Annotated in this window: 48 protein-coding genes, 1 other RNA gene and 1 pseudogene (1 of these 50 running past the window's edge); 23 read left to right on the forward strand and 27 right to left on the reverse strand. The window is 59.3% G+C overall.

Translation table 11 applies throughout. The features are described from left to right. Both HFK74_RS33010 and HFK74_RS30410 read left to right on the forward strand, forming a co-directional pair. Positions 1 to 370 (forward strand): annotated as a pseudogene (locus HFK74_RS33010) (hypothetical protein); the annotation flags it as partial. 248 nt (positions 371 to 618) lie between these two features. Beyond that, the gene (locus tag HFK74_RS30410; RefSeq protein ID WP_180206771.1) at positions 619 to 1,077 is read left to right on the forward strand and encodes a transposase; all 459 of its coding nucleotides are present in this window, start codon (positions 619 to 621) and stop codon (positions 1,075 to 1,077) included. Positions 1,078 to 1,267: 190 nt separating this feature from the next. Here HFK74_RS30410 and HFK74_RS30415 read toward each other — a convergent pair whose 3' ends face one another. Both HFK74_RS30415 and HFK74_RS30420 read right to left on the reverse strand, forming a co-directional pair. Further along, positions 1,268 to 2,617: an aminotransferase class I/II-fold pyridoxal phosphate-dependent enzyme gene (locus tag HFK74_RS30415; protein WP_180206772.1), complete on the reverse strand. Its 1,350-nt coding sequence runs from the start codon at positions 2,615 to 2,617 to the stop codon at positions 1,268 to 1,270. Between the two features lie 2 nt (positions 2,618 to 2,619). After that, entirely contained in the window at positions 2,620 to 10,176 is a 7,557-nt protein-coding gene (locus HFK74_RS30420; RefSeq protein WP_180206773.1) for a type I polyketide synthase, read from the reverse strand. A 385-nt stretch (positions 10,177 to 10,561) separates the two neighbouring features. Here HFK74_RS30420 and HFK74_RS30425 point away from each other — a divergent pair, with 385 nt between their 5' ends. After that, on the forward strand, positions 10,562 to 12,127 hold the full coding sequence (locus tag HFK74_RS30425) for a PAS domain-containing methyl-accepting chemotaxis protein (RefSeq protein WP_180206774.1): 1,566 nt from the start codon (positions 10,562 to 10,564) through the stop codon (positions 12,125 to 12,127). 356 nt (positions 12,128 to 12,483) lie between these two features. On the opposite strand, the gene HFK74_RS30430 is transcribed toward HFK74_RS30425, so the two are convergent. Next, positions 12,484 to 13,017, reverse strand: coding sequence for a transposase (locus HFK74_RS30430; protein ID WP_180206775.1), 534 nt, complete (start codon positions 13,015 to 13,017; stop codon positions 12,484 to 12,486). A 285-nt stretch (positions 13,018 to 13,302) separates the two neighbouring features. Then, positions 13,303 to 13,983: an alpha/beta fold hydrolase gene (locus HFK74_RS30435; RefSeq protein ID WP_180206776.1), complete on the reverse strand. Its 681-nt coding sequence runs from the start codon at positions 13,981 to 13,983 to the stop codon at positions 13,303 to 13,305. A gap of 86 nt (positions 13,984 to 14,069) precedes the next feature. On the opposite strand from HFK74_RS30435, the gene ccoN (HFK74_RS30440) reads away from it, so the two are divergent. From ccoN (HFK74_RS30440) to HFK74_RS30520, 17 genes are all read left to right on the forward strand, one after another. Then, positions 14,070 to 15,494: a cytochrome-c oxidase, cbb3-type subunit I gene (ccoN, locus tag HFK74_RS30440; protein ID WP_180206777.1), complete on the forward strand. Its 1,425-nt coding sequence runs from the start codon at positions 14,070 to 14,072 to the stop codon at positions 15,492 to 15,494. A gap of 10 nt (positions 15,495 to 15,504) precedes the next feature. Continuing rightward, on the forward strand, positions 15,505 to 16,113 hold the full coding sequence (ccoO, locus tag HFK74_RS30445; protein ID WP_180206778.1) for a cytochrome-c oxidase, cbb3-type subunit II: 609 nt from the start codon (positions 15,505 to 15,507) through the stop codon (positions 16,111 to 16,113). 3 nt (positions 16,114 to 16,116) lie between these two features. Next, entirely contained in the window at positions 16,117 to 16,314 is a 198-nt protein-coding gene (locus tag HFK74_RS30450) for a cbb3-type cytochrome c oxidase subunit 3 (RefSeq protein ID WP_008057897.1), read from the forward strand. After that, complete coding sequence (gene ccoP / locus HFK74_RS30455; RefSeq protein WP_180206779.1) at positions 16,311 to 17,264, forward strand: cytochrome-c oxidase, cbb3-type subunit III; 954 nt, start codon at positions 16,311 to 16,313, stop codon at positions 17,262 to 17,264. The genes HFK74_RS30450 and ccoP (HFK74_RS30455) overlap by 4 nt, the downstream gene beginning before the upstream one ends. Before the next feature lie 481 nt (positions 17,265 to 17,745). Further along, positions 17,746 to 19,188, forward strand: a complete 1,443-nt coding sequence (ccoN, locus tag HFK74_RS30460) for a cytochrome-c oxidase, cbb3-type subunit I (RefSeq protein WP_180206780.1) — start codon at positions 17,746 to 17,748, stop codon at positions 19,186 to 19,188. Next, a complete protein-coding gene (gene ccoO / locus HFK74_RS30465; RefSeq protein ID WP_008057891.1) occupies positions 19,188 to 19,796 on the forward strand; it encodes a cytochrome-c oxidase, cbb3-type subunit II in 609 nt (202 codons plus the stop codon). Before ccoN (HFK74_RS30460) ends, ccoO (HFK74_RS30465) begins: the two co-directional genes overlap by 1 nt. A gap of 5 nt (positions 19,797 to 19,801) precedes the next feature. Next, positions 19,802 to 19,987: a CcoQ/FixQ family Cbb3-type cytochrome c oxidase assembly chaperone gene (locus tag HFK74_RS30470; RefSeq protein ID WP_032831505.1), complete on the forward strand. Its 186-nt coding sequence runs from the start codon at positions 19,802 to 19,804 to the stop codon at positions 19,985 to 19,987. Then, entirely contained in the window at positions 19,984 to 20,967 is a 984-nt protein-coding gene (gene ccoP / locus HFK74_RS30475; protein WP_008057888.1) for a cytochrome-c oxidase, cbb3-type subunit III, read from the forward strand. The genes HFK74_RS30470 and ccoP (HFK74_RS30475) overlap by 4 nt, the downstream gene beginning before the upstream one ends. 498 nt (positions 20,968 to 21,465) lie before the next feature. Beyond that, positions 21,466 to 21,696 (forward strand): hypothetical protein, encoded by a 231-nt coding sequence (locus HFK74_RS30480; protein WP_180206781.1) that lies wholly within the window; start codon positions 21,466 to 21,468, stop codon positions 21,694 to 21,696. A 271-nt stretch (positions 21,697 to 21,967) separates the two neighbouring features. Beyond that, the gene (ccoG, locus tag HFK74_RS30485; RefSeq protein ID WP_180206782.1) at positions 21,968 to 23,383 is read left to right on the forward strand and encodes a cytochrome c oxidase accessory protein CcoG; all 1,416 of its coding nucleotides are present in this window, start codon (positions 21,968 to 21,970) and stop codon (positions 23,381 to 23,383) included. A gap of 11 nt (positions 23,384 to 23,394) precedes the next feature. Next, positions 23,395 to 23,934 carry a FixH family protein gene (locus HFK74_RS30490; RefSeq protein WP_180206783.1) on the forward strand — a complete coding sequence of 180 codons (540 nt, stop codon included), beginning with the start codon at positions 23,395 to 23,397 and terminating at the stop codon, positions 23,932 to 23,934. Positions 23,935 to 24,070: 136 nt separating this feature from the next. Continuing rightward, positions 24,071 to 26,521, forward strand: coding sequence for a heavy metal translocating P-type ATPase (locus HFK74_RS30495; RefSeq protein ID WP_180206784.1), 2,451 nt, complete (start codon positions 24,071 to 24,073; stop codon positions 26,519 to 26,521). A 22-nt stretch (positions 26,522 to 26,543) separates the two neighbouring features. Continuing rightward, entirely contained in the window at positions 26,544 to 26,762 is a 219-nt protein-coding gene (gene ccoS / locus HFK74_RS30500) for a cbb3-type cytochrome oxidase assembly protein CcoS (RefSeq protein WP_008057874.1), read from the forward strand. Continuing rightward, a complete protein-coding gene (locus HFK74_RS30505) occupies positions 26,755 to 27,438 on the forward strand; it encodes a sulfite exporter TauE/SafE family protein (RefSeq protein ID WP_180206785.1) in 684 nt (227 codons plus the stop codon). The genes ccoS and HFK74_RS30505 overlap by 8 nt, the downstream gene beginning before the upstream one ends. A gap of 158 nt (positions 27,439 to 27,596) precedes the next feature. Beyond that, positions 27,597 to 28,979 carry an oxygen-independent coproporphyrinogen III oxidase gene (hemN, locus tag HFK74_RS30510; RefSeq protein WP_180206842.1) on the forward strand — a complete coding sequence of 461 codons (1,383 nt, stop codon included), beginning with the start codon at positions 27,597 to 27,599 and terminating at the stop codon, positions 28,977 to 28,979. Positions 28,980 to 29,071: 92 nt separating this feature from the next. Further along, positions 29,072 to 29,806 carry a fumarate/nitrate reduction transcriptional regulator Fnr gene (fnr, locus tag HFK74_RS30515; RefSeq protein WP_008057871.1) on the forward strand — a complete coding sequence of 245 codons (735 nt, stop codon included), beginning with the start codon at positions 29,072 to 29,074 and terminating at the stop codon, positions 29,804 to 29,806. Positions 29,807 to 29,883: 77 nt separating this feature from the next. Then, positions 29,884 to 30,432 carry an adenine phosphoribosyltransferase gene (locus HFK74_RS30520; RefSeq protein WP_008057870.1) on the forward strand — a complete coding sequence of 183 codons (549 nt, stop codon included), beginning with the start codon at positions 29,884 to 29,886 and terminating at the stop codon, positions 30,430 to 30,432. Positions 30,433 to 30,547: 115 nt separating this feature from the next. On the opposite strand, the gene HFK74_RS30525 is transcribed toward HFK74_RS30520, so the two are convergent. The 5 genes from HFK74_RS30525 to dnaX form a co-directional block, all read right to left on the reverse strand. Beyond that, positions 30,548 to 31,696: an acyl-CoA dehydrogenase family protein gene (locus HFK74_RS30525; protein WP_180206786.1), complete on the reverse strand. Its 1,149-nt coding sequence runs from the start codon at positions 31,694 to 31,696 to the stop codon at positions 30,548 to 30,550. Between the two features lie 191 nt (positions 31,697 to 31,887). Then, the gene (gene recR / locus HFK74_RS30530) at positions 31,888 to 32,490 is read right to left on the reverse strand and encodes a recombination mediator RecR (RefSeq protein ID WP_008057867.1); all 603 of its coding nucleotides are present in this window, start codon (positions 32,488 to 32,490) and stop codon (positions 31,888 to 31,890) included. 75 nt (positions 32,491 to 32,565) lie between these two features. Beyond that, on the reverse strand, positions 32,566 to 33,603 hold the full coding sequence (locus HFK74_RS30535) for an NADP-dependent oxidoreductase (protein ID WP_180206787.1): 1,038 nt from the start codon (positions 33,601 to 33,603) through the stop codon (positions 32,566 to 32,568). Positions 33,604 to 33,829: 226 nt separating this feature from the next. Continuing rightward, positions 33,830 to 34,168, reverse strand: a complete 339-nt coding sequence (locus tag HFK74_RS30540) for a YbaB/EbfC family nucleoid-associated protein (protein WP_007933349.1) — start codon at positions 34,166 to 34,168, stop codon at positions 33,830 to 33,832. Between the two features lie 65 nt (positions 34,169 to 34,233). Continuing rightward, positions 34,234 to 36,291 carry a DNA polymerase III subunit gamma/tau gene (dnaX, locus tag HFK74_RS30545; RefSeq protein WP_180206788.1) on the reverse strand — a complete coding sequence of 686 codons (2,058 nt, stop codon included), beginning with the start codon at positions 36,289 to 36,291 and terminating at the stop codon, positions 34,234 to 34,236. Positions 36,292 to 36,426: 135 nt separating this feature from the next. Here dnaX and HFK74_RS30550 point away from each other — a divergent pair, with 135 nt between their 5' ends. Continuing rightward, on the forward strand, positions 36,427 to 37,179 hold the full coding sequence (locus HFK74_RS30550; RefSeq protein WP_180206789.1) for an ABC transporter substrate-binding protein: 753 nt from the start codon (positions 36,427 to 36,429) through the stop codon (positions 37,177 to 37,179). Here the strand turns inward: HFK74_RS30550 and HFK74_RS30555 are convergent. Further along, a complete protein-coding gene (locus HFK74_RS30555) occupies positions 37,176 to 38,882 on the reverse strand; it encodes a bifunctional diguanylate cyclase/phosphodiesterase (RefSeq protein WP_180206790.1) in 1,707 nt (568 codons plus the stop codon). The two genes, HFK74_RS30550 and HFK74_RS30555, sit on opposite strands and share 4 nt — an antisense overlap. 281 nt (positions 38,883 to 39,163) lie before the next feature. Here HFK74_RS30555 and HFK74_RS30560 point away from each other — a divergent pair, with 281 nt between their 5' ends. Next, the gene (locus HFK74_RS30560; protein WP_180206791.1) at positions 39,164 to 39,478 is read left to right on the forward strand and encodes a helix-turn-helix domain-containing protein; all 315 of its coding nucleotides are present in this window, start codon (positions 39,164 to 39,166) and stop codon (positions 39,476 to 39,478) included. Between the two features lie 242 nt (positions 39,479 to 39,720). Here HFK74_RS30560 and HFK74_RS30565 read toward each other — a convergent pair whose 3' ends face one another. The 4 genes from HFK74_RS30565 to HFK74_RS30580 all read right to left on the reverse strand — a co-directional run bounded on the left by HFK74_RS30565 (position 39,721) and on the right by HFK74_RS30580 (position 42,743). Continuing rightward, a complete protein-coding gene (locus HFK74_RS30565) occupies positions 39,721 to 39,975 on the reverse strand; it encodes a hypothetical protein (RefSeq protein ID WP_180206792.1) in 255 nt (84 codons plus the stop codon). A gap of 586 nt (positions 39,976 to 40,561) precedes the next feature. After that, positions 40,562 to 40,658: signal recognition particle sRNA small type (gene ffs, locus HFK74_RS30570), an RNA gene on the reverse strand. A gap of 564 nt (positions 40,659 to 41,222) precedes the next feature. Then, the gene (locus tag HFK74_RS30575) at positions 41,223 to 42,074 is read right to left on the reverse strand and encodes a DUF1989 domain-containing protein (protein ID WP_180206793.1); all 852 of its coding nucleotides are present in this window, start codon (positions 42,072 to 42,074) and stop codon (positions 41,223 to 41,225) included. 15 nt (positions 42,075 to 42,089) lie between these two features. Continuing rightward, the gene (locus tag HFK74_RS30580) at positions 42,090 to 42,743 is read right to left on the reverse strand and encodes a GntR family transcriptional regulator (protein WP_180206794.1); all 654 of its coding nucleotides are present in this window, start codon (positions 42,741 to 42,743) and stop codon (positions 42,090 to 42,092) included. A gap of 173 nt (positions 42,744 to 42,916) precedes the next feature. Here HFK74_RS30580 and HFK74_RS30585 point away from each other — a divergent pair, with 173 nt between their 5' ends. Next, a complete protein-coding gene (locus tag HFK74_RS30585; RefSeq protein WP_180206795.1) occupies positions 42,917 to 43,489 on the forward strand; it encodes a TetR/AcrR family transcriptional regulator in 573 nt (190 codons plus the stop codon). Here HFK74_RS30585 and fabF read toward each other — a convergent pair. From fabF to HFK74_RS30650, 13 genes are all read right to left on the reverse strand, one after another. Then, positions 43,470 to 44,744, reverse strand: coding sequence for a beta-ketoacyl-ACP synthase II (fabF, locus tag HFK74_RS30590; RefSeq protein WP_180206796.1), 1,275 nt, complete (start codon positions 44,742 to 44,744; stop codon positions 43,470 to 43,472). The genes HFK74_RS30585 and fabF overlap by 20 nt on opposite strands. A gap of 31 nt (positions 44,745 to 44,775) precedes the next feature. Then, positions 44,776 to 45,570 carry an SDR family oxidoreductase gene (locus HFK74_RS30595; RefSeq protein WP_180206797.1) on the reverse strand — a complete coding sequence of 265 codons (795 nt, stop codon included), beginning with the start codon at positions 45,568 to 45,570 and terminating at the stop codon, positions 44,776 to 44,778. A gap of 207 nt (positions 45,571 to 45,777) precedes the next feature. Continuing rightward, positions 45,778 to 46,113 carry a helix-hairpin-helix domain-containing protein gene (locus HFK74_RS30600; protein WP_180206798.1) on the reverse strand — a complete coding sequence of 112 codons (336 nt, stop codon included), beginning with the start codon at positions 46,111 to 46,113 and terminating at the stop codon, positions 45,778 to 45,780. Between the two features lie 112 nt (positions 46,114 to 46,225). After that, complete coding sequence (locus HFK74_RS30605) at positions 46,226 to 48,220, reverse strand: nucleoside-diphosphate sugar epimerase/dehydratase (protein WP_180206799.1); 1,995 nt, start codon at positions 48,218 to 48,220, stop codon at positions 46,226 to 46,228. 105 nt (positions 48,221 to 48,325) lie between these two features. Continuing rightward, positions 48,326 to 49,366 carry a glycosyltransferase family 4 protein gene (locus tag HFK74_RS30610; RefSeq protein ID WP_257230476.1) on the reverse strand — a complete coding sequence of 347 codons (1,041 nt, stop codon included), beginning with the start codon at positions 49,364 to 49,366 and terminating at the stop codon, positions 48,326 to 48,328. Positions 49,367 to 49,392: 26 nt separating this feature from the next. After that, the gene (locus HFK74_RS30615) at positions 49,393 to 50,331 is read right to left on the reverse strand and encodes an NAD-dependent epimerase/dehydratase family protein (protein ID WP_180206800.1); all 939 of its coding nucleotides are present in this window, start codon (positions 50,329 to 50,331) and stop codon (positions 49,393 to 49,395) included. After that, entirely contained in the window at positions 50,328 to 51,530 is a 1,203-nt protein-coding gene (locus HFK74_RS30620) for a glycosyltransferase family 4 protein (RefSeq protein ID WP_180206801.1), read from the reverse strand. The genes HFK74_RS30615 and HFK74_RS30620 overlap by 4 nt, the downstream gene beginning before the upstream one ends. An 18-nt stretch (positions 51,531 to 51,548) precedes the next feature. Beyond that, positions 51,549 to 52,679 carry a non-hydrolyzing UDP-N-acetylglucosamine 2-epimerase gene (wecB, locus tag HFK74_RS30625; RefSeq protein WP_180206802.1) on the reverse strand — a complete coding sequence of 377 codons (1,131 nt, stop codon included), beginning with the start codon at positions 52,677 to 52,679 and terminating at the stop codon, positions 51,549 to 51,551. Positions 52,680 to 53,138: 459 nt separating this feature from the next. Then, positions 53,139 to 54,257, reverse strand: a complete 1,119-nt coding sequence (locus HFK74_RS30630; protein ID WP_180206803.1) for an NAD-dependent epimerase/dehydratase family protein — start codon at positions 54,255 to 54,257, stop codon at positions 53,139 to 53,141. A gap of 2 nt (positions 54,258 to 54,259) precedes the next feature. Next, positions 54,260 to 55,294, reverse strand: a complete 1,035-nt coding sequence (locus tag HFK74_RS30635) for a polysaccharide biosynthesis protein (protein WP_180206804.1) — start codon at positions 55,292 to 55,294, stop codon at positions 54,260 to 54,262. Next, positions 55,287 to 56,498: a glycosyltransferase gene (locus HFK74_RS30640; RefSeq protein WP_180206805.1), complete on the reverse strand. Its 1,212-nt coding sequence runs from the start codon at positions 56,496 to 56,498 to the stop codon at positions 55,287 to 55,289. Before HFK74_RS30640 ends, HFK74_RS30635 begins: the two co-directional genes overlap by 8 nt. Positions 56,499 to 56,584: 86 nt before the next feature. Further along, positions 56,585 to 57,598, reverse strand: a complete 1,014-nt coding sequence (locus tag HFK74_RS30645) for an EpsG family protein (RefSeq protein WP_180206806.1) — start codon at positions 57,596 to 57,598, stop codon at positions 56,585 to 56,587. A 2-nt stretch (positions 57,599 to 57,600) separates the two neighbouring features. Continuing rightward, positions 57,601 to 57,671: the final stretch of a glycosyltransferase family 2 protein gene (locus tag HFK74_RS30650; protein WP_257230477.1), read on the reverse strand. Its footprint extends 946 nt past the window's final position; only the last 71 of its 1,017 coding nucleotides appear in the window; the start codon falls outside the window, past its right edge; its stop codon occupies positions 57,601 to 57,603.

The following is a 57,671-nucleotide window of genomic DNA, read 5'->3' on the forward strand; positions in this document are numbered from 1 at the left end:
TCTTGGATCTTGTGTCGGGCTGGCGGGCCTCTTCGCTGGCAAGCCAGCTCCTACAAAAATCATGCGACCTGTAGGAGCCGGCTTGCCGGCGAAGGTGGTCTTGGATCTTGTGTCGGGCTTGCGGGCCTCTTCGCTGGCAAGCCAGCTCCTACAAAAAATCATGCGACCTGTAGGAGCCGGCTTGCCGGCGAAGGTGGTCTTGGATCTTGTGTCGGGCTTACGGGCCTCTTCGCTGGCAAGCCAGCTCCTACAAAAAATCATGCGACCTGTAGGAGCCGGCTTGCCGGCGAAGGCGGTCTTGGATCTTGTGTCGGGCTTGCGGGCCTCTTCGCTGGCAAGCCAGCTCCTACAAAAACCATGCGACCTGTAGGAGCCGGCTTGCCGGCGAAGGCGGTCTTGGATCTTGTGTCGGGCTGTCGGGCCTCTTCGCTGGCAAGCCAGCTCCTACAAAAACCATGCGCACGCGATAACCATGTACACGCGATTGATTTGCGGCGCCTCGACGCACAAAAAACATGTGGCCTCTGGGTTGGTCACACCCGGACTCAAACCTTTTCAACGTGAAATTTTCTGCGCACTAGCCTTACCCTTTTCGACCGACAAAAGGAGGGCAACGGATTGCCCATTCGTTCGCACGCCAACCATCTACGCTCCGGACGTTACTCGCAGTCAGGACAGATATACCTGCTCACCGCCGTTACCCGTCTGCGCGAACCGATCTTCAGTGACTGGCGCATTGGACGTTTGATGGTGGAGCAATTTCGTCAGGCGCAGAACGAGGAGCAGGCAAATTCCCTGGCCTGGGTGGTGATGCCCGACCACTTTCACTGGCTGGTCGAGCTGCAGAACAACTCGTTGCCAGGCTTGATGAGGGCGACCAAATCCCGATGCGCGAGAGCCGTGAATGCCCGTTTGGGTCGCACGGGGCAGATATGGCAGAAAGGCTTCCATGACCGGGCGATTCGTCGCGAAGAGGATTTACGCGCCGTGGCGCGTTACATCATTGCCAATCCATTGCGGGCAGGGCTGGCCAGGCGGGTACAAGATTATCCATTGTGGGACGCCATTTGGTTGTAGGAGCCGGCTTTGAATTTTGTGTCGGGCTCGCGGGCCCCTTCGCTGGCAAGCCAGCTCCTACAAAAAACATGGGACCTGTAGGAGCCGGCTTGCCGGCGAAGGCGGTTTTGAATCTTGTGTTGGGCTGGCGGGTCCCTTCGCTGGCAAGCCAGCTCTACAAGGGCATACGCGTTATACAGGGGTGTCGGCGTTACAGCTTTTGCAGCTCCTGAGCAACGATGGCCACGGTCTCGGCGATTTGCTCGGGGGTGTGCAGGCACGAGACGAAGAAGCGCACGCGGGCGGCTTTTTCCGGGACGGCCGGGTGCAGGATCGGTTGGGCGTTGATGCCGCGTTTGGCCAGGGCGCCAGACAACTGCGTGGCCTTGAGCGAACTGCCGGTGATCACCGGAATCACCGCCAGCCCGGTACTGGTGCCGGTGTCCAGCCCTGCCTCACGGGCCAGGGCGAGGAACTGTTGGCCGCGCGCCTGCAAGGTCGCCACGCGCTCGGCGTCGTGGGCCATGCAGCGCACTGCCGCGAGTGCCGCCGCCGCCACCGAGGCCGGCATGCCGACGCTGTAGAGAAACCCCGGCGCCATGAACTTCAGGTGTTCGACCAGGGCTGATTCGCCGGCAATGTAGCCACCGCAACTGGCCAGGGTCTTGCTCAGGGTGCCCATCCAGATGTCGACGTCAGAACCCGCCAGGCCGAAGTGCTCGCGAATGCCCTTGCCGTTGGCCCCCATCACGCCCAGCGAGTGGGCCTCGTCGACCATCAGGAACACCTTGTGCTTATTCCTCAGCTCGACGAAGCGCGGCAGGTCCGGGTAGTCGCCGTCCATGCTGTAGATGCCTTCGAGCACCACCAGCACCCGCTCGAAATGCTGGCGTTGATCGCCCAGCAGACGGTCGAAGGCTTCGACGTCGTTGTGGGCAAAGCTCAAGCGACGCGCGCCGGACAACTGGATGCCTTGCAGCACGCTGTTGTGGATAAGTTCGTCGTGGATCACCAGGTCGCGCGGGCCGAACAGGTAGCCGATGGTGGTGACGTTGGTGGCATGCCCACTGACAAAGGTCACGGCGTCATCCACCTCGTACAGCCGGGCCAGTTCGGCCTCCAGCTCGCGATGGATCGGCCGGTCGCCGGACACCAGGCGACTGGCCGACACCGAGGTGCCGTAGTGATCGATGGCCGCCTTGGCCGCCTCGGCGACCACCGGGTGACCGGAGTAACCCAGGTAGTTGTAGCTGGCGAAGTTGACGAAGCGCTGGCCCTGGATCGTCGTTTCGGCGCCCGCCAGGCTTTCATGCAGCTTGAAGAACGGGTTGGCCAGGCCAAAGCGTGCCGCACCGTCATGCATGATCCGCAGTTGCTGGTAACCGGGATGCTGATCGAAGCGATAGAACTGCTCCGGCACCGCCCGCGCGTTGCGGCTCACATCCGCCAACGACGCCGGCGGCGCCCCATCGCCGCTCTGCCGCTGGCGCCGCTCCAGGGCTTGCTGGATCAGCTTGTCTTTCATCGAAGCGCCAAGCCCTGGTGAACTTTTAGAGGTCATAGTCAATTGATCAAACGGGAAAGTTGGGAATCAGGGTCGCGCGCGCCCTGGCGGACCTGGGCCGGTTCAGCCTCGGACAGTTCGACGCCATGGCGTGCCAGGGTCTGCGCCTGCAGGTTGTCTTCGGTAACGGGCGCAGCCTCGGCATCCTGGTTGCCGCGCAGCAGTTCAAGAATGCGCACGGTCAATTTGGCGATGCTGGAGGTTTCGCTCAGCTCCATCACCGGCAGGCGAATGCCGAAGCGCTCCTCGACCGCCACCACCAGCTCCACACTCATCAACGAGTCCAGCCCCAGTTCCTGCAACGGTCGGCTGCTGTCGAGCTTGCTGGTCGGCATGCGCAGGATCTCGCTGATTTCCTGCTTGAGCATTTCGGCAAACAGTTCGGTGAGTTCCTGGTCGTCCATCTCCAGCAACAGGCGCTGGATATCATCGACGTTGCTCTCTTCCTCCTGCTCGCCACTGTGCAGCCGTGCCAGTTCACTGAACTTCGGCGAACCGGCGGCCGGCAGGAAGCGCGACAGGGCTTTCCAGTCGAGCTCCAGCACACCCAACCCGGAGCGCTGTTGCAGCAGCAGGCGCTCCAGGGTGTCAAGGGCCGCTTGCGACTGCAAGGCGGCGCCGCCCATGCGACTTTGCAGGGCTTCCTTGACGTCCTGGTTGCGCGCGAGGAAACCGGCATCGTCGATCGCCCCCCACAGCACCGCCGTGGCCGGCAGCCCTTGCAGCAGGCGATGACGGGCCAGGGCTTCGAGCCAATGGTTGGCCGCCACGTAGTTGGCCTGCCCCGGGTTGCCGAACAGGGTGGTCGCCGAGGAGAACAGCACGAAGAAGTCCAGCGCCAGGTGCGCGGTCAGTTCGTGCAGGTACTGCGCGCCCTTGGCCTTGGGTTCTAGCACCCGTTGCAATTGCGCCTGGGTCAGGTTGCGGATCAGCCCGTCTTCGAACACGGTGGCCGCATGCACCACGCCACGCAACGGCGCCTTGGAAGTTTCGATACTGGCCAGCACGCTGCGCAACTGGGCGATGTCGGTGATGTCGCAGGCCAGCGCCTGGACCTCGATGCCCTGCTCGCGCCAGGCCGCCAGCGCCGGTAGCGCTTCTTCGGTGGCCGCGCCGCGACGGCCCAGCAACGCCAGGTGACGAGCGCCCTTGTCCACCAGCCATTGCGCGGTACGCAGGCCGAAACCGCTGAGCCCGCCGGTCACCAGGTAGGTGCCGTCGGCCGCCAGTTGCAAGGCCTGCGCCTGGGCCAGCGGTGCGTGGAACACCTGCTGGATCGGCGTGCGGTAGGTGACGACGATCTTGCCGATCTGCCGCGCCTGCTGCATGTAGCGGAACGACTCGACCACGTCGTTGGCGTCGAACTCACGGTACGGCAGCGGGCTGAGGATGCCGTCGCGGAACAGCTGCATCATGTCGCCGAACAGGCGACGGGTCAGGTCCGGACGCTCGCTCATCAGCTGGTCGGCGTCGATGCCGAAGTAGCTGATGTTGTTGCGGAACGGCCGCAGGCCGATCTTGGTGTTCTGGTAGAAGTCGCGCTTGCCCAGTTCGAGGAAGCGGCCGAATGGCTTGAGCACCTGCAGGTTGCGGTTGATCGCCTCGCCCGCCAGGGAATTGAGCACCACGTCGACGCCACGGCCGGCGGTGATCGCCAGGATCTCGTCGGCAAACGCCAGCGAGCGTGAATCGAACACATGCTCGACGCCAAGCAAGCGCAGGAAGTCGCGTTTTTCGTCGCTGCCGGCGGTGGCGTAGATCTCGGCCCCGCACCATTTGGCGATCTGGATCGCGGCAATGCCGACACCGCCCGCGGCGCCGTGGATGAGAATTTTCTCGCCCGGTTCCAGGCGCGCCAGGTGATGCAGCGCGTAGTACACGGTGAAGAAGGTGCTCGGGATGGTCGCCGCCGCCTCGAAGGACATGCCCTCGGGGATCCGCGCCACTGCATTGGCATTGGTGACCAGGCGATTGGCGAAACTCGACGGACCAAAGCCGACGACCCGGTCGCCCGGCTGGAAGTCACCTTCCACCTGCGCGCCCTTGGCGCGCACGACACCGGCGAATTCAAAGCCCAGGGTCGGGCCGGAGAAGCCGTTCTCGATGGCTTCGTCGGACAACAGGCCGAGGGCATACATCACGTCGCGGAAGTTCAGGCCGGTGGCCTGGACTTCGATGTCCAGTTCATCGCCCGCCGGCAACAACGGCTCGTGGGCTTCCCAGCGCAGGTTGCGCAATTGGCCCGGCAGTTCGAAGCCAAGGCTGACCTGGGTCGCAGTCTGTTGTTCGGCGCCGGCCTCCAACTGATCAGGACGCACCCGCAGGCGAGCCACGTAACGATCGCCGTCGGCACTGATGGCCAGTTCGGTTTCGTCATCGGCATTGAGCAAGGCCGGCAGCAACGCGTCGACCCCGGCCCCTTCGGCCAGGTCCAGCAGGCGCACGCGGCAACCCACGGTTTCGTTGGCGAGGGTGCGACCAAAGCCCCACAACGCCGCATCGGCGACGGATGCCAGGTCACCTGCGACCTGTGCCGCGGCCGGCAACAAATGCACCGCCGCACCACGGGTCAGCAGCCAGCAATCGGGGCTGATGCCCACCTGCTCGCACGCCTGGGTCAGTGCCGCGGCCAACATGCAGCGCCGCGCCTGGTCGTCCAGGCCGTGGCTGCCGAACAGGCCGCTGAGCAACAGCAGGTGCTGCGGCGCCGCCGTGGCGCGCAGTTGCTCGGCCAGGTCCTGGGCCGACGCTGGCGCCAGCCAGTCAACGCTTTGCCCCTGCTCGCGCAGGGCGGCGGCCAGTTGCTGGGCGAAGGCGTGTTCCGCGCCCTGCTCATCGGCCACCAGTAACCAACGCTGTGCCAGCAGTGGCTGCGGTTCGAATGCCGCCGCCGCTTCGGCTTCGCCCACCAGCACGTAGCTGCCGCTGGACATGCCTGGGCTCAATTCCAGCGCCTCGCTGACGCTCAGGCCGTGACGACGCAGTTCCTGTTGCCAGAAGCCCGGGCGCTGCTGCACCGACAAACTGCCCTGGTCCTGCCCGGCCAGCCACCACGAAGGTTGCGCACCGAAGACGAAATCCGCCCAACGGGCCGGATGCTGCGCCAACAGCATCAACTGGCCACCGGCCGACAAGCGCGCCGCGCCATGACTAAGGCCCGCGCTGATGGCTTGCAACGGCGCCAGGTCGCTGGCGACCAGCACCAGGTCGAAACCCTGGGCGGGTACCGCTGGCAGTTGCGCGGCGTCGCCGAGGCTGAGCAGGCGCAGGTCCGGGAAGTCGGCTTGCAGCAAGCTGGCCGGGTCCAGGTCGTCGGCGCTGTACTGGTAGTCGACACGGTCGAAGTCCAGCTGTGCACAGAGCTGCGCGGCGAAGGGCGCGCCACCGAAGCCAAGTTCGAGGATGCGCAGGCGCTGGCCTGCCGGCAATACGGCCAGGCGTTGTTCGATGTGGCTTTTGATCGCGTCCAGCAAGGCGTGGTAGCCGCTGGCGCCGAGCACCTGGCGGGCCAACTGGGCCGGCGAGGTTTCACGGGGCAGCAGCGTTTCGATCTGCACCGCACCGCTCAGCAGGTCCTGCAGGTGAATGCCGATACGGCCCACCGAGTGCACGATCTGGAAGTGCTCGGGATAACTGCGGAACAGTTCCTGCCAGATGTCCTGGGCACTTGGCTGCTCGCCCTGATCGGCCAGCTGCCAGCTGTCGCCGCTGGCAATCAGGCTGCCGTCGTCCAGCGCCTGCTGCAGCAGGTGATCGAGGTAGCCCGAGAAGCCTTGCGCCTCGGCCTGCCAGGTCGACCGTTGCGCGCCGGTGAGGCGGCCGCCGAGGGACTCGATGGCCTCCAGCACGAAGCTGCCGCACAGGCTGTCCAGCAGTGGATCGACTTCCTGGCTGTAACGCACCAGGGTCGGTTCATCGCTTACCAACGCCAGGCTGTGCGCCAGGGCGCTGTGCAATGGCGAGGCCGCTTGCGATAGCCCGCGGGCAGCCAATGGATAAGGTTTGGCGATACCGGCGAAATCCACCAGTTTCAGGTCGCCGCTGCGATCCTTGTGCAACTTGACCGCACGGAAGCGCGCGTCCTTGATGCACACCACCGCACGCCCCTCGGCATCGTACAGGGTGAAGTCGGCCAGCAGCGAATGCTCCGAACGGCGCACCAGGCGCACCTTGGCCAGGCACGGAGGCAGGCTGCCCGCGGCGAAGTTGATGCGCCCCAGTTTCACCGGAATGAACGCCAGGCCGTTACGCGCCTTCGGATCGCGACTGAGCAACTGGGTGATCAGCTGGAACGCGCTGTCCAGCAGCGCCGGATGCAGGTGCAGGGCCGCCAGTTCCGAAGCGATGACGCTCGGGGCGCTGAGCTGCGCCAGCACCTGGTCACCGTCGATCCAGCCGGCTTCGATGGCCTGGTAGGCCGGGCCATAATTCAGGCCGACCGCCGTGGTCAGTTGCAAATGTTCGTTACGGGTGAAATCCGCGGCGCGGTCCGGCAGCGCTGGCGCCGCTTCGTTGAGCAGCACACCACGGGCCTCGCCCGGCAGGCGGGCAACCACGTGGCGGGCCCAGGGTTCTTCCTGGGAGGTGCTGCGCGAAACGATCGACACCGTGCCGTCGCTGCTGTCGATCTGCACGCGCACGCGCTTGCTCGATTCGGCGTGCAGCACCAGCGGGCTGTGAATCTCAAGCTCTTCGATGTCGACGAACTCACCCGGCTGGTAGCACTGTGCGGCCGCCAGCACCAGCTCGGTGAAACCGGCGCCAGGGAACAGCACGGCATCGCCGACCTTGTGGTCTTCCAGGGACGGGAACAGTTGCGTGTCCAGGCGATTGTCCCAGGTCAGCTCGTGACCGGGTACCGCATGGCCCAGCAGCGGATGCACGCGATCGTGGTACAGCGTGCGCGCCGACTCCGGCGTGTCGCCGTGCCAGTGACGCTCGCGCTGCCAAGCGTAGTTGGGCAAACGCACGAAGCGCCCGGTGCTCGGGAACAGGCACGCCAGGTCGGTTTCAGCGCCACTGATCAGCACCTTGGCCACCGCTCGGGTGACCATCGGCGCGGCGTCGTCATGGCGCTTGAGCGTGGCGATGACCACGCCCTGTTGCTCGCGTGCCGCCAGGGCATCGCTGACATAGCTGCGCAGGATCGGGTGCGGACCGACTTCGACGAAGACGTTGTAGCCCTGCTCGCACAGGGTCTCGCTGGCGGACTGGAACAGCACCGGGAAACGGATGTTCTGCCACCAGTACTCGGCGTCCAGGCGCTCACCCTCGAGCAAGCCACCGGTGACCGTGGAATACATCGGGATGCGGCTGGCGCGCGGCGCGATATCGCGCAACGCCTCGACCACCTGTTCGGCGATCACGTTCATGGCTGGCGAATGGAAGGCGTAGTCCAGGCCCAGGCGGCGCACGAACACCTGGCGCTCGGTCAGCGCCTGTTCCAGACGCTCAAGCCCGGCCACGGAGCCGGCCACGGTGGCGCCCTTGAAGCTATTTTCGCCGGCCACGACCACATCATCCAGGCCCAGCTCCAGCAACAGGTTCGCGGTGTCACTGCCCGACAGGCCCACGGCGGACATCTGCCCGGACCCGGCGGTCAGCCCCTGCAGGCGACTGCGGTGGTAGATCACGCGGGTCGCGTCGACCAGGCTCAGGGCGCCAGATGCCCAGGCGGCTGCCACTTCACCAACGCTGTGGCCCATCACCACCTGCGGCACCACGCCTTTGCTTTCCAGCATGCGGGTCACGCCCACTTGCAGCGCGAACAGCGCCGGCTGAGCCAGTTCGGTCAGGTGATAACGCTCCTGGCCGTACTCGCCCGCCAGTTCCTTGATCAGCGAATAGCCGGCCAGCGGCTGGAACAGCGCGTCGACTTCCGCCACCGCGGCCTGGAACACGGCATCGGCGAGCAGCGCCTTGCCCATGCCCTGCCACTGCGAGCCATTGCCGGAGTACACGAACACCGGGCCCTTGGCCTGATCCAGCGCGCGACCGCTTTCGACCACCGAGCTCAAGGCCGAAACAGCCGGGTCCAGCGCGAAGTCCAGCAGCGCCTGGGCGCCTTGCTGTTGATCGGCCTCGAACACCACCACACGCTGCGGATGCAGGTCGCGACGCATCATTGCCTGGTACGCCACGTCATACAGGCCGGCTGCCGGGTGATCGCCCAGGTGCTGGGCGATGCTTTCGGCCATGGCCGCCAAGCCGGCGCTGTCCTTGGCCGTGACCATCAACGGCACCGGGCCTGCCTGGGCAACCGGTGCTACAGCCTGGGGCGTGTGGCTTTGCAGGATGACGTGGGCGTTGGCGCCGCCGAAACCGAAGGAGTTGACCCCCACCACCAGCGTGCCGTCCGGCTTGAGGGCGTGGTTGCGGGTGGCGACGTTGAGGTTGAGGTCGGCGAACGGAATACGCGGGTTGAGGTTCTTGATGCCGATGGTGGCCGGCACCTGGCGTTCGGTGACGCAGTACAGCGCCTTCATCAAGCCGGCCACGCCGGACGCGGCCTCCAGGTGACCGATGTTGCTCTTGACCGAGCCGATCAACAACGGCTTGTCCGCCCCGCGAGCCTGGCCCAGCGCCAGGCCGATGGCGCGGCTTTCGATCGGATCGCCCACCGGCGTGCCCGTACCGTGCGCCTCCAGGTAATCGATGTCGGCCGGCGAGATCCCGGCGCTGGCGTAGGCCTGGGTCATCAACGCCGCCTGCGCATCGGCGCTGGGCACGGTCAACCCGGACTTGCGCCCGTCGGTGTTGACCGCACTGCCGGCAACGACGGCGAGGATCTGGTTGCCATCGGCCACCGCCTTGTCGTAATCCTTGAGGTAGAACAGCCCTGCCCCTTCGGAGCGCACATAACCGTCACCGGCTTCGTCGAACACGTTGCAGCGGCCTTTACGCGACAGCATCGAGGCCTTGGAGAAGATCAGGAAACCGAACGGGTGCAGGTGCAGGCTGATACCGCCGGCCAGTGCCTGGTCGATATCGCCGCTTTGAATGGCCTGGCAGGCCTGGTGGAACGCCACCAACGAGGAGGAACACGCAGTATCGACCGCCATGCTCGGGCCGTGCAGGTCATAAAAGTACGACAGGCGATTGGCCGCGATGCTGAAGGTGTTGCCCGTGGCCGTCGAGGCGTCCACCAGCGACAGGTCGTGGGACAGGCGATAGGCATAGTCGGTGCTGGCAATGCCCAGGAAGACCCCGCAATTGCTGCCGCGCACGCTCGACGGTTTTACCCCGGCGTTCTCGAACACTTCCCATCCCAGTTCCAGCAACAGGCGCTGTTGGGGGTCCATGATTGCCGCTTCGCGGGGAGAAATGCTGAAGAAACCGGCGTCGAAGGTGGAGATGTCACCCAGCGTACCGGCCGCCAGGGTGTAGGCGGTGCCAGGGTTGGCCTTGTCGGGGTGGAAAAACGCATCGCGGGACCAGCGGGACGGGTCGACCTGCGTGATGAAGTCGTGCCCTTCCAGCAGGTTCTGCCAAAAAGTTGCGGAAGTGGAGCCGGGAAAACGGAACGAAGCCCCAATAATTGCAACTTTTCTACGCATGATTTTCTCCACCTTTTTATATTCTCAACGGTACCAACATCACTTCGTGCGATGGGTGCGTCGAACGCCCTCATGGGTTCAACATAACGTTGAGAAACTTGCTAAATTCCGTTGGGTAGCGACTCTATATTTATTGTTAGGAGTACTTTTCTGCCCGGCATCGACGCCCGCATCCCCTCAAGGATGAGCCACTAAAGCGCCAGCGCCAGGGGCGCAAAATCATACGCTGAGCGCCTGCCGAGGGAAACCCTTACAAACCGTTACATTGCGACCCGTCGTCGCATATTCACCCTTGATGATCGACGCCTGGCACCAGGAAAAAATAAATTCAATAAAAGCGCTGCACGGCCGACAACCTGTCAAAGCCTTGCGGATTAAACAAGCCATGCGTAATAACCAGCCCATTACTCAACGCGAACGGACCTTCCCGGCTCAGCAACGGTTGATTTCCACCACCGATGCCAAGGGCATGATCACCTACTGCAATGACGCTTTCGTCGAGATCAGCGGGTTTTCACGTGAGGAACTGATCCGGGCGCCGCACAACCAGGTGCGTCACCCTGACGTGCCCGCCGCGGTCTTCGCGCACATGTGGGGCACACTCAAACAAGGCTTGCCATGGATGGGCATTGTCAAGAATCGCTGCAAGAACGGTGACCACTACTGGGTTAACGCCTATGTGACGCCGGTCTTCGAAGGCAATCAGGTCATCGGTTACGAGTCGGTGCGGGTCAAGCCCACCGCCGAACAGATTCGCCGCGCCGAAGCGCTCTACCAACGCATCAACCAGGGCAAGCCAGCCATCCCCGCCACTGATAAATGGTTGCCGGTGCTGCAGGATTGGCTGCCTTTCATTCTGGTCAGCCAGTTGAGCTTCATGATCGGCGCGACGCTGAACTCGCAGTGGGGCTTTGCCCTGGCGGCGGCGCTTTCGGTGCCGTTGGGCCTGTTGGGCCTGGGCTGGCAGCAACGCGGCATCAAGCGTTTGCTGCGCCTGGCCGAGCAAACCACGTCCGACCCGCTGATCGCGCAGATGTACACCGACAGCCGCGGTGCCCAGGCCCGCCTGGAAATGTCGATCCTCAGCCAGGAAGCCCGCCTGAAAACCTGCCTGACCCGCCTGCAGGACACCGCCGAGCACCTGACCGACCAGGCGAAGCAGTCCGACGCCCTGGCGCACAACAGCTCCAGCGGCCTGGAACGCCAGCGCGTGGAGACCGAACAGGTGGCCACCGCCGTCAACCAGATGGCCGCCACCACCCAGGAAGTCGCCAGCCACGTGCAACGCACCGCTGACGCTACCCAGGAAGCCAACCGCCTGACCGGTCGTGGTCGCGACATCGCCGGGGAAACCCGTGAAGCCATTCAGCGCCTGTCGGTGGTGGTGGGCGAGACCGGCCTGACCGTGACGCAACTGGCCAAGGACAGCAACGAAATCGGCGGCGTGGTCGACGTGATCAAAGGCATCGCCGACCAGACCAACCTGCTGGCGCTAAACGCAGCCATCGAAGCGGCGCGCGCCGGCGAGATGGGCCGTGGTTTTGCGGTAGTGGCCGACGAAGTTCGCCAACTGGCCCAACGCACCAGCGAATCCACTGGGCAGATCCACGCCCTGATCGCCAAGCTCCAGCAAACCGCGGGCACCGCGGTGCAGACCATGGAAGCCGGGCATCGCCAGGCCGAAGAAGGCGTGGCGCGGGTGCTGGAAGCGGATCAGGCCCTGGTGGGGATCAGCGAGGCGGTGGCCAACATCACCGACATGACCACCCAGATCGCCGCCGCAACCGAAGAGCAAAGCGCCGTGGCCGAAGAAATCAGCCGCAATATCAGCAACATCTCGGCACTGGCGGACCAGACCTCGGAACAGGCGCAGAACTCGGCTTTGCTGAGTGAAGAGCTGACCAAGACGGCGAATACGCAGTATTCGTTGGTGGAGCGGTTTAATCGCTGACCTGAGCCCTCCCTTCTCCTGATCATTCCCACGCGTGCAACAAGGAATGCACTGAGTGACGCCCTGCGACAACTCCAAAGGCGGAACGCGGAGCGTCCCGGGCTGCATTCCCACGCAGAGCGTGGGAACGATCTGGGTGCGAGCCTGTTGATCGTTCCCACGCGCAGCAACGGAATGCATCCCCTCACGCTCTGCATCACCTCCAAGGGCGGAACGCGGAGCGTCCCTGGCGGCATTACTTTGCGCGCGCGGGAATGATCGGGTTGGGAGGCTGTTGATCGTTCCCATGCTCCGCGTGGGAATGCAGCCCGGGACGCTCTGCGTCCCAGTCGCGCCGCAGTTTGCAGTGGTGCACGTCAATACCAGCGCTGAATCTCGATCAACCCGTCCATCCCCACATAGTTCCTCGCACTGGAGTAACGCCAGTGCTCCGGCAAATCCACATACCCTCGTTTCACCGGGTTGTTGTGGATGTACTCGAGCTTCTGGCGCATCACCGACTCACTGAAAACCATTTCCGCATGCGAACCCTCCTGCCACAGCTGATAAACCCGATCCCGCTTGTGCGCCCGCTTGCTGAAACGCAACCGCTGTAAGGCTCTATCCGCACCTTTGCTTTGCAGGTCATTGATGATCTGTCTTGCGGTGAAGGATTTGAACTGGTTCAGGCATTTGCCCAGGTCAGGTGCCTGGGCAACGAAGTGCAGATGGTTTTCGAGGATCACGTAACCGAACAACTGCAGGCTGTGGTGGGTTTGCTGGTAACGCCAGCAGTCCAGCAGGTGGTCGACGATGTAGGGGCGGATGAACAGCGGTAGCCATTCCATGAGGGTGCAGGTGAGGAAGTGGGGCTTGTCAGGCTCGGTGATGGAGTAACGGCTTCGACCCATGCGATTCGTCCTTGAATCTTGCAGTGCGATGGAAATGGAACGCGGAGCGTCCCTGGCGGCATTCCCACGCAGAGCGTGGGAACGATCAGGGTGCGTGGTGACGAGACGGTTATGCAAGTGGCTGAACGCGATGGTGCAGGTAGGAAATTTCTGCAGGCGGGCCTGGTAGTCACTGATCGTTCCCACGCTCTGCGTGGGAATGCCTCAACGGACGCTCCGCGTTCGGCTCTTGATTTGGGACGCGGAGCGTCCCGGGCTGCATTCCTTTGCTGCGCGTGGGAACGATCATCGACCGAGAAATGCCGATACTCTACTCGCCGCAGCCGCCAAATGCTGCTCATGAGTAAACCCCGAAGCCTTCAGCGGCTTCAAATCATGATCCCCCGCCACCAGCCATAACACCTCGATACTCGGTGACAACGTGTAGCCCTCGACCGCCTCACGATTGCCCAACGCATCGCGCTCACCTTGCACGATCAACGTACGTGTCTTCAGCGCCGCCAGATGCTCCACCCGCGGTTTCTCCGGCTTGCCCACGGCATAAAACGGATAGCCCAGGCACACCAACGCATCAGCACCCAGTTCATCGGCGAGCAAACTGGCCACCCGCCCGCCCATGGACTTGCCGCCAATGGCCAGGGGCCCAGTGACGTGGCGTCGCACCTGGGCATACACCTCGCGCCAGCATTCCAGCAACTTTGGCATCGGATTGGGCGGGCGTTTGCCGCCGTCGACGCGCCGCTGCGACATGTACGGAAACTCAAAGCGCAATACGTTGACGCCTTGTGCCACAAGGCGCGCGGTCATGTCGTTCATCCAGTCGCTGTCCATCGGCGCACCGGCGCCGTGGGCCAGGATCAGGGTCGCAGTGGCCGTGCCCGAAGCCGCATCCCACAACCATCCATGTTCCTGCACGCACTGCGCCCATTGATCCCCGTCAATACCGGCCTTGTGCTGTTTGTCCATGCTTGCCTCGCTTTTAGTCTGCCTATAACTCCAGGCGAAGGGCGCGCCGTTGGCGCCCACTTCGGCTGAACCGTGGATGGGGAACCATGAACACTTCTATCAGTACCGCCTACAACTATAAGGTGGTCCGCCAATTCGCCATTATGACGGTGGTGTGGGGCATCGTCGGCATGGGGCTCGGGGTTTTTCTCGCGGCCCAATTGGTTTGGCCCGAGCTCAACTTCAATTTGCCCTGGACCAGCTTCGGCCGCTTGCGCCCGCTGCACACCAACGCGGTGATCTTCGCCTTCGGTGGCTGCGCCCTGTTCGCCAGTTCGTTCTATTCAGTGCAACGCACCTGCCAGGCCCAGCTGTTTGCACCGAAAATCGCCGCGTTCTGTTTCTGGGGCTGGCAACTGGTGATTGTCCTGGCGGCCATCAGCCTGCCGCTGGGCTTCACCAGTTCCAAGGAATACGCCGAACTGGAGTGGCCGATCGACATCCTGATCACCATCGTCTGGGTCGCCTACGCCATCGTGTTCTTTGGCACGATCATGCAGCGCAAGACCAAGCACATCTATGTCGGCAACTGGTTCTTCGGTGGCTTCATCGTCACCGTGGCGATCCTGCACATCGTCAACAACATGGAATTGCCGGTCAGCTTCACCAAGTCCTACTCGCTGTACTCGGGTGCCACCGATGCGATGGTGCAATGGTGGTACGGCCACAACGCCGTAGGCTTTTTCCTCACCGCCGGTTTCCTGGGGATGATGTATTACTTCGTGCCTAAGCAGGCCGAGCGCCCGGTGTATTCCTATCGCCTGTCGATCGTGCACTTCTGGGCGCTGATCACTTTGTATATCTGGGCCGGCCCCCACCACCTGCACTACACCGCCTTGCCGGACTGGGCGCAGTCGCTGGGCATGGTGATGTCGCTGATCCTCCTGGCGCCGAGCTGGGGCGGCATGATCAACGGCATGATGACCCTGTCGGGCGCCTGGCATAAATTGCGCAGCGACCCGATCCTGCGCTTCCTCGTGGTCTCGCTGGCGTTCTACGGCATGTCGACCTTCGAAGGGCCGATGATGGCGATCAAGACCGTCAACGCCCTATCCCACTACACCGACTGGACCATCGGCCACGTACACGCCGGCGCGCTCGGCTGGGTAGCGATGATTTCCATCGGTGCGCTGTACCACATGATCCCGAAAATCTTCGGTCGCGCGCAGATGCACAGCATCGGCCTGATCAACGCGCACTTCTGGCTCGCCACCATCGGCACCGTGCTGTACATCGCCTCGATGTGGGTCAACGGCATCGCCCAGGGCCTGATGTGGCGTGCGGTGAACGAGGACGGCACGCTGACCTACTCCTTCGTCGAAACCCTGGTGGCCAGCCATCCGGGCTTCGTCGTGCGACTGGTGGGCGGGGCGATCTTCCTCAGCGGCATGTTGCTGATGGCCTACAACACCTGGCGCACCGTGCGGGCCTCGCAGCCTGCCGACGTCGTCGCTGCCGCGCAGATGGCCTGAGGAGTCCGCCATGAAACACGAAACAATCGAGAAAAACGTCGGCCTGTTACTGCTGCTGATGATCCTGGCCGTGAGCATCGGCGGCCTGACCCAGATCGTCCCGCTGTTCTTCCAGGACGTGACCAACAAACCGGTGGAAGGCATGAAGCCCTACACCGCTTTGCAGCTCGAAGGTCGCGACATCTATATCCGCGAAGGCTGCGTCGGTTGTCACTCACAGATGATCCGCCCGTTTCGCGCCGAGACCGAACGCTACGGGCACTACTCGGTGGCTGGCGAAAGCGTGTGGGATCACCCGTTCCTCTGGGGTTCCAAGCGCACCGGTCCGGACCTGGCCCGGGTGGGCGCGCGCTTCTCCGATGACTGGCACCGCGCGCACTTGTACAACCCGCGCAACGTGGTGCCGGAATCGAAGATGCCGGCCTACCCGTGGCTGGTGGCCAACCCGGTCGACAGCGGCCACACCGAAACCAAGCTCAAGACCATGCGCACCCTGGGCGTGCCATACACCGACGAGGACATCAGCGGTGCCGTCGCCTCGCTCAAGGGCAAGTCCGAGATGGACGCGCTGGTCGCCTACCTGCAAGTGCTCGGCACTGCGATCAAGAGCAAGAGGTGAGCCATGGTCGTTGAAATAAGTACCGGAATGATCCGCGGCCTGGGCACCGTCGTGGTGTTCGTGGCCTTCGTCGGCCTGACGCTGTGGGTGTTCAACGCCAAGCGCAGCCCGCAATTTGCCGAAGCGCGCCTGCTGCCGTTCGCCGATGAACCACAAGCCGAGACCCCCGAAGAATCCGCCACAAGGAGCACCCGGCCATGACCACTTTCTGGAGTACGTGGATCTGCGTATTGACCATCGGCAGCCTGATCGGCCTGACCTGGCTGCTGATCGGCACCCGCAAGGGCGAAACCAAGGGCAGCGTCGACCAGACCATGGGCCACAGCTTCGACGGCATCGAGGAGTACGACAACCCGTTGCCGCAATGGTGGTTCATGCTGTTCGCCGGCACCCTGGTGTTTGCCGTCGGCTACCTGATTCTCTATCCCGGCCTGGGTAACTGGAAAGGCATCCTGCCCGGTTATGAGAACGGCTGGACCGGCGTGCACGAATGGGAAAAGGAGATGGACAGGGCCGACGCTCGATTCGGGCCGATCTTCGCCAAATTCGCCGCCATGCCGGTGGAAGAAGTGGCCAAGGACCCGCAAGCGCTGAAAATGGGTGGGCGCCTGTTCGCCTCCAACTGTTCGGTGTGCCATGGCTCGGATGCCAAGGGCGCGTTCGGCTTCCCCAACCTGGCGGACAGCGACTGGCGCTGGGGCGGCGACGCCAACACCATCAAGGCCACCATCCTGGGTGGACGCATGGCGGCGATGCCGGCCTGGGGCGAAGTGCTGGGCGAGGCAGGGGTGAAAAACGTCGCCGCCTATGTGCGTCACGAACTGGCCGGGCTGCCATTGCCGGCGGACAACAAGGCCGATCTGCAAGCCGGGCAACAAGCGTTCAGCACCACCTGCACCGCCTGCCATGGGGCAAGCGGCCAGGGCACCGCCGCCATGGGCGCGCCGAACCTGACGCACCCGGCCGGCTTCATTTACGGCACCAGCCTGACCCAGCTCGAGCAGACCATCCGCCACGGTCGCCAGGGCCACATGCCGGCGCAAAATGAGTTGCTCGGCAACGATAAAGTACAATTGCTGGCTGCTTATGTGTACAGCCTGTCACACAGACTGAATACACAAAACCTGCAAGTCGAAGGCAAAAAGCAATAGTTCGCAACACCTGCACTGCCGCATTCTTTCGGATGCGGTAGTTCCCCGCCCCTTTGCGACCCATTGTCGCACCCTGTCAAACCTCACCTTTCGAATCCCCGGATTCGGGTCTACGCTTGGTCGATGCGAACTGGCCCGTGCCGGTTCCAGGTCCGCCTTGCGCGATGTGTTCGCCCCATCGGCTGACTGACAGGCCGCAAACGCCGGTAGATACCGGCTGTCGTGCCAAATGCCGTCGGTCGCCAATCAGGGCTTTTGAACACACCCCGTTACAAGTGACCTGAACCCCCTCGCTTTTTCCGTTCGCTGCGACATTTTGTCCGAGGCCATTTTTGTCCTTACGCGGCGCATGGAAAGGCCGCAGAATCAGCATTTGAACGCATTGACCCAGGTCATGGCGCGTTGCAATGACCCCCTGCTTTCTCCATACTTGCGGCCGATTTTTAATCCTAATAAAACACCCAAACCGTGGAACCTTAGAATGAGCACAGCAATCAGTCCGACTGCTTATAACTATAAGGTAGTCCGCCAGTTCGCCATCATGACGGTGGTCTGGGGGATCCTTGGCATGGGGCTCGGTGTCTTCATCGCCTCGCAACTGGTCTGGCCGGAGTTGAACTTCGGTCTGCCATGGACGAGCTTTGGACGCCTGCGCCCGTTGCACACCAACCTGGTGATTTTCGCCTTCGGTGGTTGTGCACTGTTTGCCACTTCCTATTACGTCGTGCAGCGAACCTGCCAAACGCGACTGATTTCCGACAGCCTCGCGGCCTTCACCTTCTGGGGTTGGCAAGCGGTGATCGTCGGCGCCATCGTTACCTTGCCGCTGGGTTACACCACCACCAAGGAATACGCTGAGCTGGAATGGCCGCTGGCTATTCTGCTGGCCATCGTCTGGGTCACCTACGGCCTGGTGTTCTTCGGCACCATCACCAAGCGCAAGACCAAGCACATCTATGTGGGCAACTGGTTCTACGGTGCCTTCATCGTCGTGACCGCGATGCTGCACATCGTCAACCACATGTCGCTGCCGGTCAGCCTGTTCAAGTCCTACTCGGCCTACTCGGGCGCGACCGACGCGATGATCCAGTGGTGGTACGGTCACAACGCCGTAGGTTTCTTCCTGACCACGGGCTTTTTGGGGATGATGTACTACTTCGTGCCGAAACAGGCCGAGCGTCCGATCTACTCCTATCGCCTGTCCATCGTGCACTTCTGGGCGCTGATCACCCTGTACATCTGGGCCGGCCCGCACCACCTGCACTACACCGCTCTGCCGGACTGGGCCCAGTCCCTGGGCATGGCGATGTCGATCATCCTGCTGGCGCCAAGCTGGGGCGGCATGATCAACGGCATGATGACCCTGTCGGGCGCCTGGCATAAGCTGCGCACCGACCCGATCCTGCGCTTCCTGGTGGTGTCCCTGGCGTTCTACGGCATGTCGACCTTCGAAGGTCCGATGATGGCGATCAAGACCGTGAACTCGCTGTCGCACTACACCGACTGGACCATCGGCCACGTACACGCCGGTGCACTCGGCTGGGTAGCGATGATCTCGATCGGCGCGATCTACCACATGATCCCGAAACTGTTCGGTCGCGCGCAGATGCACAGCATCGGCCTGATCAACACGCACTTCTGGCTCGCGACCATCGGTACCGTTCTGTACATCGCTTCGATGTGGGTCAACGGCATTACCCAGGGCCTGATGTGGCGTGCAATCAACGATGACGGCACCCTCACCTACTCGTTCGTCGAAGCGCTGCAAGCCAGCCACCCGGGCTTCATCGTCCGCGCCCTGGGCGGTGCGTTCTTCGCCGCCGGCATGCTGTTCATGGCCTACAACGTATGGCGCACCGTACGCGCCTCGAACCCGGCTGAAGCCAAAGCCGCCGAACAGATTGCCGTAGTTGGAGCTCACTGATGAAGCATGAAGCAGTCGAGAAGAATATTGGCCTGCTGGCCTTCTTCATGGTTATCGCCGTCAGTGTCGGCGGCCTGACCCAGATCGTTCCGCTGTTTTTCCAGGATGTCACCAACAAGCCGGTCGAGGGTATGAAGCCCCGCCCTGCCCTTGAACTGGAAGGCCGGGACGTGTACATCGCCAACGGTTGTGTCAGCTGCCACTCGCAGATGATCCGCCCGTTCCGTGCTGAAACCGAACGTTACGGCCACTACTCGGTCGCCGGTGAAAGCGTGTGGGACCACCCGTTCCTGTGGGGTTCCAAGCGCACCGGTCCGGACCTGGCCCGTGTCGGCGGTCGTTACTCCGATGACTGGCAGCGTGCGCACTTGTACAACCCGCGCAACGTGGTGCCTGAGTCGAAAATGCCGGCCTACCCGTTCCTCGTGGAAAACAAGCTCGACGGCAAAGACACCGCCAAGAAAATGGAAGTGTTGCGCGCGCTCGGCGTTCCTTACACCGACGAAGACATCGCCGGTGCCAAGGATGCCGTGAAGGGCAAAACCGAAATGGACGCGCTGGTGGCCTATCTGCAAGGCCTGGGCACCATCATCAAAAGCAAACGGTGATCTAAATGGATATCGGGATGATTCGTGGCCTGGGCACCGTCGTTGTGATGGTGGCCTTTGTCGGTCTGGCCTTGTGGGTGTTCAGCCCCAAGCGCAAGTCGGAGTTTGAAGACGCCACCTTGCTGCCTTTCGCGGATGATCCCGAAGCCATCAAGCACGTCGAGCAAGCTTCTAGGAGTAACAAAGAATGACTACATTCTGGAGTCTGTATGTCACAGTCCTCAGTCTCGGTACGATCTTTTCCCTGACCTGGCTGCTGCTGTCGACCCGCAAGGGCCAGCGCACCGAGTCGACCGAAGAGACGGTTGGCCACTCCTTCGACGGGATCGAGGAGTACGACAACCCCCTGCCGAAATGGTGGTTCATGCTGTTCGTGGGCACCATCATCTTCGCCCTGGGCTACCTGGTGCTGTACCCGGGCCTGGGCAACTGGAAAGGCCTGCTGCCGGGCTACAACTACCTCGATAACGAGAAGCAGACCGCGTTCGCCAACGGCCAGACCGGCTGGACCGGCGTTCACGAATGGGAAAAGGAAATGGCCCGCTCGGACGCCAAGTTCGGTCCGATCTTCGCCAAGTTCGCTTCCATGCCGATCGAAGAAGTAGCGAAAGACCCGCAAGCCCTGAAAATGGGTGGTCGCCTGTTCGCCTCCAACTGCTCGGTCTGCCACGGTTCCGACGCCAAGGGTGCCTACGGCTTCCCTAACCTCACCGACGCCGACTGGCGCTGGGGCGGCGAAGCGGAAACCATCAAGACCACCATCATGGGCGGTCGCCACGCGGTCATGCCAGCGTGGGCCGAAGTGATCGGCGAGCAAGGCGTGGCGGACGTTGCCGCTTTCGTCCTGACCAACCTCGACGGCCGCAAGCTGCCGGAAGGCACCAAGGCCGACCCGGTTGCCGGTGGCAAGTTGTTCGCGGCCAACTGCGTGGCCTGCCACGGTCCGGAAGGCAAAGGTACCCCGGCAATGGGCGCACCTAACCTGACCCACCCGGCCGCGTTCATCTACGGCTCGAGCTTCGCTCAACTGCAGCAGACCATCCGTTACGGTCGTCAGGGCCAGATGCCTGCGCAAGAGCAAATGCAGGGTAATGACAAGGTTCACCTGCTGGCCGCCTACGTCTACAGCCTGTCTCATGGCGAGAAGGCTCCGGTGGCGGACGCCCAGTAAGGCATACGCCTGAAGCGATAACGAACGGCCCCGCCAATGAGAATTGGCGGGGCCGTTTTGTTTAGGGCACCGGTTTCATAATCTGAAACCTATATTCGATGGGATTGCGCGCCGGTCAGGGGTAACGTCGACTGACCTGGCAACCGGCATGAGGCGGGTGTGCCAGGACAAGGAAGTTAAACGTCATTAAACAAGGAATACATACCATGTCTGATCAAGAACACATCGTTGACGACTGCAGGGGCCCGGTACTGCCTGAACCTGTGAAAGTAGAAATCTCTCCGACTGTTGAGCTCGTCATCCCCGAGTGCGAAACACCCGAGGAACCTGCATCTGGGAAACCTTCGCAGCGTCGTGCCAACTTTGCCATCCCCCCCGAAGGCGAGGGTGGCGAGCACGACAGCTCGTGGAGGATTGACTAGCCTCAAGCCGTGCCGGCATGAGGCGGGGTCTGCCAGGACAAGGAAGTTAATTGTCATTACACAAGGAATGCATGCCATGTCTGATCAAGAACACATCGTTGACGTCTGTATGGGGCCGGTACTACCTGAGCCTGTGAAAAGCGTTCCGGATGTTGTGTCCGTTACCACCGAGGGCGAAACACCAGGGGAACCTGAAGCCAAGGATGCTACGCAGCGTCGTTCCAATTTTGCCGCACCCAGCGGTGGCAAGGGCAACGGCGGCAAGGGCAGCGGGCTCGACAGCCTGGGGCAAGGTAACCTGCCTTAAGCCGTAACCCGTGAGCGCGGCGGATATCCGCCGCGCTCCGAAGCCAGGCCCCCACACCTCGGCCGTGCAATACCGTTGAGCTATAGTCAATTGACCTGCATCATGTTTTGTTACATTCGCTACACCATTCGGGTTTTTTCCCCAACGCGACCAAAGGTCGCACCCTTGAGATAGAGCGACAGGCGTATCATTGCGCTACTGCAACACCTCTTTTTGACCGCGGTCGGCACGTACTGGCCGGGGCATTTTTCCACTGCCGTGGGATGCAATGATGAGCAACCAGATTCCGGTACACGACGTCACCCCGCCCACCAAGAACGCGAACAACAGCGTCGACCTCTACGCCTCCAGGGAAAAAATCTACACCCGCGCCTTCACTGGCCTGTTTCGCAACTTGCGCATGGCGGGCGGCGCTTTCCTGTTCCTGTTGTATTTCGGTACGGTGTGGCTCAACTGGGGTGGGCACCAGGCCGTCTGGTGGAATTTGCCGGAGCGCAAGTTCTTCATCTTCGGCGCGACCTTCTGGCCACAGGACTTCATCCTGCTGTCCGGCATGCTGATCATCGCCGCCTTCGGCCTATTCTTCATCACCGTGTATGCCGGCCGCGTCTGGTGCGGCTACACCTGCCCGCAGAGCGTCTGGACCTGGATCTTCATGTGGTGCGAAAAGATCACCGAAGGTGACCGCAACCAGCGCATCAAACTCGACAAGGCGCCGATGAGCGCCAACAAATTCCTGCGCAAATTCAGCAAACACAGCCTGTGGCTGTTGATCGGCTTCGTCACCGGCATGACCTTCGTCGGCTACTTCTCGCCGATTCGCGAACTGGTGATCGAGTTCTTCACCGGCCAGGCCGATGGCTGGTCATATTTCTGGGTCGGTTTCTTCACGCTCGCCACCTACGGCAACGCCGGCTGGCTGCGTGAGCAGGTGTGCATCTACATGTGCCCGTACGCACGCTTCCAGAGCGTGATGTTCGACAAGGACACGCTGATCGTCTCCTACGACCCGCGCCGCGGCGAAAGCCGTGGCCCGCGCAAGAAAGGCATCGACTACAAGGCCCAGGGCCTGGGTGACTGCATCGACTGCACCATGTGCGTCCAGGTCTGCCCGACCGGCATCGACATTCGCGACGGCCTGCAGATCGAGTGCATTGGTTGCGCGGCGTGCATCGATGCCTGCGACGCCATCATGGACAAGATGGAGTACCCACGCGGCCTGATCAGCTACACCACCGAGCACAACCTGTCCGGGCAGAAAACCCATAAACTGCGCCCGCGCCTGATCGGCTATGCCGTGGTGCTGATGGTGATGATCGGGGCACTGGTGACCGCGTTCTTCATGCGTTCGCTGGTCGGTTTCGACGTCAGCAAGGACCGCGTGCTGTACCGTGAGAACGCCGAAGGCCGGATCGAGAACGTCTATAGCCTGAAGGTCATGAACAAGGACCAGCGCGACCACACTTATGTACTGGAGGCCACCGGCCTGCCGGACCTCAAGCTGCAAGGGCGGCGCGAGATCAAGGTCGCGGCCGGCGATATCATCAGCCAGCCGGTGGAACTGTCGGTGGCGCCGGAACAATTGCCATCGAGCACCAACGAGGTGAAATTCATCCTCAAGGACGCCGATGACGCCAGCATCCACGTTGAAGCCAAGAGCCGATTCATCGGCCCACAAAATCGTTGAGAGAAGTGATCATGCCCGCAGCAACTGCCGCAAGTCCCTGGTACAAGCACCTTTGGCCGTGGATCATCATCGGGATCCTGGCCTGCTCGGTGACCCTGACCTTGTCCATGGTGACCATCGCGGTGAAGAACCCGGACAACCTGGTCAACGACAACTACTACGAGGCTGGCAAAGGCATCAACCGCTCCCTGGACCGTGAACTGCTGGCGCAGACCCTGCTGATGCGCGCCAGCATTCATCTGGATGACGTGACCGGTGAAGTCGACCTGCGCCTGAGCGGCAATAGCCAGCCTGCCACGCTTGAGTTGAACCTGATCTCGCCGACGCAACCGGAGAAGGATCGCAAGGTCACCCTCACCCGCAGCGACACCGAACAGGGCCGCTACATCGGCCAGCTGGGCGACAAGATCGAAGGCCGCCGCTTCATCGAATTGCTCGGCAGCCAGGACGACCACATCTGGCGCATGTTCGAGGAAGAATTGGTCAACCACGACAAGGAATTGCTGCTCGGTGATGAACCGTTGCAAGGCGCGGAAGACCTGAAAAAATAAAGCCTTACCTTGATCGTTCCCACGCTCTGCGTGGGAACGCAGCCAGGGACGCTCCGCGTCCCAGCCGAAGCGGACGCAGAGCGTCCGGGGAGGCATTCCCACGCAGAGCGTGGGAACGATCATCGGACAACGCCTCATGACCACCCCAACCCCCTGCTACCACTGCGCCCTGCCCGTCCCCTCCGGCAGCCGCTTCACCGCCGTCGTGCTCGGGGAGTCACGGGAATTCTGCTGCCCGGGATGCCAGGCCGTGGCCGAGGCCATCGTCGCCGGCGGCCTGCAAAGTTATTACCAGCATCGCAGCGAAGCCTCGGCCAACCCCGAAGCGTTGCCGGTGCAATTGGTCGATGAACTGGCGCTGTACGACCGCGCCGACGTACAGCAACCCTTCGTTCGCCACGAAGGTGAACTGGCCGAAACCACGCTGCTGATGGAAGGCATCAGCTGCGCCGCCTGCGGCTGGCTGATCGAGAAACACCTGCGCACCTTGCCCGCCGTTGCCGAAGCGCGCCTGAACCTGTCCAACCATCGCTTGCACGTGCGCTGGGCCGACGGGCAATTGCCGCTGAGCCGGGTGCTCGCCGAACTGCGCCAGATCGGCTACGCCGCTCATCCCTACCAGGCCGACCGCGCCAGTGAACAGCTGGCCAGCGAAAACCGCCTGGCGCTGCGCCAGCTCGGCGTGGCCGGTTTGCTGTGGTTCCAGGCGATGATGGCGACTATGGCCACCTGGCCGGAATTCAACATTGACCTCAGCCCCGAGCTGCACGCCATCCTGCGTTGGGTCGCACTGTTCCTGACCACACCGATCGTATTCTACAGCTGTGCGCCGTTCTTTAAGGGCGCCATGCGCGATTTGCGCACGCGCCACCTGACCATGGACGTTTCGGTGTCGCTGGCCATTGGCAGTGCCTACATCGCCGGGATCTGGACCTCGATCACCGGCGTCGGCGAGCTGTATTTCGATGCCGTCGGCATGTTCGCCCTGTTTTTGCTGGCCGGGCGCTACCTGGAACGGCGCGCCCGGGAACGCACCGCCGCCGCGACCGCGCAACTGGTCAACCTGCTCCCCGCTTCCTGCCTGCGCCTGGGTGCCGATGGCCAGAGCGAGCGCATCCTGCTACGTGAACTGCAGGTTGGCGATCAAGTGCTGGTACATCCAGGGGCAATCCTGCCGGCCGACGGTAAAATTCTCGACGGCCAGTCGAGCATCGACGAATCGCTGCTGACCGGTGAATACCTGCCGCAGCCACGCACCCCGGGCGATGCCGTCACCGCCGGCACCCTGAACGTGGAAGGCCCGTTGACCGTCGAAGTTTTGGCCCTCGGTCATGACACCCGTCTCTCGGCCATTGTCCGTCTGCTCGACCGCGCCCAGGCGGAAAAACCGCGACTGGCGGAAATCGCCGACCGTGCTGCGCAATGGTTCCTGTTGCTGACACTGATCGCCTGCGCCTGCATTGGACTGTTGTGGTGGGAGCTGGACCCGTCACGCGCCTTCTGGATTGTGCTGGCAATGCTGGTCGCGACCTGCCCCTGCGCCCTGTCCCTGGCCACGCCAACTGCGCTCACCGCCGCCACAGGCACCCTGCACAAGTTGGGTTTGTTGTTGACCCGCGGCCATGTGCTGGAGGGCCTGAACCAGATCGACACGGTGATCTTCGACAAGACCGGCACCCTCACCGAAGGCCGACTGGCACTGCGTTCGATCCGCCCCCTCGACGCTCTTGGCAGCGATCAATGCCTGAGTCTCGCCGCCGCGCTGGAGAACCGTTCCGAACACCCGATTGCCCGCGCTTTTGGCCGCGCGCCGCTGGCCGCCGAGGAAGTCCACAGCACGCCGGGGCTTGGCCTTGAAGGGCTGGTTGGCGAACAGCGCCTGCGTATCGGCCAACCCGGTTTTGTCTGCGCACTCAGCGGCGCCGCGGTGCCATCAATGCCGGACGAAGCCGGCCAATGGCTGCTGCTCGGCGATAGCCAGGGGCCGCTGGCGTGGCTGGTTCTCGACGACCGTTTGCGAGCCGATGCCCCCGACCTGCTGGCAGCCTGCAAGGCGCGCGGTTGGCGCACCCTGTTGCTGTCCGGCGACAGCTCGCCAATGGTCGCCAGTGTCGCAGCCGAACTGGGCATCGATGAAGCCCGTGGCGGCTTGCGACCGGACGACAAGCTGCAGGTCCTACAACAACTGCACAAGGAAGGTCGCAAGGTGTTGATGCTCGGTGACGGGGTCAACGATGTGCCGGTACTGGCCGCCGCCGACATCAGCGTGGCCATGGGCTCGGCCACTGACCTGGCGAAAACCAGCGCCGACGCTGTGCTCCTGTCCAACCGCCTCGATGCCTTGGTGCAAGCCTTCAACCTGGCGCGACGCACCCGTCGGGTGATCATCGAGAACTTGCTGTGGGCCGCGCTGTACAATGGCCTCATGTTGCCGTTCGCCGCCCTCGGCTGGATCACCCCTGTGTGGGCCGCAGTCGGCATGTCGCTCAGTTCGTTGACCGTGGTGCTCAACGCCCTGCGCCTGACTCGCCTGCCGAGCGCGCCGGCTGCACGCACCACGCCAGAAACCCGCCCGCTGCCGGCCTGAGCCGCGCGGGCATGGAGTCCAGATGCCAGCTCTCTACGTGATGATTCCGGCCGCGCTGTTGATCGTGGCCATCGCTGTCTACATCTTCTTCTGGGCAGTCGACAGCGGTCAGTACGACGACCTCGACGGCCCGGCCCACAGCATCCTGTTCGACGACCAGGACCCGAACCACACCGCGGCGGTCGACGAGGCCAGCGGCCATCCGCCCAAACCCGACGACAAGGCTCCGCCCCATGCTTGAACTGGCGCCGCTGTTGGTATCGGCGGTCATTCTCGGTCTACTCGGTGGCGGGCATTGCCTGGGCATGTGCGGCGGCTTGATGGGCGCCCTGACCCTGGCCATCCCCAAGGATCAACGCAGCCGGCGCTTTCGCCTGCTGCTGGCCTACAACCTGGGACGCATACTCAGCTACGCCGCCGCCGGCCTTTTGATCGGCCTGGCCGGCTGGGCGGTGGCCAACAGCCCGGCGGCCATGTTCATGCGCGTGCTCGCCGGCCTGCTGCTGATCGCCATGGGCCTGTACCTGGCCGGCTGGTGGAGCGGGCTGACGCGCATCGAAAGCCTCGGCCGCGGCCTGTGGCGGCATATCCAGCCGGTCGCCAATCGACTGCTGCCGGTGTCTAGCCTGCCCCGTGCGCTGTTACTGGGCGGACTCTGGGGCTGGCTGCCATGCGGCCTGGTCTATAGCACCTTGCTGTGGTCGGCCAGCCAGGGCAATGCGCTGGACAGTGCGTTGCTGATGCTGGCGTTTGGATTGGGCACCTGGCCGGTACTGCTCGCCACGGGGCTGGCGGCTGAAAGAGTCACGGCGTTGCTGCGTAAACGCAGCGTGCGCATGGCGGGCGGGTTGCTGGTGATGTTGTTTGGGATCTGGACTTTACCGGGGCCGCATCAGCATTGGTTGATGGGGCATTAGATTGGCGGCGCGCCCTTCGCCTGTAGGAGCGAGGCTTGCCCGCGAAGAGGCCCGCTCAAACAATACAAATCGCCACCTTTGATGCAAATCAAGATCCGGAAATGGCACCTCCTCTAGACTGGCCACACTGCCAGCCTATCCGGGGGAATGCCCGCATGATGCTCGACGCCATTCGTTGGGACACCGATCTGATCCGCCGTTATGACCTGGCGGGACCGCGCTACACCTCCTACCCGACCGCGGTGCAATTCCACAGCCAGATCAGCCCGTTCGATTTGCTGCATGCCCTGCGCGACAGCCGCAAGGCCGTGCGCCCGTTGTCGCTGTACGTGCACGTGCCGTTTTGCGCGAACATTTGCTACTACTGCGCCTGCAACAAGGTGATCACCAAGGATCGCGGCCGGGCGCTGCCCTACCTGCAGCGCCTGGAGCAGGAAATCCAGCTGATCGCCTGTCATCTCGACCCCGCGCAGAAAGTCGAGCAACTGCATTTCGGTGGCGGCACCCCGACCTTTCTCAGCCACGACGAACTGCGTCAGTTGATGTCGCACCTGCGCAAGCACTTCAATCTGCTCGATGACGATAGCGGTGACTACGGCATCGAAATCGACCCTCGCGAAGCCGACTGGTCGACCATGGGCCTTCTACGGGAATTGGGTTTCAATCGGGTCAGCATCGGCCTGCAAGACCTTGACCCGGCCGTGCAGCGCGCGGTCAATCGCCTGCAGAGCCTGGAAGAAACCCGCGCGGTGATCGACGCCGCCCGCACCCTGCAGTTTCGCTCGATCAACATCGACCTGATCTACGGACTACCCAAACAGACCCCGGAAAACTTTGCCCGCACCGTCGACGAAGTCATCAGCCTGCAACCGGACCGCCTCTCGGTGTTCAACTATGCGCACCTGCCGGACCGCTTCATGCCGCAACGGCGGATCAATATCAACGAGCTACCGACCCCGGCGCAAAAACTGCAGATGCTGCAGCGCACCATCGAGCAACTGACCGCCGCCGGTTACCGCTACATCGGCATGGACCACTTCGCGCTGCCCGACGATGAACTGGCGATCGCCCAGGAGGAATCGACCCTGCAACGCAACTTCCAGGGCTACACCACCCACGGCCATTGCGATTTGATCGGGCTGGGCGTATCGGCGATCAGCCAGATCGGTGATTTGTACTGCCAGAACATCAGCGACCTGAACCAATACCAGAACACCTTGGCCTCTGCGCAATTGGCCACCAGCCGTGGCCTGTCGTGCAACGCCGATGACCGCCTGCGCCGCGCGGTGATCCAGCAACTGATCTGCAATTTCAGCCTGGAATTTGCCCAGATCGAACAGGCCTTCAACATCGATTTTCAAGGCTATTTCGGCGAACTTTGGCCACAATTGCAGGGCATGGACAAGGATGGCCTGATTGAGCTGACCAGCGAAAGCATCACTGTGCTGCCGGCAGGTCGCTTGCTGGTGCGCTCGGTGTGCATGGTGTTTGACGCCTACCTCGAGCAACACAGTCGCCAACGGTTTTCCCGAGTGATCTAAACCCTGCGGCAAATGCGCCGCGCGCTGGCATCAACGTCCTGCAGTGGGTTACCCTTACGTCTTATGTGTGATTTCCCACAAGGATTGAAGAAATGTCTGAGCCAGTAAAACTGCGCGCTCACAATCAGGCCCATTGCAAGGATTGCAGTCTGGCCCCGCTGTGTTTGCCACTTTCTCTGAATCTGGAAGATATGGATGCGCTGGACGAAATCGTCAAACGTGGCCGCCCGCTGAAAAAGGGTGAGTTTCTGTTCCGCCAGGGCGACAAGTTCGACTCTGTCTACGCCGTGCGCTCCGGCGCCCTGAAGACCTTCAATCTGAGCGATGCCGGCGAAGAACAGCTCACCGGCTTCCATTTACCGAGCGAGCTGGTCGGGCTGTCGGGCATGGACACCGAAAAACACCCGGTGTCGGCGCAAGCGCTGGAAACCACCTCAGTGTGTGAAATCCCCTTTGAACGCCTCGACGAACTGGCCCTGCAACTGCCGCAGTTGCGCCGTCAGCTGATGCGCGTGATGAGCCGTGAGATCCGTGACGACCAACAGATGATGCTGCTGCTGTCGAAGAAGACCGCCGACGAGCGTATTGCCACCTTCCTGGTCAACCTGTCGGCGCGCTTCCGTGCCCGGGGCTTCTCGGCCAATCAGTTCCGCCTGAGCATGTCGCGCAACGAAATCGGCAACTACCTGGGCCTGGCGGTGGAAACCGTTTCGCGGGTGTTCACGCGCTTCCAGCAGAACGAGCTGATCGCCGCCGAGGGCAAGGAAATCCGCATCCTCGACCCGATCCAGCTCTGCGCCCTGGCGGGTGGCTCACTCGAAGGCTGATTAGGCCGATCGCGGCTGAGCGAAACGGTTCAGCCGCCGTTATACTGTGTCGTTTGCAGCCTGCCAGGACACCTTCGATGGTCTTCGACTCCTTCGACATCAAATCCCTCATCCGCCCCGTGATCGACTTTCCGAAGCCCGGCGTGATCTTTCGCGACATCACCCCGCTCTTCCAGTCGCCCACGGCCCTGCGCCTGGTGATGGACAGCTTCGCCCACCGCTATGTCGAGGCGGATTTCACCCACATCGGCGCCATGGATGCCCGGGGTTTCCTGATCGGCTCGGTGCTGGCTTATCAGTTGAACAAGCCGCTGGTGCTGTTTCGCAAGCAAGGCAAGTTGCCGGCCGACGTTCTGGCCGAAGGCTATGCGACCGAGTACGGCGAAGCGTTTCTTGAAGTGCACGCCGACAGCCTGTGCGAAGGCGACTCGGTGGTGATGTTCGATGACCTGATCGCCACCGGCGGTACCCTGATTGCGGCGGCGAACCTGATTCGACGCATGGGTGCGCGGGTGCATGAAGCGGCGGCGATCATTGACTTGCCGGAGCTGGGTGGTTCGCAGCGCCTGGAAGACATGGGGATTCCGACTTTCTGCCTGACGCAGTTTGCCCTGTCTGATAAGTAAGTAGCGACTGTACTGACGCCTTCGCTGGCAAGCCAGCTCCTACAAGTGCATGGTGCGCCGCTCCCGTGTAGGAGCGGGCTTGCCCGCGAAGGCGTCAGTCGCTACACCACAAGACTCAAAGCCCCATCTGCTTGCTGATGATTTCATTCATCACTTCCCGCGTCCCCCCGCCAATCGACAATATCCGGTTATCTCGGTACAACCGCTCCACCAGGCTCTCGCGCATGTAACCCAGGCCACCCAGTATCTGCACGGCATCGTGGGTGATGCGGTCCGCCGTGTCCGTGGCAAAGTTCTTGGCCATGGAAATTTCCTTGATCACACTCTTGCCCGCCGCCATTTTCGCCGCCTGCCTGTAGGTGAACTCCCGTGAGACTTCGAGTGCCGTGGCCATGTCCGCCAGGCGATGCTTGATCACCTGGAACTTGCCGATCGGTTTACCAAAGGCTTCACGCTCGCGCGCCCACTTGAGGCTCTCTTCCAGGGCAAGCTGCGCGGTCATGTTGGCCATCAACGCCAGGGCCAGGCGTTCGTTCTGGAAATTGCCCATGATGCAGGCGAAACCCATGTTCTCGCTGCCGATCAGATTTCCTACGGGCACCTGGCAATCATCGAAGAACAATTCGGCAGTGTCCGACGCCCACCAGCCCATTTTCTTCAGTTGCCGACCCACGGTGAAGCCCGGGGTGCCCTTTTCGATCAGCAACAGGCTGATGCCGGCGAAACCCGGCTCGCCGGTGCGCACCGCGACGGTGTAGTAGTCCGCGCGCACGCCGCTGGTGATGTAGGTTTTACTGCCGTTGACCCGGTAGAAGTCGCCCTCACGCACCGCGCGGGTTTGCAGGTTGGCGACGTCGGAACCGCCGCCGGGTTCGGTGACGGCCAGGGCGCTGATTTTCTCGCCGGACAACACCTTTGGCACGACGCGATCTCGGACGCAAGGACTGGCCCACTTGAGAATCGGCGGCAGGCCGATGTCCAGCGAGCCCAGGCCCGCCACCAGGCCACCCGAGCCACAGCGCATCAGCTCTTCGCTGGCGGCGATCTTGGCGAATACATCCCCCTCGTGACTGCCGCCCAGGCTTTGCGGGTAACCGATGCCGAGGATGCCCGCCGCGCCAGCCTTGAGGTAGAGCTCACGGGGAAAGCTTTCAGCTTCTTCCCACTGCTCGATACCCGGCAGTATCTCGCGCTCGACGAAGCGCCTGACGCTGTCGCGGACCATTTGGTGGCTGGGGTCGAAGTATTCCTCGAAGGCAGGCATCGGCGAACTCCACTGAAGGGTTCAGCGAAGTTAACCGAGCGCTTGCTTGGTTTTCAACAGGATTGTGTGAATCAGATAAACCGAGGCGCGCCCTTCGCGGGCAAGCCTCGCTCCTACAAAGGCAGAAGCAACAGAGAACCCGTAGGAGCGAGGCTTGCCCGCGAAGGCGTCAATGGCAACACCGCATATCTTCAGAGAGAAATCGGCTTACGCCCCGCAAACGAATGCGCCAGCGTGCCGCCATCCACCAACTCCAGCTCGCCACCCAGCGGCACGCCATGGGCGATGCGCGAAGCGATCAGGCCTTTGCTGCTGAGCAACTGGGCGATGTAGTGCGCGGTGGCTTCGCCTTCCACGGTCGGGTTGGTGGCGAGGATGACTTCAGTGAACGTGCCCGCCTCCTCGATCCGCGCCATCAATTGCGGAATGCCGATCGCCTCCGGTCCCAGCCCGTCGAGCGGTGACAGGTGCCCCTTGAGCACGAAGTAGCGGCCACGGAAACCGGTCTGCTCCACGGCGTAGACATCCATCGGCCCTTCCACCACGCACAGCAGGGTGTCGTCGCGGCGGGTATCGGCGCATTGCGGGCAGAGGTCGTCTTCGGTCAGCGTGCGGCACTGACGGCAGTGACCGACCCCATCCATGGCCTGGTTCAGGGCCAGTGCCAGGCGCGAGCCGCCACTGCGATCACGCTCGAGCAACTGCAACGCCATGCGCTGGGCGGTTTTCTGACCCACGCCTGGCAAAACTCGCAGGGCGTCGATCAGTTGGCGAATCAAAGGGCTGAAGCTCATGGGGAAAAGTCCGACGAAAACAACGAGACGCGGTTTATACCCGCGCCTCTGTTGAGCGTCAATTCACAGCGTCAATTAGTCGTTGGGCGCGACCCGTACCACCAGTTTGCCAAAGTTGCGACCTTCCAGCAGCCCGATGAACGCCTCGGGCGCCTGTTCCAGGCCATCGACCACGTCTTCGCGAAATTTCACCTTGCCATCACGCACCCACGGCGCCATCGCGCTGATGAATTCCGGCTGACGGTCGCCGTAGTCGTCGAACACGATAAAGCCCTGGATTCGCACCCGCTTGGTCAACAGTGTGCGCTGCAATTGCGGCAGGCGATCCGGGCCGCTCGGCGCTTCGCTGGCGTTGTAGGAGGCAATCAGGCCACAGAGCGGAATCCGCGCCTTGGGGTTGAGCAACGGCACCACGGCGTCGAACACCTTGCCGCCGACGTTTTCGTAGTAGATGTCGATGCCCTTGGGGCACGCTTTCGCCAACTCGTCGACGAAGTCCGGGCTCCTGTGGTCGATGCAGGCATCGAAGCCCAGTTCCTCAGTGACATAACGACATTTCTCCGCCCCGCCGGCCACGCCAACCACGCGCAGGCCCTTGATCTTCGCCACCTGGCCCACCACCGAGCCCACGGCGCCCGAGGCCGCCGCCACCACCAGGGTCTCGCCTTCCTTCGGCTGGCCGATGTCCATCAAACCCATGTAGGCGGTCATACCCGGCATGCCCAGCACACCCAGGGCCATGGAGGGGCTGGGCAGGCCCGACGGTAGCGCCATGATGCCGGTACCGTCGTTGATGCTGTGGCTCTGCCACCCCGTGGCGCCGACCACCAGGTCACCTTCATGGAACTTGGGATGGCGCGAACGCTCGACCCGGCTGACAGCACCACCGGTCATCACATCGCCGATTTCCACCGGCGCGGCATAGGACGGCGCATCACTCATACGCCCGCGCATGTAGGGGTCCAGTGACAGGTAAAGGGTCTTGAGCAGCACCTGCCCCTCGGCCAGATCGGGTAGCGCGACCCGCTCCAGGCGAAAATTCTCCGGTGTCGGCGCGCCGACCGGGCGTGAGGCCAGGACGATGCGTTGGTTGAGGGTCATGGGGTCGGACATGTCAGCGTCTCCTTTGATCGATGTTTATTCCCGGCACATGATCGTTCCCACGCTCCGCGTGGGAATGCAGCCCGGGACGCTCCGCGTCCCTTTCCAAAGCCGAACGCGGAGCGTCCGTTGAGGCATTCCCACGCAGAGCGTGGGAACGATCGGTCAGCCCCAGAAACAAAAATGCCAGGCAAGATGCCTGGCATTTTTTGTAGCTCATCTGATGCCTTAAGGCGAATCAGAAAGGCAGTTTCATGCCCGGTGGCAGTTGCATGCCGGCGGTCATGCTGCCCATTTTGTCCTGGCTGTTGGCTTCGATCTTGCGCACGGCGTCGTTGACGGCCGCGGCGAACACCGCCTCGAGCATTTCCTTGTCATCTTCGCTCAGGCCTTCGACCAGGCTTGGGTCGATGGTCACGCGTTTTACGTCGTGACGACCGGTCATCACTACGGTGACCATGTCGCCACCGGCTTTACCGGTGACTTCGGCGTTGGCCAGCTCTTCCTGCATCTTGGCCATTTTTTCCTGCATCTGCTGCGCCTGCTTCATCAGGCCGGCCATGCCACCTTTCATCATGGGAATCACCTCAAAAGTACTTGGATTAAACGGCGCCCGCCCGTGCGGGCAAGCGCCTTCAGTTATTAGCCCTGACTGACCAGGGCCTCGACAGGTTCAATAGTATCGTTACGGACCACGGCACCGAACTGCTGCATCATTTGCTGGATGAACGGATCACCGTGGATCGACTCCTCGGCCTCGCGCTGGCGGTCGGCACGCCGACGGGACGCCGCCTGGGCCGGGGTTTCCTGCTCGGGCTTGATCAGCTCCATGGTCAGGGTCAGGGTCCGCCCGTGATACTGGTTCAACGCTTCGTTGAGGCGACGTTGTTGAGTAGCGTTGAACAAGGCGCTGTGAGCCGGGTCCAGGTGCAGCAACCAGTTGTCGCCATCGACCGCGATCAGCGTGCAGTTGGCGGCGATGCTGCCGGTCATGCCGGAGATCGGCAGCTTCGGGAACAGCTCCAGCCATTGCAGGGCCAGGCCCGTGGCGGGTGCCGCGGCGGGCTCAGGCTCGGGTTCCGCGGCTGGCTCGGCGGCGTGCTCGCTGGCCAAATCGTCGAGGTAGCTGTAGGCCGAGTCCATGTCTGGCTCGATGTAATCCTCGTCCAGCGGCGGCTCGTCATCCAGGTCCATGCCCGGGGTGGCGGCATCGACCTGAGCCACCGTCGGTTCAGGAATCGGCGCGGCGGCCCACTCTGGCGCGTCCGGTACTGCGCTGTCCGGGGTCGGCATCGGCATTGGCGGCAACTCGGGCTGCTCGCTGACGGTTTCCAGCACTGGCTCGACGGCTGGCTGTTGGACGGCTGCAGGCTCGACCGGATCATTCCACGGCAGGTCGACCACTTCTTCGACTACGACTGCTTGGGCCACCGGATCAGGTACAGGCTCAGGTATTGCGACAGGCGCAACCGGCGCAGGTGCCGGAGCCACTGCCGCAACAGGTGCAACGACGACCTTTGCTACTACTGGCGTGGCAGCCACTGATTTGGCGGAATCAACCGTGGCCTGGCTGATCCCCACCGGCTTTAGCGGTTGCCTTGGCGCATCCGTGGTGTCGGCGGGCCGGAACGCCAGCATGCGCAACAGCACCATTTCAAAGCCGCCACGGGGATCCGGCGCCAGCGGCAAGTCGCGGCGGCCGATCAGGCCCATCTGGTAATAGAACTGCACGTCTTCGGCCGGCAAGGCCTGGGCCAGGGCCAGCACCCGGTCACGGTCGCCATGACCGTTGTCGACGCCTTCCGGCAATGCCTGGGCGATGGCGACACGGTGCAGCACATTGAGGATTTCCGAGAGCACGCCGTTCCAGTCCGGGCCCTGTTCGGCCAGGTGACGGACCGCTTCGAGCAAGGCCTTGGCGTCGCCTTCGATCAACGCATGCAGGACGTCATAGACCTGGCCGTGATCGAGGGTGCCGAGCATCGCCCGCACGTCAGCGGCCATGACCTTGCCTTCGCCGAAGGCAATCGCCTGGTCGGTGAGGCTCATGGCATCGCGCATCGAACCGTCGGCGGCGCGACCGAGCAACCACAGCGCATCGTCTTCGAACGGCACGTTCTCGACGCCGAGCACATGGGTCAAATGCTCGACGACCCGTTCCGGGGTCATGTTCTTCAGGGAGAACTGCAGGCAACGCGAAAGAATCGTTGCAGGAAGTTTCTGCGGATCAGTGGTGGCCAGGATGAACTTGACGTAGGGTGGCGGCTCTTCGAGGGTTTTCAACAGCGCATTGAAGGAATGGCTGGAGAGCATGTGCACTTCGTCGATCAGGTAGACCTTGAAACGCCCGCGGCTGGGGGCGTACTGCACGTTGTCGAGCAGTTCGCGAGTGTCTTCGACCTTGGTGCGGCTGGCGGCGTCGATCTCGATCAGGTCGACGAACCGGCCTTCATCGATTTCGCGGCACACCGAACACTCGCCACAGGGCGTTGAAGTGATACCTGTTTCACAGTTCAGGCATTTGGCGATGATCCGCGCGATGGTGGTCTTGCCGACCCCGCGCGTACCGGTAAACAGGTACGCGTGGTGCAGCCGCTGGCTGTCCAAGGCATTGATCAGAGCCTTGAGCACATGGGTCTGGCCGACCATTTCGCGGAACGAGCGCGGACGCCATTTACGTGCAAGAACCTGATAACTCATCGAAAACCGTCGCAGCGAAGGAAGCAGAAGCGGCTAATGCTAGCGGAGCAAGGCACAAATTGCATCCGGTGCGCTCGTCTAATCTGGCTAAGCTGCATTTTGCGGCCTTTTTGCTTCAAGAATAGTGGAGCGTTTATGCGGCTGGGCTTGGGGGCACTGCTGTTGATCAGCCTGAACGGGGTGGCCGCTGATGCGCCGTTGCGCTTCGTGGTGCCCGACAGTTGGGCAATGCCGATGGTGCAGCTTGAACGCGGCCGGCCGACCCAGGGCATCCTGTATGACGTGATGCTCAGCCTCGCGACCCAGGTCGGTGTACCGGCGCAGTTCCACGTCTTGCCTCGCGGCCGGGTGCAAAACGCCATGGAACAGGGCGAGGTCGACATTCGCTGCTACGCCGCGCAGTCCTGGATGCCGAACCAGTCCGGCGACTATATCTGGAGCATTCCGCTCTGGACCCAACCCGACTTGCTGGTCAGCCGGCCTGACGCGACGGCCTCCGTCATCCCGACAAACTTGCCACATCAATCGATCGGCACGGTCCTGGGCTACAGCTACCCGACCCTGCAACCGCTGTTCGACACCAACCGGCTGTATCGCGACGATGCCCGCAACCAGGAACAGGTGCTGGAGAAGCTGCATGCCGGGCGCAACCGTTATGCGGTCAGCAACCAATGGACCCTGGACTGGTTCAACCAGCGATTATTGCCGCAGCAGCAACTGCAAAGCGTGGCGTTCCTGCAGGAACAACGCGTCGGCTGCTACGTGCGCAACGATCCCAAGGTGCCGGTGCAGCGCATTCTGCGCACCCTGCTGCGCATGAAGATGTCAGGGGAGATCGATGACATCATTCGCCTTTACGTTGGCGGTAAGACTGAAGCCAGGCCCTAACCAAGGACGGCTTCATCCGCCACCCGCCATTGCACCGGGGCGACAAACCCCCTGACCCAGCCCGGCACGTCGGCGACGGGCATCGGCGGCGCAATGAAATCCCCCTGGGCCACCTCGCAGCCCAGCTGCAACAGCAACTCGCCGTGCTCGATACTTTCCAGCCCCTCGGCGATCACCTGGCGGCCAAATGCCCGGGCCAGGCCGATCACGGCCGTGGCCAATGCCAGGTCATCGCCATCATGGAGAATGTCGCGCACAAAGGACTTGTCGATCTTGATGGTCTGGGTGCGCAGGCGCTTGAGGTAACTCAGGGATGAGTAGCCGGTACCGAAATCCCCCAGGGAAAACTGCACCCCAAGCGCCTGGCAAGCCTGCAGGCAGGCACTGACATGCTGGATGTTCTCGACGGCGACCGACTCGACGATCTCCAGGTCAAGTCGCTGTGGGGCGACTTGCGCATGCCGCGCCAACAGGTTTTTGAGCCGCTCGACGAAGTCCGCCCGCTGAAAATGCCGCGCCGCGATATTGATGCTCACCGGCCAGTCATGCCCGGCCTGGCGCCATTTATCCAGCTGTGCCAACACCTGGTCAATGACCCATTCACCGATATCGATGATCAGGTCTGTCTCTTCCACCTGGGGCAAGAATTCCCGGGCGGCCACCAGGCCGTTTTGCGGGTGCTCCCAGCGCAGCACGGCCTCGAAACCGATGACCCGGCCATGGCGCATGTTGACCTTGGGCTGGAACTGCAGGCGCAATTCCTCGGCATCCAGCGCTTGGCGCACCCGTTCGACCGTCTCGTGAGTGGCCTTGACCTCGCGGTCGCGGGTCACGTCGAATAAATGAAAGCGCTTGCGACCACTCTGCTTGGCCACGTACATCGCTTGGTCGGCATGTCGCAGCAGGGTCCCGGCATCTACGTTGTCGTGAGGGAAGAGCGTGACGCCAATGCTGGCAAACACATTGATGTCCTTGCCATGCAGCGAGTACGGCACCGATATCGCCCCCAGTACCCGGTTCAGCGCGGCCCGCAGTTGCGCCAGGTCATGTACGTAACGCAACACCAGGACGAACTCGTCGCCACCCAGCCGCGCGACCACGTCCTCGCCACGCACGATGTTGCGCAGGCGCTTGGCCACCTCCACCAGCAACAGATCGCCAGTGGCATGCCCGTAGCCATCATTGACCGCCTTGAAGCCATCAAGATCGAGCATGCACACCGCCAGCGCAATGCTCTCCTGCCGGGAGAACTCCAGCGCCTGGTCCAGCAGGTCCGAGAGAAATGCGCGATTGGGCAGCCCGGTCAGCACGTCATGACCGACCCGCCATTGCAGGGAATGCAGCAGTTGACGTTTCTCGCTGATGTCGAAGCGAATCGACAGGTACCGCTCAACCCGCCCGGTGTCGGAATCGATCACCGGCACCATGGTGCTTTCGACCCAGTACAGGCTGCCATCCTTGGCACGGTTGCAGATCTCGCCCTTCCAGATATGACCCAGGGCGATGGTGCGCCACATGTCGACGAAGAACTCGGTGGCGTGCATGCCGGAATTGAGCATGCGATGGTTTTGCCCAAGCAGTTCTTCACGGCTGTAGCCGGACACTGCGCAAAACTGCTCATTGACGTGGGTAATCCGGCCGCTCAGGTCGGTCTCGGAAAAAATCGCGGCGGCATCCACCGCCCTGCGGTACTTCTCATCCATGAGTCGGGCTCGCTGTCGCTGGCGGTGGAACCTGTTAAAGGCAGCAACACCGATACTGGTAATATTCTGCAAGACATCAGGTGGCTCTCGCCGCCTTGCGTGAACGCGCAATAGTGGCTTTTTCACATCGTTCCATAATCTGAAACAAGCTCACTCAATGCCGCTTTTGGGCGACAATTCTACGAAATGCATCACATTTTGCAAAGCAAGGTGATGGATCATGCAGTTGTCTAATGCAAAAATCTATCGTTAAGTTCTTGATTCTAAATGGGAATTGAGCGATGCACATTTCAAGTTTGGGTCCAGCCATCCGGCGGTACCGCAAGGTCGCGGGGCTTACTCAGGCTGAACTTGGCGAAAGAACCGGTTTTGACCCCAAAACCATCAGCCGCTTCGAAACGGGCACCTATACCCCCAGCGTGGACGCACTGCTCATGTTCGCCAATGTGCTGGGGGTGAAGCTGAAAGCCTTCTTCGCCGACCCTGGCGATGAGGATGAACAGCGGGCGTACCTGTTCGATGTCATACATAAAGCCCCCCCAAAGGATCTGGGAAAGCTGATTGCAGCGGTTGACCAGGCCTTGTCCAAGCCTTAGCGCCAGAAAAGAAAAAAGGAGGCCGGCGTGTCGATCTCCTTTTTCATGTCGCAGCCATCGTCGATGTCCGAAAGAAGCGTCTTTACCCTACACCGCGCACGCTAGCTCGAATGAACATGTGCCAGGAAGTCGATAACATCATTCAGCTCTACGTCGGTGGCGAGCCTTAGGCTGACACCTGACAAAATGTTGCGCCTGGATCTGACTTGGCATGACCTTCAGCGGTACCCCAGCCAGCTCAATTATTCCTCATCGTCATCGTCATCATCCGATGAGATAGTGCCGCTGCCGCCTTGGACGAACGACTGACAACCTTCGTTAAAGGACTGAGATGGTGTTTCGCAGGCATCCTCATCATCGATGTCATTCTCTTCGGCCCAATCGTAGCCTGCCTGATGCCCTGAACAATCATCCGTACACTCATAACTGTCGAACGTAGCAGCAATTGACATCGTGCCCCACAGCGCCAGCGACACCACAGTGATCAGCGGCTTCATAATGAGCCCCTTCTGGAAGGTCTCTTGAGCGAAGCGGAACAACTCGACAACCGGTCGCCAGCCCTAACTTACACCTGATATGGGTCAAGAAAGATGGAATGCACCACGCTAATAATTAGGTGACTGCTTAAGTTCGATCTCATCAGGAGGAAAAATGCTTATACGAAAATTGTCTGTAGCTGTGGTCTCCACAGTATTTGCAATCGCCGCTCAAGCCGGGTTAGCTCAAGGAGTTTTTCTCGCGCCTACTGTGAATGACGCAAAAGTTGTTCAACACGGTGGCGGCTGCCGCAAAGCCTCACCCCCAGGTCAGTGCTGCCATGCTGGATCGCAGCCGTACCACTGCCACTGACTATTGTGGTCTATCCAAGGCTTGCGGAATTAGTACCAGCGGGACTTGCTCGGTAGTGCAGCCTCAATCGCCCTGCTAGAGGAAGACCACGGAGGTGAAGGCCTGGAGGGAGAAATTGAGTCGACTAGAATGCGCAGCACAGCGCACCACTCAGGTGTACCTAAACGCTGTTAAACTTCGAGATTTCTGACTGACAAATCCTTGTAGAACCAAGGACTTAGAGATAGGTGGCGACCCCACCAGCCACACCCCGGCACACAATGTCACCGCTGCGGCTGCTCCCTTCCAGGCCTGACCGGGTTCACGGCTGATCGTTGCGGGGGGACCGATGGGGTCACCATAACGACGCTCACCTGACGGCGAGCCGCGCCATTGTACCTATCTGCGACGAAGTTACAACCGTTCGTGCGGATTAAAAAATATGAGCGGGTTCAAGGACATGCATTGGCCTTCAAAACCTGGTGGTGGGTTGACAGCCGACCTGCTGTTTGTTGACCGCGTACATATCCATTGTTGCGGCAACGGCCACATAGGGTTTCGCTTTGACAGCGAGTCACTTGGAAAAACGGAACGCCGCCCGGCCCTAAGTAACCAAGGGCTCTTGCCCCTGACGTTCGGTGGCTCGCTCCGGTCCTGCTCCGTGGGTCGCCGCGATGGGCCATCCATGGCCCAGCGCAGCTAAACCGGCACCCTTGCCGGTTTACCCACTGCGCAGAACTTCCACTCGGCCTCTCAAGGGGGCAAGAAAATCAAAAGCCAAGGCAACAGCAAAAGCGAGGCGGCCTGACAGCCGACCTGATTGCAGGCCTGTCCGCGATCCCATTGTAGGAGCGAGCCTGCTCGCGATAGTCGTCAGCGATAACCTGTGCCAGCTGATTCACCGGCAAGCCAGCGCCTACCTTTCCCAATCGGCCTTCGCAATGTGCAACCCATGCGACCCCTTGTACGCCGCACGCTCCGGTTGGCTCCAACCCTCGAGCAGCGAATCATCCAGCCGATAGACCTCTACCCCCAACGGGCGGCACACGCTCAGCGGATCCTGTGCATCCGGCCCCCACATGGCCAGGGACAGATCCCCTCCCGGGCAGGTCGACAATGCGCAGAGCAAATCGATCTCGGCGAAGAACTCCAGGTAATCGCCCTTCTGCGCCGGGCAGGCCTTCATGAAGTACATGTCGTCGTGGTTCAGCCCCGTGCACTGGAAAATGTTCAGTACGTCATGCACGTCGAATTCGGTCAGACCATGGGGCAGTACCGCCCGGGTCAGGTTGGAATGACAGTGATGATGGAAGTCCTCGCCGGTGAGCATCTTGTTCACGTACGGGTCGCAACGGGTACCCAGCAAGTCGTGCAGGCGCCCGCCATGTTCATCGATACCGTAGGCGGCGAGGCTGTCGTCGGTGATGGTCACCAGCGGCCGCAGGAACGGCAGGTTCGACCAGAGTCGGTCGTGGGTGCTGACGTGCGCGCCCTGCAACTGCCGGGTCCGCGCCGCCCACAAGCGTTCACGCGGATCGTTAGCGTTCCACACATTGAAATCCCCTACTTGCGGCCCGACCGGTGTGGTGACGCGAAACACATGCCCGGCCGGCACTTTCCAGGCTCGGCCAGTGCGGATCGGCACTTCAAATGACTCGATCAGCGTGCGCCCGTCCTTCGCGTCGCGAACCCGCTCGTAGAAGGCCTTGTCCACCTGCAAGGCCGAGCCTTTGCTGACTTGATAGGCCGCCGGATAGTCTTTGTACATGGCACAGATCCTCGATCAGTGATGGGAAGCAGGGGCAAACAATTGCAACAACAGGTGTTCGGAATCGTCGAGATACAGGCTCATGGCGTCTTCGGCCCCGCGCTTGTCGCCCTCGACGAGCAGCTCATGAATCTGCCGATCGCGAGCCAGCCAGGGCGCCTGAAAATGTGATTCATCGGGGGCACTGCAGAACACCAGGCGCAATTGCGCGACGACGTTAGTGAAAAACTCGTCGAACAATGGGCTGCGCAACAACCCGACGATATGCTGGTGAAAGGCCAGACCATGGGTGGCGACGGCGCGCCAGTCCTCGCGCTCCCGGGCCAACTCGGCAGCCTCCAGGGCTTCGAGCATGCGATCGGACTCATACTCGCGCAGGGGTCGACTGGCACTGATGGCCTGCAATTCGAGCGTGCGGCGAACCCGGAACAGGTCCCGCACATCCTCGATCCCCAAGCGGCGCACCATCACCCCCTTGTTGCGCACATAGCGGGTCAGGCCCTCCTGCCCCAAGCGGTGCAAGGCCTCCCGAATGGTATTGCGCGAAGCGTTGTAGGCGGCCACCAGATCGCTTTCCACCAGAGCCATGCCGGGCAGTAATCGCCCACCAATGATGTCGCCGCGCAACTCCAGTGTGATCTGATCGGCCAATGACAGCCCGCTGTTCATACCCATCCCCCCGGATTGTTCAACAATCGTGGATGAATGAGTAATCACAATTTGTGCCATATTCCATTGGGGTTCGATCAAGTTCGACGCATCTGCATGCTTTTTAGAAATAGAAGTACAGTCACCATCCAATTTTCATTGGTTAATATGGCGCATTGATGTGGAGATATCAGATGCGTTACTCGCAGGACCATAAAGCCCAGACCCACCAACGCATCATCAAGGAAGCTTCCGTGCGCTTTCGCCGTGACGGCATCGGCGCGACCGGCCTGCAACCGCTCATGAAAGCGCTGGGCTTGACCCACGGAGGCTTTTATTCACACTTCAAGTCCAAGGACGAGTTGGTGGAAAAAGCGCTGCAGGCCGCCGGGGATCAAGTGGACGTCACCTGCGCCGAGCTGTTCGCCCAGGACCGCCCGCTGGAGGCATTCATCAATGCCTACCTGTCTGAATGGCACCAGACTTCGCCCCACGAAGGCTGCCCACTGCCGACCATGTCCTCGGAACTCGGCATGCGCGGCAAGCCGAGCCCGACTTCCGACGTGGTACTCCATGCACGACTGCGCCAGATCCAGGGCACCCTCGAGGGCGAAAACGTCGAGCACCGCAGCATCGTCATCATGTCCACACTGATCGGCGCCCTACTGCTTTCGCGCAGCGTCGAGAACCCCGAGCTGGCCGCCGAGATCCTCGAAGTGACCCGCACCTACCTCAATCAGTCCGGGACTAGCCAACCCAGCGCTTGAACAGCACGCTGGCATTGACCCCGCCAAACCCGAAACCGTTGGACAGCGCGTACTCGATCGCCATGGGCCGTGCGTGGCCGTGGACAATGTCCACACCCTCGCTGGCCGGGTCCGGGTTATCGAGATTGAGGGTCGCCGGCACGATCTGGTCGCGGATCGCCAGCAGCGTGAAGATGGCTTCGATCCCGCCAGCGGCACCGAGCAAATGCCCGGTGGCCGATTTGGTCGAGGTCACTGCAATGCCATTTTGCGAACCGAACAATGCCTTGATGGCCGCCAACTCCCCCAGATCGCCCACTGGCGTCGAGGTGGCGTGGGCATTCAGATGCTGCACTTGCTGCGGCGAAATCCCCGCCTGCGCCAATGCCAATGACATGGCCCGGCGTGCGCCGCTGCCATCTTCAGGCCCCGCAGTCAGGTGATAGGCGTCGGCGCTGGTGCCATAACCGACCACTTCGGCCAGAGGCTTAGCGCCTCGGGCCAAGGCATGTTCCAAGGATTCGACCACCAGCAGGCCAGCTCCTTCGCCCATGACAAAGCCGTCGCGATCGCGATCGAACGGTCGCGAGGCGCGCTCCGGGGTGTCGTTGAACGCGCTGGACAAGGCACGCGCCGCGGCAAAACCGGCAAGACTGACCCGATCGATCGCTGCCTCCGCGCCCCCACACACCGCAACATCCGCCTCGCCGCTACGAATCAAGCGCACCGCATCGCCGATGGCCTGGACGCCAGCCGCACAGGCCGTGACCGGCGCGCCCAGCGGGCCCTTGAAGCCATGCTGGATCGACACATGCCCCGCCGCCAGGTTGACCAGGAACGAAGGGATGGTGAACGGCGACAAACGCCGCGGCCCACGGCTGTCCGTAGTGCGTACCGCATCGGCAATCGCCCCGAAACCACCAACACCGGAACCGATGATGGTTGCCGTACGCTCCTGGGCATCCGCTGTTTGCGCCTGCCAACCCGCCTGCTCGATGGCCTGCCGGGCCGCCTCCATGGCAAACAGGATGAACCGGTCCATCTTTTTCTGTTCCTTGGGCGCTGTTGCCCGATCCGGATCAAATCCCGCTTCCGGATCCTCCGCCAGCGCTGGCACCGCCCCGCCGACCTTGGCCGGCAGATCGGCCACCACCTCGTCCGGCAAGTTGCGCAACCCGGAGCGCCCGGCCAACAAGCGCGCCCAGACCGCCTCGACGCCGCTGCCCAGCGGAGACACCAGCCCCATGCCTGTCACTACCACTCGACGATCACTCATACCGCAACCACCTCATACCGGTTCGCGCGCGTCATTTGTAACGCGCAGCCGCTTTGCTTTTGGAAAGGTTAGGCGCCAAAACAAGACGCGCCGCCACAAATGCATCCCAGTCGCCAGCATCCGGCAATGAAGGAATGGTCACCAACTCACCCTGATCCAGCCCAGCCAGTGCCGCATCGACCATCTCCCCCGCCTCCATCACCATCTCCTCCGGAATCTGCGAAGCATCGATACCCGAGCGCTCCCAGATCTCAGTGCGTGTTACCCCTGGCAACACAGCCTGGACCTTGACCCCGGTGCCGTCGAGTTCGGCGTTTAACGACTGGGTCAGGCTCAACACATAAGCCTTGCTCGCGCTGTACGTCGCATTGAAGCGCTCGGGAAACAACGCCACCACCGATGCAATGTTGATGATCGTGCCCCGCCCTGCCTTGGCAAAACTCGCGGCCGCAGCCGACGCCAAGCGCGTGACCGCCGTGATGTTCAACTGAATCATGCGCTCCATCTGGTCCAGATCGGCGTTGGCCAACAACCCATCTGCCGCCACCCCGGCATTGTTCAGTAACAGGCTGATACTCGAATCGCTGCGCAGACGTTGCTCAAGCTTCAGCACGTCATCCTTTTGCGTCAAATCCGCCTTGAGCACCTCGACCTGAACACCATGGGCATCGCGCAACGCGCTCGCCGCCGCTTCAAGCCGACCTTGATCACGGGCCACCAACAACAAATCAAAACCACGCGCCGCCAAGCGTTGCGCGTAGATTGCGCCGATGCCGGAAGAGGCGCCGGTTACGAGGGCGGTACCTTGGGACTGGGTGGAAGTCATGACGTTGCTCCTGGGAGATGCCAGAGGAATGGATAAGCGCCAGGTTCTCAGCGCGCTTCGACGGAAACCGTATTTATTATAGGCATAATTTAATTAGCATATGATAGTCGTAATTTTTTCATTCGCGACGAAAGGCATGCGCAGATAGCATCCGCCAGAATGCAAAAAGGCCGGTCAGTGACCGGCCTCCAAGGCTGACTTACAAGCTTAGTTCACCTGAAGCTTCTCGCGATTTTTATCCAGGAGGGCCTTGCCGAACCCCTTCACCTCAAGCAACTCCTCGACGGATGCAAACGGACCATTAGTTTCACGATACGTAACAATCGCCTTGGCCTTGGCCTCCCCCACACCGGACAACTCACGCTGCAAGGTCGGCGCATCAGCCTTGTTGAGATCCACCTTGCCTGATTGCGCACTCGCCGAAGCCTCCATCGCCACCGGTGCCTTGGAAGCCTCCGGCTTGGCCGCAGGTGCTGCGTTTGCGGTGATAGAGACACTGGTGAGCAGGGCAAAAACCAGGGAATAGAAATAGTCTATACGCATAAATGACGCTCCATGACATCGGTTGAGGAAGCAGCTTTTCCGCAGCTGCTTCCTCAAGTTAGGCGATGTGGGGAGGGTGTCAAAAATGTGTCTATTACGAGATGTGAGACAATCAGGGTTCGAGGCGACGTTGCTGGTAAATCCAGTCCACGATTTCGCCGTCGGGGGTGTAGCCGCTGACGGTGTCGCGCAGGAGTTGGCGCACCTGAGAATAGTCATCGCGTTCAACTGCCGATAACAGTTCACTCAACCTTGCCGTTAGCACGTCCCAACTCAGATAATCTTCACTCGCAGTCATGATCATCGGGTGTTGCGTTGCTGCCACGTTATCGCCAATCAACAACTCTTCGTAAAGTTTTTCGCCTGGGCGCAACCCGGTGAACTGAATGGAGATATCGCCATGATGATTCTTTTCCGAACGCACACTCAAGCCGGAAAGATGAATCATTTTCTCTGCAAGCTCGACAATTTTGACAGGCTCACCCATATCCAGAACAAACACGTCTCCGCCCTGCCCCATCGAGCCTGCCTGAATCACTAATTGAGCGGCTTCCGGTATGGTCATAAAGTATCGGGTAATTTTCGGATGAGTGACCGTAATTGGTCCACCCGCCTTGATCTGCTTATGAAACAAAGGAATGACCGAACCGGAAGACCCGAGCACATTGCCGAATCGCACCATGGTAAACCGGGTCTTGTTTACTCGAGAGACATTTGTCTGGTCGCCAAACATCACCGGCGCTACTTCCCGACTCAAGGCTTGCAACGTCAGTTCAGCCAGACGCTTGGTACTACCCATCACATTCGTCGGACGAACTGCCTTGTCCGTGGAGATCAGCACGAAGTTCGACACTCCGGCCTGAAGAGCAGCCTGGGCAGTATTCAACGTTCCAATCACATTGTTCAACACACCTTCAGCGATATTGTGTTCCACCATCGGGACATGCTTGTAGGCTGCGGCGTGGTACACAGTATCTACATGCCAGGTTTTCATGACGTCCAGCAACTTGTCCTGATTGCGCACGGACCCCAGGATGGGCAACAGGCGCACCGTCAACGACTCACGTGCGATTCGTTGTTCCAGTTCCGACAAAATGCTGTAGAGATTAAACTCGCTGTGTTCGAACAGCAACAGCGTGGTTGGGTGCAATGACAGTATTTGCCGACAAAGCTCAGAGCCAATAGAACCACCTGCACCGGTGACGAGTACGGATTGCCCCTTAATGCAATGTTCCAGCAAATCGCCTTGCGCCGGTACCGCATCGCGCCCCAGCAAGTCGGCGATATCCACTTCCTGAATATCGTCAACCTTGACCCGGCCACTGGCCAGGTCCATGAAGCCGGGTATGCTTCGAACATGCAGAGGAAACCCTTCCAAAAAACCCAGGATTTCTCGTCGACGGCCTCGATTGGACGATGGAATCGCCAGCAGGATTTCCTGAGCTCCAGTCACCTCGATCATTTGTTGAATATGCTTTGGCTTGTACACTTGCAAACCAGAAATCACCCGGTTCGCGATACTGTCATCATCATCGATGAAGGCAACCGGGCGCATCGCTCGCCCCATGCGCAAGGCAGCGACCAGTTGGTTACCAGCGGCTCCAGCGCCGTAAATGGCAACACGAGGAAGCCCATCATCGCGGTTGGTGAAAGGAACATGCTGAGCGGCGGTAAACCAGTCACCCAAAAAATACTGGCGCATGCCCAAACGTAAGCCACCGACCAGAATGAGGCTCAACCACCAATAGTTAAAAATGATCGAGCGGGGAACCACATTCTGATGGTTGCTGTACCAGTAAACTACAACCCCGAGAATAAGCGATGAAAGGCTCACAGCCTTGATGATAGCAATGAGTGCATCGTTCCCAAAATAACGCATCACGGCCCGGTACATTCCGAACCGGATAAAAAGCGGGATAGCAACAACCGGGGCAGCCAAAAACAACCAGAAATGCTGGGTAAACGGATTGCTCATCTCGTCAATACCCAGGCGCACAGCAAATGCCATCCACAGTGCTAGCCAGACGAGCAGGAAATCTGTGATGACTTGCAAGGTCCGCTTGTGCCGACGCGGCAAGCCAAGCAAATACGCCCGTACATTATCCATAACCTTATTTCGCACTCCCGAAAGCTCCCAGCCGTGAACCCTGAATATCAAGCATTTAAACACTTGAACAGCTGTTCGACACCATGAATACGGTCAAAAATCCCATTATGCTTTTTCCAGCTCGCCAGCATGGAATTTGATGGCGAGCAACAGAAGAGGTGCATAAGCCAAAATCAAACCTAGCAAACCATCAAGCCCCAGAACTGCCACGCTTATCGCAATCGGAAGCAACCAGACCAGATTGATTACCATGACAGCCAGGGTCACGGGCAAATGGCGCCCCATCTGACGCGACGCAAATTGGTAGGCGTGGCTGCGATGAGCTTCGTAAACCTTGTCTCCCCTCAGCAAGCGCCGAAATAGAGTGAACGTGGAATCGATAATAAACACGCCCAGCAAGATCAACCAGACCCATAACAACTGTGGATCGCTCCAGGCGGCCTGAAGCGAAAGAACGCCCAGAATGATGCCTAAAAACCCGCTACCGGCGTCGCCCATGAAAATCCGCGCTGGTGGAAAATTCCAGCAAAGAAACCCCAAGACAGCGGCAGCAAGCAGCAACGGCGTCCATACTAGCGCGTCGGCACCCGTGAGCCAGTAAACTAGGCATGCCCCCATGCAAGCGGTTACCGCCTCGACACCAGCAATACCGTCAATGCCATCCATGAAGTTGTAAAGGTTAAGCATCCAAACCAGGTAAAAAGCAGCAAGAACATGCCCCACCCAGCCAAGATCGAAGATTGCGCCAAACACGCTAACCGGAGCCAGGCCGTCTAGCCAAAAAAGCGCCCAAGCCGCTCCGATGAAGTGCGCCAATAACCGCCACCGGGCAGCAATATGACCATGGTCATCAAGGAATCCGACCATTGCAATCCAAGCTCCAGCCCCCATTAACGCCAACGCCTGTGACCACGAGGCAATTCCGGTCAACGCCAGGAATGGCATTGCCAGCAGGAAGCAAATGACGATAGCTACCCCACCTCCCCGTGGAGTAGGGATCGAGTGCGAACTACGCACATTCGGAACGTCGATCAGGCTGTTCTTAAGGGCATAACGCCGCAGAGCTCCAGTCATAGCCAAGGATAGAAGAATTACTATTGGTAGTATTAGCCAGAAGTACTCAGTAAAAATATTCATATTTGTCATTATTAAAAACACCACACACCGAAGACTTAGAGCGATTTGAAATTCCGACCTGCCTCGAGCAGGGCCTGTTGAGCAGATACGACAGGCACCCAACCCAGCGCAGAGCGTGACTTCGACGAATTAATCACTAGTGAATGGCAAAGTTGCTCGTACATGGCACGCTTTCCCAAGAGCGCAGCGCCGAGCGACAAGATTTGCGGCGAAACAGCAAACAGTCGCACGCGTTTTTCCATCCCGCGCCCTAACAAAGTTACTATTTCGCCTATCGATAAATCCTCACCATCAGACACTAGAAACAGGTTATTAGCCGCCGCAGGGTGCTTGATACATACCCGAATAAAATCAACCAGATTATCCAGGGCAATCATACTGCGCCGATTTTTTATCAGAGCAAACGGGAGCGGCATGCCCGCAGACACCACCTTTAGCAATCGTTGAAAATTACCCGGGGCGTCAGCAGCGTAGACGAGAGGCGGCCTGATGATAACAAGCTCCATAGAGGAGCCTTGGGTTAACGCTTGAAGCCGTTGTTCAGCTTCGAGTTTTGATAGCGCATAATCTGCATGGGGAGCTTCCGGCGAAGACTCATCAAACGCCGTGCCATCCGTAGATCGCCCATTCACACCGATAGAGCTAATGAAAATAAACCGCTTAACATTGGCCGCAATTGCTTGTTCGGCGAGCCGTAGCGTGCCATCGACATTGATCTCCTTGAATCCACGCAGTGCAACAGCCTTCGACTCAGCCAAATTATGCGCTTTGCCAGCGACGTGAACGACCACATCAACACCAGACAATAGCGGCTGCCAATCCGCCTGGGCATTCAAGGACGGAGAAACGGCAGTATTGGGGTTATTCGCAGAAGCCTTTCTGGAACAGCAGATTATCTGATCGTGCGGGGAACTAAGAACCTGGGCCAACCTTCGCCCTACAAATCCATTTGCGCCTGTAAGAAGGATTTTCATGCCTGGCTGGACCGAATGAGGTTATTAACGTTCGCAAAAAACTTGTCCAGCGCTAGCGCCTCTGAATAGTCTTCACGAAAAGTAGCAAGTGAGCGACCGCTATAATTAGCAAGGTCGATATCGCAAATAGTTGTTATCAGATCCGCCAACGCGCGCGCATCTGCGGGTTTGCATTGCCATCCTACTGCCGCTTCCCGAACGACCCTTGAAATTTCAGCATTGTCATCCATGACAGCCAAGAGCGGCTTGTCGGCGGCAAGAGAGAAATAAGCTTTGCTGGGTACACCTAGCCCGAGCATTCCCTCCTCAAGGGTTATCAAGGCCACGTCACATGCTGCCAGGCCCTGATTTTTGTCCTTGAGCGGCATGGAACCTACGTAGGCCACGTTCCTGCCGGGATTGTGATTTACAAAATCATTTACCTTCGAAACCAGAGCACCATCACCAATAAATATGAAGGCGGCACGATCGTCCTCAACAAGCGCTATGGATTCAAGAATATTTTCAATACCCTGGAGCCGCCCGATATTGCCGAAAAACTGAAAAACAACTTTATCCTGCCATCCCAATTCGTTTATGAACGGTGCTTCGCGACGAGGCAACGGGAAGACCTCTGTTTCATCGGCCCAATTAGGGACAAAAACCACCTTTTCAACGTCTTTGACTTTCTGACGCACCAATTCCTTCATATCTCGGCCGATGACAATCAACAGATCCGCCGAGTTATAAATAGCAGAAAACAATCTACTCACAATCGAGTAAACAGGGCTGGACACCTTCATCAGCCCTGCTGGCACCAGATTTTCAGGAAATACGTCATGAACAAGCACTCCCCACTTAAAGCCTTTGATAAGCTTTAAAAGCGGGAGCACCATGAGAAGCAACGCAGGGTTAGTGCCACTCAACAGAACATCACCCTTTTTTACGTGTCGCAAAATATGCCAACAGAACCCGACCATCAAACAAACTTGGCCCATCAAACGAAACAACAACTTGTTTTTGTTGAATTTCGGAGACGCGAATGCAACTTCTTTCACCGTGGCTTCTTCAAAAACTCTTGAGCGCGGACTAGAGCCTGGAAAAATTACGGTTACACCTCCAAGCTCCCGCCCAATCTTCTTTACAATTTTTGACCAAAAAAAACCGGTAGAATTTTGCCCTGCATCAACATACTCCGAAACAACAAAAACGTTTCCCATCGATACTTTCCACCCCGATCAGTATTTCTTCCACACTACGCGCATAACATAATCACGATAGCTGTGGATAACTCTGACCACCTTATCCGACACATTCGGCATGCTGTAATCCTGAACCAGACGCAACGTGCGTTCCTCACCGCGAGATTGCGCTTGCAACAACTGCAGGCCCTGCATGACTCGCTCTACCTCAAGACCAACCATCATGACGGCTGCTTCTTCCATGCCTTCTGGACGCTCATGTGCTTCTCGAATATTCAATGCCGGAAAATTCAAAATCGAAGATTCTTCGTTGATAGTACCGCTATCCGAAAGCACCGCTTTAGACTCAAGCTGCAACTTGTTATAGTCTTTAAAACCCAGCGGTTTAAGCAGACGTACATTCTGATGAAACTTAATCCCCATTGCATCAACACGCTTTTGTGTCCGGGGATGTGTAGAAACAATGACTGGATGGCCGAACGCTTCAGCAGTAGCATTCAACACATCTACCAACTTAAGGAAGTTGGTGTCGGAATCGATATTCTCTTCCCTGTGCGCACTGACCACGAAAAACTCGCCGGGTACAAGATTCAATCGCTGAAGAACGTCAGAGCCGTCAATACCTTCACGATAGTAGCTGAGCACTTCAAACATCGGACTGCCAGTTTTGACAACCATATCTGGAGACAGGCCTTCACGCAGCAAGTAGTCACGCGCGATCGTACTATAAGTCAGGTTAATATCTGCCGTATGATCGACAATGCGTCGATTGATCTCTTCGGGGACACGCATATCAAAGCATCGGTTTCCAGCTTCCATGTGGAAGGTCGGAATCTTTCGACGCTTGGCCGGAATGACGGCCATGCAACTATTGGTGTCGCCGAGCACCAGAAGCGCTTCAGGCTGCACCTCGGCAAGCACGCGATCGACGCTGATGATCACGTTGCCGATGGTTTCCGCACCGGTAGCACCTGCCGCGTTTAGAAAATGATCGGGCTTACGGATGCCAAGATCCTGAAAGAAGATTTCGTTCAGCTCGTAGTCGTAATTCTGCCCCGTGTGCACCAAAATGTGGTCACAGTCTCTGTCCAGAGCGGCCATGACGCGCGAAAGGCGAATGATTTCTGGGCGGGTACCCACTACGGTTACGACTTTCAGTTTTTTCATTTTTTAAACGTCACATTTTAATAAGTGATAAAAACGATCGACAATTCTAATCTGCAACTGCCGCTGGCGCCATCCATCAGCAGGATCGCTACCAAATCGGCAAAGCCAGTCGACGAGCGGCTCATGCGACCTGTCCCGATCGAAGTTTAGCTGATCACGGCATGATCAGCTCCGAATCGGCAGTGAAAGGCTGAATTTCGCGAGATGCATTTGAACTCATCTAGCTCATATCACCTGGAGCATGACTTGAAAATATCGACCAAATAAAGTCCTGAAGTACACCGATATTCCGGGTTCGATCGTCAACCGACTTGAGCCATCAACGTAGCAGAGGATTAGCGCTGCAAGCCACACTAAATACTACTCGCCATCGCAAACACTACAGCATGACTACTACTCAGTCTTAGCTACGAAACACTACCCGGTTTCAGGAAGGAAACCGGGCATTGTTTTCAACTATCAAGCTTCAGTGCCGACCGCTCGAGCGAAGGTATCAGGCGCTTCACGATCAAAAATCTCATTAGCCCATAGCATAACGATCATCTCTTCGGCCCCAGAGTTAGTGATATCGTGAGTCCAACCAGGCACAGTTTCGACAATTTCTGGATTCTCTCCAGTCGTGATCAACTCATAGAACTCACCGGAAACCACGTGACGGAAACGGAAGCATGCTGTTCCCTTGATCACCAGAAATTTTTCTGTCTTCGAGTGATGGTAATGCCCCCCTCGAGTGATACCCGGATGGGCAGTAAAGAAAGAGAACTGACCGGAATCACGAGTTTTCAGCATCTCCACGAATACACCGCGTGGATCACCATACTTAGGAACTTCGTAAGTGAAACGCTCGGGCGGCAGATAACTCAGATAAGTGGAATACAGCGCCCTTACCAGTCCAGTGCCAACAGGCTCGGTGATCATCGACTTGCGGCTGTCGCGGAAAGCCATCAACTGATCGGCCAACTCGCCAACAGTAATGCTGTACTTAGGCGAGACGCTGACAAATGGTTCCCCCGCCAAATTGCCATCCATGACTGCGATGAAATGAGCGACCACGTCATCGATGTAGACCAGATTGATACGAGCCTTCGGATCGCTGATCTGGATTGGAAGGTCGCGCGCTATATTGTTGCAGAAAGTCGCGACTGCCGAATTGTAGTTCGGCCGAGCCCACTTACCAAAAACGTTAGGTAAGCGGAACAGGTGCACTGCCGAACCGTGCGTCGACTTGAGATCCAGCAATACCTGTTCGGCACCAAGCTTGCTGGTGCCATATGCATTGTCCAGCTCTGCCTGACTGGAGGACGTATACAGGACGGGAATCTGACGTCCACTGTCACTGATCGCCTCGCACAATGCGCGGGTCAGATCTGTATTGCCAGTGTGAAATTCCTTTGGATCCTGCGGACGATTTACACCCGCCAGGTGAAAAACAAAATCCACTTGCGCAACCAAGGCAGGCAAGCTCGCCGGAGAGTCATCGCGGGTAAACCGCAAAACTTCCACATCGGCGCGCTCGCCCAAGTGCGTAATAAGATTCTGCCCTACAAATCCGTTGGCACCTGTAATAAGAACTTTCATTTTTATTCCTCAGGTGTTGCGTGCTCGCCACGCTGGATAGCGCGCATGAACTCCAGCTTCAACAGAAGTTGCTGCATTCCCTCGACGTCCAGACGCTCGGTATTATGCGAATTGTAGTCTTCAGTACGCGAGATCTTGGTTTCGCCCTGCTCTACAAATTTCGCATAATTAAGGTCGCGCAGATCCGGTGGAACACGGAAATACTCACCCATATCTTCAGCACAGGCCATTTCTTCACGGCTAAGCAGAGCTTCATATAGCTTCTCGCCATGACGAGTACCAATCACCTGGATAGGATGCTCAGGCTTGCCAACCAAGTCGGTCAGCGCTTTCGCCAACACTTCCACGGTAGCCGCTGGGGCTTTCTGCACAAACAGATCACCGTTATTACCGTGTTTGAAGGCATACAATACCAAGTCGACCGCGTCAGCCAGGGTCATCATGAAACGCGTCATGTTCGGATCAGTCAGCGTCAGAGCATTGCCAGCGCGGATTTGCTCGATAAACAACGGAATGACAGAACCACGTGACGCCATGACGTTGCCATAACGCGTGCCACAGATGACCGTTTTCGTGTCATCGACGTTGCGCGACTTGGCCACCATGACTTTTTCCATCATGGCCTTGGAGATACCCATCGCGTTGATTGGGTAAACTGCCTTGTCGGTACTCAGGCATACGACACGCTTCACTTCATTCTGGATTGCTGCTTCAAGAAGGTTCTCGGTCCCGAGTACGTTAGTCTTGACAGCCTCCATGGGATGGAACTCACAGGAAGGTACTTGCTTCAATGCAGCAGCATGAAAGATGTAATCCACACCACGGGTAGCATTAAGAACACTTTGGTAATCACGAACGTCGCCAATATAAAACTTCAGCTTTGAACTACCATAGCGCTTGCGCATGTCGTCCTGCTTCTTCTCGTCACGGCTGAAGATACGGACTTCGGCAATATCGGTGTCGAGGAAGCGCTTAAGAACTGCATTGCCAAAAGAACCAGTACCACCGGTAATCAGTAACTTCTTGCCTTTAAACATGATCTTTTCCTTTAATAGCATCTAACAGTTTAGCGACCTGCATATCAGGCATCTTATTTTCAATAATGAATTTCTTGGCCGACTCGCCCTTGCTAATAAATTCACTATCAGACAGCTTTGAAAGCTCTAACAATTTCAGTTTCAAACCATCATCACCCGGGGGTATCAGGTAACAAAAACCATAGTATTCTTCTGGTATACCGTCAAGCCTGTACATCAGCACCGGCACACCAGAAGACATGTATTCTATTATTTTCGACGGGAAGGAATACCTTGTGAATTCAGAGTCATTATCCCGCGGATTGATCAAGAGCGCGGCATTTCTTTGCAGCGCGAGCACCGAATCTCTATCTAGCTGCCCAAAATATTTGACATTCGCATTCGCAGCGACGACCCCCTCGACATACGTTCGATCATCACCATCACCGCAAATGAACAATTCGTAGTCGTCTATCCCGGAACTTATATAAGAATCCAACAGGTTTCTTATTCCATAACGACGATCCAACGTGCCTGTGTACAAGAAATATTTTTTGCGCTGCACTGTTTCGGAAAGGGAAATATAACGTTTATCCGCAATCCCTTCGATAACGACTTTTTTGATGCCGGTATCGAACTTATTCAACATATCTCTGGTAATTGCGACAATGCTGTCCGCCTTGCTCACGATCGAATAGGACACAAGAGAAAGCATATGAAAAACTAACTTCGTTACTCCCTTCCTGACCGCCATGTACTCCGGAAGGTCGGGAACGATGACACAAAGATGCGTATCTTTCTTGACTAGCTTCACGAAATAACACGCCAACAAAAATGGCAAATGCATGGAGTAACAAACCAGAACCTGGGGCTGATCTGGATTACCCTTCATTTCCTTCAAGATCGACTTGACTGCCAGAATGACCTTGTGGAGATTCTTCACAATGGTCAAATTGAAAAAACCGACATTAAGGACAGTGGCTCGCTCCAGGGACTCTCGAGCAGCCACCGGCCGATAAAACAGATCCTGGTAACGCTTCGGGTAGGCACCGATGAAAGGCAGGTTTATTACCGAAACAGCGCTCACGGAGCCACTTTGAGAGAAACCGGTTATATAGTTTTTCTGAAGCGTATCTGCAGCATACTGCACACCGCCCTTGGACTTCTGGGAAATATTATCTTTATCGCCCTCACTGAAAATCCCACCTAGAAACAAAATATTCATGAGGACCTCATCTGAACCAAAGCCGAAAGGCACAACAACACACACCTCCCACAAAAACAGCGCTCAACTATACCTTATCCAGAGCATCAATTCAAAATTAGATTATTCCTGAACAGTGGAACAACAGAGAACTGAGCAACGGGAAAAAGAAAGAAAAATATGAGATAAGTAGAAAAAATGAAAATATAAAAAACCAGCAACGAATAAGTGCGCCGAGGCAAGAACAATGAATTCAAGCAATGGAGCATATTAAAAAATAAAATAGTGCGGAATAGCCTGATAAAAATTTCCGACTCAAAATACAACACCAAGAAAAACAACGAAAACAAGTTTAAGTTTAATACAAATGCCAACTCCTTATCGCGACCTGAAGAGCACTCAATCCGACATAACGACCTCCTTTCCACCAGCACGACAAAAGTCATTAGCACCATGGAGGCCAGGTGAGCAAACACATTGGCGAATGAACTTTTCAGCGTCGTATTATAATAACTGAAATGAGCAGCCACATTCGCCGGCAGAGGCACACCAAGTCTCATCGACACATAAAACAAAACAAACACCAGGTAAACAACTAAAAACCTGCCCAGCGGCACCACTCTATTAAGCGGCATTAACATAAACAACATAAAAATCAGTGACGATTGATGAACCGTAGTCGCAACCAATACAAACAAAAAAAACTTCACCCTACAATAAGGCTTAGCCTCAAACAGCGTATTCATCCCCTGCAAAAGAATCGCAAAAGATAGAAAGTTTCGCATGAGTACGAAATCTAGAGAAAAAAAACAAATCAGATATAAAATCAAGGAAGCCAGTGGTGATACTGCTCGCTTGAGCATATATCTGAAAACCAAATACAGCGTGACTAGCGAAATCAATACCTGAAAGCTTTGAAAGGACAAGCCCGACTGACTGGCGATTACGTTTAACGAACCATACCCGACCTCGCCCCCCCAACTCGCAAGAGTGTCACGCGTCACATAATAGAGTTCGTAGACAGCCCTATCACCGTTCCAAGAGTTCCAACCATACAGAATCCACATCCCCAGCAAAACCGGCAATGCTAGAGCAATCGACAATAGCTTGCTTCTGGACATACCTACCTACCACTCGAAAACTTACTCTTAAGGAAATAAGAGATGCTTTCAGTCTTTTTTACACCCAGGATTT

The organism is Pseudomonas sp. SbOxS1 (assembly GCF_013416725.1).
Classification (GTDB): domain Bacteria; phylum Pseudomonadota; class Gammaproteobacteria; order Pseudomonadales; family Pseudomonadaceae; genus Aquipseudomonas.

Excerpts from the sequence above, each read along its gene's own strand:
- HFK74_RS30615 (WP_180206800.1), bottom strand. The coding sequence starts at position 50,331 with ATGAAAATCCTTCTTACAGGCGCAAATGGATTTGTAGGGCGAAGGTTG.
- HFK74_RS30575 (WP_180206793.1), bottom strand. The coding sequence starts at position 42,074 with ATGTACAAAGACTATCCGGCGGCCTATCAAGTCAGCAAAGGCTCGGCC.
- HFK74_RS30430 (WP_180206775.1), bottom strand. The coding sequence starts at position 13,017 with ATGGGTCGAAGCCGTTACTCCATCACCGAGCCTGACAAGCCCCACTTC.
- hemN (WP_180206842.1), top strand. The coding sequence starts at position 27,597 with ATGCTCGACGCCATTCGTTGGGACACCGATCTGATCCGCCGTTATGAC.
- HFK74_RS30620 (WP_180206801.1), bottom strand. The coding sequence starts at position 51,530 with ATGGGAAACGTTTTTGTTGTTTCGGAGTATGTTGATGCAGGGCAAAAT.
- HFK74_RS30520 (WP_008057870.1), top strand. The coding sequence starts at position 29,884 with ATGGTCTTCGACTCCTTCGACATCAAATCCCTCATCCGCCCCGTGATC.
- HFK74_RS30495 (WP_180206784.1), top strand. The coding sequence starts at position 24,071 with ATGACCACCCCAACCCCCTGCTACCACTGCGCCCTGCCCGTCCCCTCC.
- ccoP (WP_008057888.1), top strand. The coding sequence starts at position 19,984 with ATGACTACATTCTGGAGTCTGTATGTCACAGTCCTCAGTCTCGGTACG.
- HFK74_RS30490 (WP_180206783.1), top strand. The coding sequence starts at position 23,395 with ATGCCCGCAGCAACTGCCGCAAGTCCCTGGTACAAGCACCTTTGGCCG.
- ccoO (WP_180206778.1), top strand. The coding sequence starts at position 15,505 with ATGAAACACGAAACAATCGAGAAAAACGTCGGCCTGTTACTGCTGCTG.
- HFK74_RS30555 (WP_180206790.1), bottom strand. The coding sequence starts at position 38,882 with ATGGATGAGAAGTACCGCAGGGCGGTGGATGCCGCCGCGATTTTTTCC.
- ccoN (WP_180206777.1), top strand. The coding sequence starts at position 14,070 with ATGAACACTTCTATCAGTACCGCCTACAACTATAAGGTGGTCCGCCAA.
- HFK74_RS30525 (WP_180206786.1), bottom strand. The coding sequence starts at position 31,696 with ATGCCTGCCTTCGAGGAATACTTCGACCCCAGCCACCAAATGGTCCGC.
- HFK74_RS30550 (WP_180206789.1), top strand. The coding sequence starts at position 36,427 with ATGCGGCTGGGCTTGGGGGCACTGCTGTTGATCAGCCTGAACGGGGTG.
- HFK74_RS30425 (WP_180206774.1), top strand. The coding sequence starts at position 10,562 with ATGCGTAATAACCAGCCCATTACTCAACGCGAACGGACCTTCCCGGCT.
- HFK74_RS30605 (WP_180206799.1), bottom strand. The coding sequence starts at position 48,220 with ATGGATAATGTACGGGCGTATTTGCTTGGCTTGCCGCGTCGGCACAAG.
- HFK74_RS30600 (WP_180206798.1), bottom strand. The coding sequence starts at position 46,113 with ATGCGTATAGACTATTTCTATTCCCTGGTTTTTGCCCTGCTCACCAGT.
- wecB (WP_180206802.1), bottom strand. The coding sequence starts at position 52,679 with ATGAAAAAACTGAAAGTCGTAACCGTAGTGGGTACCCGCCCAGAAATC.
- HFK74_RS30635 (WP_180206804.1), bottom strand. The coding sequence starts at position 55,294 with ATGTTTAAAGGCAAGAAGTTACTGATTACCGGTGGTACTGGTTCTTTT.
- HFK74_RS30630 (WP_180206803.1), bottom strand. The coding sequence starts at position 54,257 with ATGAAAGTTCTTATTACAGGTGCCAACGGATTTGTAGGGCAGAATCTT.
- ccoG (WP_180206782.1), top strand. The coding sequence starts at position 21,968 with ATGAGCAACCAGATTCCGGTACACGACGTCACCCCGCCCACCAAGAAC.
- HFK74_RS30595 (WP_180206797.1), bottom strand. The coding sequence starts at position 45,570 with ATGACTTCCACCCAGTCCCAAGGTACCGCCCTCGTAACCGGCGCCTCT.
- ccoN (WP_180206780.1), top strand. The coding sequence starts at position 17,746 with ATGAGCACAGCAATCAGTCCGACTGCTTATAACTATAAGGTAGTCCGC.
- HFK74_RS30585 (WP_180206795.1), top strand. The coding sequence starts at position 42,917 with ATGCGTTACTCGCAGGACCATAAAGCCCAGACCCACCAACGCATCATC.
- HFK74_RS30610 (WP_257230476.1), bottom strand. The coding sequence starts at position 49,366 with ATGACAAATATGAATATTTTTACTGAGTACTTCTGGCTAATACTACCA.
- fabF (WP_180206796.1), bottom strand. The coding sequence starts at position 44,744 with ATGAGTGATCGTCGAGTGGTAGTGACAGGCATGGGGCTGGTGTCTCCG.
- fnr (WP_008057871.1), top strand. The coding sequence starts at position 29,072 with ATGTCTGAGCCAGTAAAACTGCGCGCTCACAATCAGGCCCATTGCAAG.
- HFK74_RS30470 (WP_032831505.1), top strand. The coding sequence starts at position 19,802 with ATGGATATCGGGATGATTCGTGGCCTGGGCACCGTCGTTGTGATGGTG.
- HFK74_RS30535 (WP_180206787.1), bottom strand. The coding sequence starts at position 33,603 with ATGTCCGACCCCATGACCCTCAACCAACGCATCGTCCTGGCCTCACGC.
- ccoO (WP_008057891.1), top strand. The coding sequence starts at position 19,188 with ATGAAGCATGAAGCAGTCGAGAAGAATATTGGCCTGCTGGCCTTCTTC.
- HFK74_RS30450 (WP_008057897.1), top strand. The coding sequence starts at position 16,117 with ATGGTCGTTGAAATAAGTACCGGAATGATCCGCGGCCTGGGCACCGTC.
- HFK74_RS30560 (WP_180206791.1), top strand. The coding sequence starts at position 39,164 with ATGCACATTTCAAGTTTGGGTCCAGCCATCCGGCGGTACCGCAAGGTC.
- recR (WP_008057867.1), bottom strand. The coding sequence starts at position 32,490 with ATGAGCTTCAGCCCTTTGATTCGCCAACTGATCGACGCCCTGCGAGTT.
- HFK74_RS30565 (WP_180206792.1), bottom strand. The coding sequence starts at position 39,975 with ATGAAGCCGCTGATCACTGTGGTGTCGCTGGCGCTGTGGGGCACGATG.
- HFK74_RS30540 (WP_007933349.1), bottom strand. The coding sequence starts at position 34,168 with ATGATGAAAGGTGGCATGGCCGGCCTGATGAAGCAGGCGCAGCAGATG.
- HFK74_RS30480 (WP_180206781.1), top strand. The coding sequence starts at position 21,466 with ATGTCTGATCAAGAACACATCGTTGACGTCTGTATGGGGCCGGTACTA.
- HFK74_RS30415 (WP_180206772.1), bottom strand. The coding sequence starts at position 2,617 with ATGACCTCTAAAAGTTCACCAGGGCTTGGCGCTTCGATGAAAGACAAG.
- ccoS (WP_008057874.1), top strand. The coding sequence starts at position 26,544 with ATGCCAGCTCTCTACGTGATGATTCCGGCCGCGCTGTTGATCGTGGCC.
- HFK74_RS30640 (WP_180206805.1), bottom strand. The coding sequence starts at position 56,498 with ATGAATATTTTGTTTCTAGGTGGGATTTTCAGTGAGGGCGATAAAGAT.
- dnaX (WP_180206788.1), bottom strand. The coding sequence starts at position 36,291 with ATGAGTTATCAGGTTCTTGCACGTAAATGGCGTCCGCGCTCGTTCCGC.
- HFK74_RS30505 (WP_180206785.1), top strand. The coding sequence starts at position 26,755 with ATGCTTGAACTGGCGCCGCTGTTGGTATCGGCGGTCATTCTCGGTCTA.
- ccoP (WP_180206779.1), top strand. The coding sequence starts at position 16,311 with ATGACCACTTTCTGGAGTACGTGGATCTGCGTATTGACCATCGGCAGC.
- HFK74_RS30435 (WP_180206776.1), bottom strand. The coding sequence starts at position 13,983 with ATGGACAAACAGCACAAGGCCGGTATTGACGGGGATCAATGGGCGCAG.
- HFK74_RS30580 (WP_180206794.1), bottom strand. The coding sequence starts at position 42,743 with ATGAACAGCGGGCTGTCATTGGCCGATCAGATCACACTGGAGTTGCGC.
- HFK74_RS30420 (WP_180206773.1), bottom strand. The coding sequence starts at position 10,176 with ATGCGTAGAAAAGTTGCAATTATTGGGGCTTCGTTCCGTTTTCCCGGC.
- HFK74_RS30645 (WP_180206806.1), bottom strand. The coding sequence starts at position 57,598 with ATGTCCAGAAGCAAGCTATTGTCGATTGCTCTAGCATTGCCGGTTTTG.